This window comes from Cohnella sp. GCM10020058 (genome assembly GCF_042683485.1).
Classification (GTDB): Bacteria; Bacillota; Bacilli; order Paenibacillales; family Paenibacillaceae; genus Cohnella.
Window position 1 is genome coordinate 1 of sequence record NZ_JBHUJV010000013.1, and the last position, 57,671, is coordinate 57,671.

The 57,671-nt window shown below is 56.1% G+C and carries 50 protein-coding genes and 2 riboswitches (1 of these 52 running past the window's edge); of the genes, 13 read left to right on the forward strand and 37 right to left on the reverse strand.

Annotation, left to right across the window (positions count from 1 at the left end):
- Positions 1-172: 172 nt before the first annotated feature.
- On the forward strand, positions 173-484 hold the full coding sequence (locus tag ACFSR7_RS21510; RefSeq protein ID WP_378165114.1) for a hypothetical protein: 312 nt from the start codon (positions 173-175) through the stop codon (positions 482-484).
- Positions 485-1,295: 811 nt separating this feature from the next.
- Here the strand turns inward: ACFSR7_RS21510 and ACFSR7_RS21515 are convergent.
- From ACFSR7_RS21515 to ACFSR7_RS21535, 5 genes are all read right to left on the reverse strand, one after another.
- Positions 1,296-2,483, reverse strand: coding sequence for a polysaccharide deacetylase family protein (locus tag ACFSR7_RS21515; RefSeq protein WP_378165116.1), 1,188 nt, complete (start codon positions 2,481-2,483; stop codon positions 1,296-1,298).
- A gap of 106 nt (positions 2,484-2,589) precedes the next feature.
- On the reverse strand, positions 2,590-3,180 hold the full coding sequence (locus tag ACFSR7_RS21520; protein ID WP_378165118.1) for a hypothetical protein: 591 nt from the start codon (positions 3,178-3,180) through the stop codon (positions 2,590-2,592).
- Positions 3,181-3,194: 14 nt separating this feature from the next.
- Positions 3,195-3,941: a hypothetical protein gene (locus ACFSR7_RS21525; RefSeq protein ID WP_378165120.1), complete on the reverse strand. Its 747-nt coding sequence runs from the start codon at positions 3,939-3,941 to the stop codon at positions 3,195-3,197.
- Positions 3,896-4,216, reverse strand: a complete 321-nt coding sequence (locus ACFSR7_RS21530) for a hypothetical protein (RefSeq protein WP_378165122.1) — start codon at positions 4,214-4,216, stop codon at positions 3,896-3,898. The genes ACFSR7_RS21525 and ACFSR7_RS21530 overlap by 46 nt, the downstream gene beginning before the upstream one ends.
- Positions 4,217-4,489: 273 nt before the next feature.
- Positions 4,490-4,615 (reverse strand): M23 family metallopeptidase, encoded by a 126-nt coding sequence (locus tag ACFSR7_RS21535; protein ID WP_378166071.1) that lies wholly within the window; start codon positions 4,613-4,615, stop codon positions 4,490-4,492.
- A 1,084-nt stretch (positions 4,616-5,699) separates the two neighbouring features.
- Here ACFSR7_RS21535 and ACFSR7_RS21540 point away from each other — a divergent pair.
- A complete protein-coding gene (locus ACFSR7_RS21540) occupies positions 5,700-6,107 on the forward strand; it encodes a BclA C-terminal domain-containing protein (RefSeq protein WP_378165123.1) in 408 nt (135 codons plus the stop codon).
- Positions 6,108-6,120: 13 nt separating this feature from the next.
- Here ACFSR7_RS21540 and ACFSR7_RS21545 read toward each other — a convergent pair whose 3' ends face one another.
- Positions 6,121-6,552 (reverse strand): S-Ena type endospore appendage, encoded by a 432-nt coding sequence (locus ACFSR7_RS21545; protein ID WP_378165125.1) that lies wholly within the window; start codon positions 6,550-6,552, stop codon positions 6,121-6,123.
- A gap of 214 nt (positions 6,553-6,766) precedes the next feature.
- On the opposite strand from ACFSR7_RS21545, the gene ACFSR7_RS21550 reads away from it, so the two are divergent.
- A complete protein-coding gene (locus ACFSR7_RS21550) occupies positions 6,767-7,180 on the forward strand; it encodes a DUF3992 domain-containing protein (RefSeq protein WP_378165127.1) in 414 nt (137 codons plus the stop codon).
- Positions 7,181-7,431: 251 nt separating this feature from the next.
- Positions 7,432-8,793: an MATE family efflux transporter gene (locus ACFSR7_RS21555; protein WP_378165128.1), complete on the forward strand. Its 1,362-nt coding sequence runs from the start codon at positions 7,432-7,434 to the stop codon at positions 8,791-8,793.
- 102 nt (positions 8,794-8,895) lie between these two features.
- On the opposite strand, the gene ACFSR7_RS21560 is transcribed toward ACFSR7_RS21555, so the two are convergent.
- Positions 8,896-9,339, reverse strand: a complete 444-nt coding sequence (locus ACFSR7_RS21560) for a cell wall hydrolase (RefSeq protein WP_378165130.1) — start codon at positions 9,337-9,339, stop codon at positions 8,896-8,898.
- Between the two features lie 98 nt (positions 9,340-9,437).
- Between ACFSR7_RS21560 and ACFSR7_RS21565 the strand changes: the two genes are divergently transcribed.
- Positions 9,438-11,198 carry a sulfatase family protein gene (locus ACFSR7_RS21565; protein WP_378165132.1) on the forward strand — a complete coding sequence of 587 codons (1,761 nt, stop codon included), beginning with the start codon at positions 9,438-9,440 and terminating at the stop codon, positions 11,196-11,198.
- Between the two features lie 148 nt (positions 11,199-11,346).
- Here the strand turns inward: ACFSR7_RS21565 and ACFSR7_RS21570 are convergent, their stop codons facing one another.
- From ACFSR7_RS21570 to ACFSR7_RS21590, 5 genes are all read right to left on the reverse strand, one after another.
- Positions 11,347-12,327, reverse strand: coding sequence for an aldo/keto reductase (locus tag ACFSR7_RS21570; protein WP_378165134.1), 981 nt, complete (start codon positions 12,325-12,327; stop codon positions 11,347-11,349).
- 63 nt (positions 12,328-12,390) lie between these two features.
- Positions 12,391-13,482: an LLM class flavin-dependent oxidoreductase gene (locus tag ACFSR7_RS21575; protein WP_378165135.1), complete on the reverse strand. Its 1,092-nt coding sequence runs from the start codon at positions 13,480-13,482 to the stop codon at positions 12,391-12,393.
- Between the two features lie 18 nt (positions 13,483-13,500).
- Positions 13,501-14,598 (reverse strand): bifunctional diaminohydroxyphosphoribosylaminopyrimidine deaminase/5-amino-6-(5-phosphoribosylamino)uracil reductase RibD, encoded by a 1,098-nt coding sequence (gene ribD, locus ACFSR7_RS21580; protein WP_378165137.1) that lies wholly within the window; start codon positions 14,596-14,598, stop codon positions 13,501-13,503.
- The gene (locus ACFSR7_RS21585) at positions 14,591-15,352 is read right to left on the reverse strand and encodes a GTP cyclohydrolase II (protein ID WP_378165139.1); all 762 of its coding nucleotides are present in this window, start codon (positions 15,350-15,352) and stop codon (positions 14,591-14,593) included. Before ACFSR7_RS21585 ends, ribD begins: the two co-directional genes overlap by 8 nt.
- A 106-nt stretch (positions 15,353-15,458) precedes the next feature.
- Positions 15,459-16,229 (reverse strand): DODA-type extradiol aromatic ring-opening family dioxygenase, encoded by a 771-nt coding sequence (locus ACFSR7_RS21590; RefSeq protein ID WP_378165143.1) that lies wholly within the window; start codon positions 16,227-16,229, stop codon positions 15,459-15,461.
- Between the two features lie 192 nt (positions 16,230-16,421).
- On the opposite strand from ACFSR7_RS21590, the gene ACFSR7_RS21595 reads away from it, so the two are divergent.
- Positions 16,422-16,844 carry a winged helix-turn-helix transcriptional regulator gene (locus ACFSR7_RS21595; RefSeq protein ID WP_378165145.1) on the forward strand — a complete coding sequence of 141 codons (423 nt, stop codon included), beginning with the start codon at positions 16,422-16,424 and terminating at the stop codon, positions 16,842-16,844.
- 102 nt (positions 16,845-16,946) lie between these two features.
- Here ACFSR7_RS21595 and ACFSR7_RS21600 read toward each other — a convergent pair whose 3' ends face one another.
- From ACFSR7_RS21600 to ACFSR7_RS21645, 10 genes are all read right to left on the reverse strand, one after another.
- Positions 16,947-17,315 (reverse strand): glyoxalase superfamily protein, encoded by a 369-nt coding sequence (locus ACFSR7_RS21600; RefSeq protein ID WP_378165147.1) that lies wholly within the window; start codon positions 17,313-17,315, stop codon positions 16,947-16,949.
- Between the two features lie 144 nt (positions 17,316-17,459).
- Positions 17,460-18,593, reverse strand: coding sequence for an MGDG synthase family glycosyltransferase (locus ACFSR7_RS21605; protein WP_378165149.1), 1,134 nt, complete (start codon positions 18,591-18,593; stop codon positions 17,460-17,462).
- A 172-nt stretch (positions 18,594-18,765) separates the two neighbouring features.
- Entirely contained in the window at positions 18,766-20,394 is a 1,629-nt protein-coding gene (locus ACFSR7_RS21610; RefSeq protein ID WP_378165151.1) for a response regulator, read from the reverse strand.
- On the reverse strand, positions 20,354-22,210 hold the full coding sequence (locus ACFSR7_RS21615; protein WP_378165153.1) for a cache domain-containing sensor histidine kinase: 1,857 nt from the start codon (positions 22,208-22,210) through the stop codon (positions 20,354-20,356). Before ACFSR7_RS21615 ends, ACFSR7_RS21610 begins: the two co-directional genes overlap by 41 nt.
- A 119-nt stretch (positions 22,211-22,329) precedes the next feature.
- On the reverse strand, positions 22,330-23,202 hold the full coding sequence (locus ACFSR7_RS21620) for a carbohydrate ABC transporter permease (protein WP_378165155.1): 873 nt from the start codon (positions 23,200-23,202) through the stop codon (positions 22,330-22,332).
- A complete protein-coding gene (locus ACFSR7_RS21625) occupies positions 23,196-24,158 on the reverse strand; it encodes an ABC transporter permease (RefSeq protein WP_378165157.1) in 963 nt (320 codons plus the stop codon). Before ACFSR7_RS21625 ends, ACFSR7_RS21620 begins: the two co-directional genes overlap by 7 nt.
- Before the next feature lie 121 nt (positions 24,159-24,279).
- Positions 24,280-25,926: an extracellular solute-binding protein gene (locus tag ACFSR7_RS21630; protein ID WP_378165158.1), complete on the reverse strand. Its 1,647-nt coding sequence runs from the start codon at positions 25,924-25,926 to the stop codon at positions 24,280-24,282.
- A 131-nt stretch (positions 25,927-26,057) separates the two neighbouring features.
- Positions 26,058-31,367 (reverse strand): heparin/heparin-sulfate lyase HepB, encoded by a 5,310-nt coding sequence (hepB, locus tag ACFSR7_RS21635; RefSeq protein WP_378165160.1) that lies wholly within the window; start codon positions 31,365-31,367, stop codon positions 26,058-26,060.
- A gap of 158 nt (positions 31,368-31,525) precedes the next feature.
- Positions 31,526-32,179 (reverse strand): phosphatase PAP2 family protein, encoded by a 654-nt coding sequence (locus ACFSR7_RS21640; RefSeq protein ID WP_378165161.1) that lies wholly within the window; start codon positions 32,177-32,179, stop codon positions 31,526-31,528.
- A complete protein-coding gene (locus tag ACFSR7_RS21645) occupies positions 32,176-32,751 on the reverse strand; it encodes a hypothetical protein (protein WP_378165163.1) in 576 nt (191 codons plus the stop codon). Before ACFSR7_RS21645 ends, ACFSR7_RS21640 begins: the two co-directional genes overlap by 4 nt.
- A gap of 167 nt (positions 32,752-32,918) precedes the next feature.
- Here ACFSR7_RS21645 and ACFSR7_RS21650 point away from each other — a divergent pair, with 167 nt between their 5' ends.
- On the forward strand, positions 32,919-33,716 hold the full coding sequence (locus ACFSR7_RS21650) for a COG4705 family protein (RefSeq protein WP_378165165.1): 798 nt from the start codon (positions 32,919-32,921) through the stop codon (positions 33,714-33,716).
- A 90-nt stretch (positions 33,717-33,806) separates the two neighbouring features.
- Here ACFSR7_RS21650 and ACFSR7_RS21655 read toward each other — a convergent pair whose 3' ends face one another.
- The 9 genes from ACFSR7_RS21655 to ACFSR7_RS21695 form a co-directional block, all read right to left on the reverse strand.
- A complete protein-coding gene (locus ACFSR7_RS21655) occupies positions 33,807-34,946 on the reverse strand; it encodes a tyrosine-protein phosphatase (protein WP_378165167.1) in 1,140 nt (379 codons plus the stop codon).
- A gap of 266 nt (positions 34,947-35,212) precedes the next feature.
- Positions 35,213-37,003 (reverse strand): L-fucose isomerase, encoded by a 1,791-nt coding sequence (locus tag ACFSR7_RS21660; RefSeq protein ID WP_378165168.1) that lies wholly within the window; start codon positions 37,001-37,003, stop codon positions 35,213-35,215.
- Positions 37,004-37,148: 145 nt separating this feature from the next.
- Positions 37,149-37,997, reverse strand: coding sequence for a sugar phosphate isomerase/epimerase family protein (locus tag ACFSR7_RS21665; protein ID WP_378165170.1), 849 nt, complete (start codon positions 37,995-37,997; stop codon positions 37,149-37,151).
- Positions 37,994-38,941, reverse strand: coding sequence for a phosphoglycerate dehydrogenase (locus ACFSR7_RS21670; RefSeq protein WP_378165171.1), 948 nt, complete (start codon positions 38,939-38,941; stop codon positions 37,994-37,996). The genes ACFSR7_RS21665 and ACFSR7_RS21670 overlap by 4 nt, the downstream gene beginning before the upstream one ends.
- A 31-nt stretch (positions 38,942-38,972) precedes the next feature.
- Positions 38,973-39,578 (reverse strand): glucose-6-phosphate isomerase family protein, encoded by a 606-nt coding sequence (locus ACFSR7_RS21675; protein ID WP_378165173.1) that lies wholly within the window; start codon positions 39,576-39,578, stop codon positions 38,973-38,975.
- Complete coding sequence (locus ACFSR7_RS21680; protein WP_378165175.1) at positions 39,575-40,549, reverse strand: shikimate dehydrogenase family protein; 975 nt, start codon at positions 40,547-40,549, stop codon at positions 39,575-39,577. Before ACFSR7_RS21680 ends, ACFSR7_RS21675 begins: the two co-directional genes overlap by 4 nt.
- Before the next feature lie 93 nt (positions 40,550-40,642).
- Positions 40,643-42,175, reverse strand: a complete 1,533-nt coding sequence (locus ACFSR7_RS21685) for a xylulokinase (protein ID WP_378165177.1) — start codon at positions 42,173-42,175, stop codon at positions 40,643-40,645.
- Between the two features lie 16 nt (positions 42,176-42,191).
- Positions 42,192-43,235: an alcohol dehydrogenase catalytic domain-containing protein gene (locus ACFSR7_RS21690; RefSeq protein ID WP_378165179.1), complete on the reverse strand. Its 1,044-nt coding sequence runs from the start codon at positions 43,233-43,235 to the stop codon at positions 42,192-42,194.
- 15 nt (positions 43,236-43,250) lie between these two features.
- Entirely contained in the window at positions 43,251-44,270 is a 1,020-nt protein-coding gene (locus tag ACFSR7_RS21695; protein WP_378165181.1) for a Gfo/Idh/MocA family oxidoreductase, read from the reverse strand.
- 234 nt (positions 44,271-44,504) lie between these two features.
- On the opposite strand from ACFSR7_RS21695, the gene ACFSR7_RS21700 reads away from it, so the two are divergent.
- Positions 44,505-45,305: a DeoR/GlpR family DNA-binding transcription regulator gene (locus ACFSR7_RS21700; RefSeq protein WP_378165183.1), complete on the forward strand. Its 801-nt coding sequence runs from the start codon at positions 44,505-44,507 to the stop codon at positions 45,303-45,305.
- A 21-nt stretch (positions 45,306-45,326) separates the two neighbouring features.
- A complete protein-coding gene (locus ACFSR7_RS21705; protein ID WP_378165185.1) occupies positions 45,327-45,806 on the forward strand; it encodes a hypothetical protein in 480 nt (159 codons plus the stop codon).
- A gap of 38 nt (positions 45,807-45,844) precedes the next feature.
- Here the strand turns inward: ACFSR7_RS21705 and ACFSR7_RS21710 are convergent, their stop codons facing one another.
- A complete protein-coding gene (locus tag ACFSR7_RS21710) occupies positions 45,845-47,116 on the reverse strand; it encodes an erythromycin esterase family protein (RefSeq protein WP_378165187.1) in 1,272 nt (423 codons plus the stop codon).
- A 57-nt stretch (positions 47,117-47,173) separates the two neighbouring features.
- Entirely contained in the window at positions 47,174-48,280 is a 1,107-nt protein-coding gene (locus tag ACFSR7_RS21715) for a threonine aldolase family protein (RefSeq protein ID WP_378165189.1), read from the reverse strand.
- A 111-nt stretch (positions 48,281-48,391) separates the two neighbouring features.
- A riboswitch (glycine riboswitch) is annotated at positions 48,392-48,496 on the forward strand.
- A gap of 3 nt (positions 48,497-48,499) precedes the next feature.
- Positions 48,500-48,595, forward strand: a riboswitch (glycine riboswitch).
- Between the two features lie 134 nt (positions 48,596-48,729).
- Between ACFSR7_RS21715 and gcvT the strand changes: the two genes are divergently transcribed.
- The 4 genes from gcvT (at position 48,730) to ACFSR7_RS21735 (ending at position 53,753) form a co-directional block, all read left to right on the forward strand.
- A complete protein-coding gene (gene gcvT, locus ACFSR7_RS21720) occupies positions 48,730-49,839 on the forward strand; it encodes a glycine cleavage system aminomethyltransferase GcvT (protein ID WP_378165190.1) in 1,110 nt (369 codons plus the stop codon).
- Positions 49,840-49,848: 9 nt separating this feature from the next.
- Positions 49,849-51,207 carry an aminomethyl-transferring glycine dehydrogenase subunit GcvPA gene (gcvPA, locus tag ACFSR7_RS21725; protein ID WP_378165192.1) on the forward strand — a complete coding sequence of 453 codons (1,359 nt, stop codon included), beginning with the start codon at positions 49,849-49,851 and terminating at the stop codon, positions 51,205-51,207.
- Positions 51,204-52,694 (forward strand): aminomethyl-transferring glycine dehydrogenase subunit GcvPB, encoded by a 1,491-nt coding sequence (gene gcvPB, locus ACFSR7_RS21730; protein WP_378165194.1) that lies wholly within the window; start codon positions 51,204-51,206, stop codon positions 52,692-52,694. The genes gcvPA and gcvPB overlap by 4 nt, the downstream gene beginning before the upstream one ends.
- A gap of 168 nt (positions 52,695-52,862) precedes the next feature.
- Positions 52,863-53,753, forward strand: coding sequence for a deoxyribonuclease IV (locus ACFSR7_RS21735; RefSeq protein ID WP_378165196.1), 891 nt, complete (start codon positions 52,863-52,865; stop codon positions 53,751-53,753).
- A 496-nt stretch (positions 53,754-54,249) separates the two neighbouring features.
- Here ACFSR7_RS21735 and ACFSR7_RS21740 read toward each other — a convergent pair whose 3' ends face one another.
- The 4 genes from ACFSR7_RS21740 to ACFSR7_RS21755 all read right to left on the reverse strand — a co-directional run.
- Positions 54,250-54,900, reverse strand: a complete 651-nt coding sequence (locus ACFSR7_RS21740) for a FusB/FusC family EF-G-binding protein (protein ID WP_378165198.1) — start codon at positions 54,898-54,900, stop codon at positions 54,250-54,252.
- 191 nt (positions 54,901-55,091) lie between these two features.
- A complete protein-coding gene (locus tag ACFSR7_RS21745; RefSeq protein ID WP_378165200.1) occupies positions 55,092-56,018 on the reverse strand; it encodes a polyprenyl synthetase family protein in 927 nt (308 codons plus the stop codon).
- A 13-nt stretch (positions 56,019-56,031) separates the two neighbouring features.
- Positions 56,032-56,667 (reverse strand): response regulator transcription factor, encoded by a 636-nt coding sequence (locus ACFSR7_RS21750; protein WP_378165202.1) that lies wholly within the window; start codon positions 56,665-56,667, stop codon positions 56,032-56,034.
- Positions 56,664-57,671 carry the end of a sensor histidine kinase gene (locus tag ACFSR7_RS21755; RefSeq protein WP_378165204.1) on the reverse strand. It continues 1,311 nt past the right edge of the window, so the window shows 1,008 of its 2,319 coding nt (coding positions 1,312-2,319); its start codon lies off the right edge, out of view; it ends in the stop codon at positions 56,664-56,666. Before ACFSR7_RS21755 ends, ACFSR7_RS21750 begins: the two co-directional genes overlap by 4 nt.

Below are 57,671 nucleotides of genomic sequence, written 5' to 3' on the forward strand. Positions count from 1 at the left end.
CCCGTACGGTAACACGGGGGTACAAAATACATGACCGCGACGCTCGGGGCCTTTAGACAGTAGGCGTCCGGGCGTTTTTACGCTGAAACGTACTATCAAATACAGGTTTTGTGAAGAAGAACTTGACCGGCTTAACGCAAACACGATCGCATCCAAGCTGGTTCGTCTCGGCATGGCGGCTTCGTCGCTGGCGGCTCGTGCCGATCGGGACTATCCAGACTTGACGATCACGACCTACCAGCGCAAGGTCAATACGCTGATCGACGATTACATGGCCTTGCTCGAACCGGCCAAACAGCGTTATCAGTTCGTGAAGCTTCTGCCGGCCGTTCCGGAAGTTTCCGGAAATCAGACTCACAAGGTCTCGATTACACTTCGCGCTGAAGATTGGATCTATATCGATTCTCTGATCGCGGCCAACTACGTTCGTTCCAGGAGCCAATACTTCCGACAGCTTTTCCGATCTGTCTCACGCACAGCCTGAGGTTTCTGTGAACCGTGAACAGTAAGCAGTCACTCCGTAGGAGCCGAAACGCAGTGCAGGACCCCGTAAGGGGTTGACTGGCGTCTCATGCGGCTGATCCTCCCCCATTCCCTTCAAACAGCGTTTGAAGGGCTGCTCCCGGCGAGGGATGGGGTTCCGAAGGGGACGAGTCCCCTTGGCCGTCGGAGCAGAAAACCTGACCCCCGCGCATTCTTCTAGAATGCTTTTAGCGAGTTGTTTTACTTCTACATCTTTCGACGTGACACACAAATGATACGCAATATTAGAAAAAATATCGCAGTTACTCCAACCTCCATTGATTCTGCTTTTATGACACCCCACCAAATTGTAAATATGTCGACATAGAAAATTTACCCATTTCATCGTTAATAATTGGGCATATTCGGCTAACACTATATGTTCTTGACTTTTTCGGCTAACGATACATGTTCTTGTCTTTCTCACTGAACAAGAACATGTATCGTTACAACAAAAAATCCGCGTTATATGCGGATCAGGTACGATATATGTTCTTGTCCTCTTACACAAAAACATATATCCGATTTCACGCCGCCGGTAGATTACCCGAGAATTGGCCGATACCAGCCTTGCCATTTTCAACTCCACCACTTCTCCAACTTCCATATGAAACGTCTCTAAACGGTTCGGCCTCAAATGCATGCTTTTCGAGACGCACTTTGAAAAGTCACCAACAAAGTAACAGCCCCAGAGATTCCCCTAGGGCTGTTACTATTTCTTCAACGATCACTTTTATTCGGATGCAATCGGACCTTAGATTGGTACATACAGATCATCTATTTGTTGGATTCCAATACTTTAGTGGTCGATTTACTTTATCTAAAACATCTCCTGCATCAAACAAATCCCGTAAACTATTGGGTTGTTGAATTAATGCAGTTCCATCCATGTGCCGACGATCCATTGTGAATGCTCCATCAATTATTTTAGTATATGACGTAGGGCCAACAGCAGAAATGACTTTAAACCCGCTTTTCACCAAAAAATTAAACTTGTCACTGCCGTATTTAACTCTTGAACCGAAAGGATAAAAATATAGATGTGTTGATCCTACTAATGGCTCTACCTCATTTTTCCAAAGAGCAGTATCTTCTTTAAGCTTTTGCAGACTCACTTTGTCAACATTAATATGACCATAACTATGCGATCCGAAAGACCAACCCAGCTCTTTCAATTTTTTTACTACTTTAACGGCGTTTATTATTTCAGATTTCCGATTAGGCGAGCCACTTTGAGTATGATACCCTAGTATTCCTTCATAGCCAGTCAAACAAATAACTCCCCTTGCTCCATTCAACGAAAAGTCCGGATGTAGTTTAACAAAATCATTCAAAATTGGGATGATTTCATTATCATTGGACCAGCTTTCTTTCCCATTCTTATCTTTTGTATAAGCTGAAATATTTCCATTCGATGTAAGAACAAGTTTACTCACATTCCCATTTTCAATCATATAGGGATAATAATTTAAATCATCAATGGAAATCACAAGAGCTTTCTTACCTTTTGGAAGGAATAGATCTTTTTTCTCAAGAATAAGTTTTCCGTTTATTTTTCTTTCTTGGTAAACATCCTCCAGACGGATTAGTATAAAGTTCTTACGGTATAATGAATCAATGATTCGCTCAAATTCACTTACCGTAATAAAATAATCATTATACCCACGAGATAGAGCATCATTGTCAAAAGCTAATTGCGGATAAGCGATTAATGGATGGAAAAAGATGTGCTCAATTAGGCCCTTATATTTCACAAGCTTTTCTTTTGGTTCTTCCAATTTTGACGTTCTACTTAGTCCATCTGTTAATGAATCAATCGAACTTTTACGTGTGGGATCGCTAATATTTGAATATTCATTAGATTCACTTTTTATATTTATTGTAATATTCATAAAATAAAACAATACCCAGCATAACACCAAAATAAATACTGTTATAATAATTATATATCGCTTTAACAATATTTACTTCCCCCTCCTATCTTGTTTTCGGTTACGTAAAGCAGTCACGATAAAAGGCCATCTCTAGAGTGAGAGTGGCCTTTTTATTAATCAATCGACAATCGACTTATTTAAAACTCAGACTCGATAAATCAAATAATAAATTTGTTCCATCTTTTAAAGTCAAATATACACTTTCTCCATCGACCTTAGAAATACTGATATCTCCTTTTTTCTCAGGGGTAGCGATTTTAGACAAACTAAATTTTTTAGTTTTGGTGTTAATATTTTGAATTGCTATCATCCCTTGGTCGGGATCATTAATACTACTTCCAGCATATACTCTGATTTGGTTATCATCAAATGTTCCCTGCCATAAACTAATTACATTTAAATCGTGTGTTCCTGGCGGTGGTTCAGGAGTCTGAAAGCCAGTAGGAAATGGAGCATCAGGAATAATTTCAGGTCCTTTTTCTTTCTCTTTTTTCGCATCTGCTTGAGGGATTTTACCACTTTTAGCATCTTGAATGCGTTTTATTTCCCGATCAGCTTCCTCTTTCTTATCTAACTGACCCTTATCTGAAGCTATAATTTGATATTCAGATTCAGAGAGAGAGGGATGGACCCATTCTGTTGTTCCTGCATAAGCAAAGATTGGTACTGCACCAATAGCAACTACTACAGGGAAAACTAAATATTTCGAAATAATTCTTTTCATTTTCATAATCTCCTTTACCAAGTAACATCAGTTGCGTATGATACTGTTTGGGAAGTTCCAGTATCAGCATTTAATTTATTTTGTAATTGATTAAATGCCGTGATTGGACTGTTTTTTATTCCTGTACATGGGTCATTTGTGACAGTGCAAGCTTGTTCTTGTGAGATCGAACCTTTTACAATCATTGTCGCCTGGCTATGTGAATCATAATAATATCGCGCAATTCTTTGCCATTGAAATGCTTGTGCACCATCAGATCTATATATTTGAGGTAGTGGGTAACCAGCACCGCTATACGAGATAAATAACATGCTTCCCATATCATAAGAATTAGTATAGGTAGAAGTAGTAACAGTACAGGTAGTGCTCGAAGAATAATTTCCTCCGCTTATAGGACATCCACCAGCATCTCCCGTATTCATAAAGGCATATCTGCCAGGAGTAGCGTTATATCCCGTTACCCAGCTTTTTGTTTGGGCAACTGTACTTACAAAACCTACTTCCATGTCATTTCCGCCATAGATAATAGTTCTTGAAATATATGCAGAAGCCAGATTATTAGCATTTATTACGATATTCGCCCATTTGGTGCCCATAGTTTGCGATTGTGCAACCCCATTATTAGTACTAATAATTAAAACCAGAGATGAAGTTGTGTCACTTGAACTGTTAATTGCAGCGTAATATCCGCGCGCAAACTCCTTTGCTAAAGTTGCTACTTGGGCATCCGTTTGAAAGTTCCAAAAAGGCTCGCTCCCCAATTTCCAGACGTGTCAGTTTTTTGAATTCCAAACAATAAAATTACTGCAGGTTTTTGAGTACCACTTGTATTAGCGTTATTATTTCCTAAAGTGTAACCAAGACTGTACAGATTCTGATAATTGTTGGCACTGACATAATAAGATGTAGCCCAATCATTTGGCATAGCAGCAGAAGCCTTCTTAACCATCGTTACTGCTATAGAGATGCTACAGACCATTAAAACCATCAACAACAATAGAACTCGTTTTTTGTCCCGCCAAAGAAAATAATTCATCAATCTACCTCCGTTTAAAATAGATTCACTAGATTTTACCTCAAATTATTAACCGCTGGTCGTATTATCCAAACAATTTGCGGTAAAAATGGTTATTTTTTATAACTAACGAAAATTCTATACATAGATCTGACGTTGCTATCTCTATAATAGTTGCGGCGCACTTGATCAATTTCTACCGCTACAAGGGCCTGGGATTACCTTTAGTTAACCGTCGGTTGAAATTTGGCCAGGAACGGCATCGGATCGATCTTATTACCGTGAATGCGGACTTCAAAATGGACATTGCGGACCGGTTGAATGACCGGTGCTGCCGACCAGGCCAATCCGATCGCCTGCCTTCACTTCGGTCCCGACCACAATGCCGTTCTGTAGCATATTGGCAAACAACGTCTGCAGACCTTCCGTGCTCGATCAGCACCATGTTGCCGTATCCGCCGGGCAACTTCGATTCGATGACCTTGACGATAGGCTTTAAAATATGCTAATTCCCTTGTGCAATCGCATGTCCCTCCTCACCCCGTTCTGCATCATATAAGTGTATGAGTGTTCTGACGACGCTGGACCGGCAGTTGATCGGACGATTGTACATTCGCCACAGATGATCGTCTGTCATCGCCCTATATTGACAAAGGGGATGATAAGGATGACGCGCAGAATTTATGTAAGCGACTCTCACTTTGCTTGTTGTCATCATGAGGGTGTTACAGGCCCGACCGGGGCGACCGGTGAAACCGGAGCGACCGGCTCGACGGGCAGCACTGGCGCAACAGGTGCGACTGGTACCACAGGCGCGACAGGTGCTACCGGCGCGACGGGCGCAACCGGCGTAACAGGAGCGACTGGGGGCACAGGTGCAACGGGGTCTACCGGCTCGACTGGGGCAACCGGCGTAACTGGAGCGACGGGTGCTACTGGCGGTACAGGTGCCACAGGTTCTACTGGCGTGACGGGCGCAACCGGTGTAACAGGAGCGACTGGGGGCACAGGCGCCACCGGTGTAATAGGAGCGACTGGTACCACAGGCGCAACAGGGTCTACTGGTGGTACCGGAGCCACCGGCGCGACGGGCGCCACCGGTGTAACAGGAGCGACTGGCAGCACTGGAGCAACAGGTGCTACTGGCGGTACAGGTGCCACTGGCGTCACTGGCTCGACGGGCGCCACCGGCACAACAGGGTCTACTGGTGGTACCGGAGCCACCGGCGCGACGGGCGCAACCGGCGTCACTGGAGCGACTGGGGGCACAGGTGCAACGGGGTCCACTGGTGCCACAGGTTCTACCGGCTCGACAGGTGCAACGGGTGCTACTGGCGGCACGGGCGCGACAGGATCTACCGGCGGTACGGGTTCAACAGGCGCAACTGGTGTAACGGGAGCTACCGGCACCACTGGAGCAACGGGTGCCACCGGCGCGACTGGCCCTACCGGAGCCACAGGTGCAACCGGAATTACGGGAACCACCGGTGAAACCGGCACGAGCGTGACGAGCAATTATGCGTTTGCGGCCAATACAACGGGAACTGGCGTTTTGGTCGTGCTTGGCGGAACCAGTGTACCGCTGCCAAGCTCCCAGAATATCGGCGCCGGGATAAGCATCAACGGTGCAAATACGATTTTTACAGTCGCTTCGAGCGGCACCTACTATATAACTTATCAGATCAACCTGTCTTCCGCGCTGCTGATCAGCGCCAGATTGATCATCAATGGCACCGCGAACGTACCCTCCAATATCTCTACCGGGCTATCCACTACGATGTTCAATAATGTTATCGTGGTGACGTTGGCGGCTGGCTCCACGATTACTTTGCAGCTGTACGGTCTGGTTGCCACCGCCACACTGATCTCGGGCGGTGCCGGTGCGGCTGTCACCATTATTCGACTGGTATGAGCAATGGATCGTATCAACCTCTACGGAACCTGATGATATAACTTCCCCTGCATTGCGCAGCGTCTTCTCCGCTGCAGCGAATCGTTAGACTCGATATGGACGGGAGAACAAGGGAAATTTGCTGGGACTGCCCGACTAGTTGCACGATTTCCTTTGTACGCATTTTAATGATCGCTGCCATAACGCAATTCGTATCGTTCTGAAGCTTTATGGTTGCAGACGGCTGCATTTCAATCGCTCTGAAGTAGACTTGGGGCTGCGAATCGCATTTCTGAAAAATGGCACCGCAGATCTCTTCATAATAAGCGCGCCTCCCCGGATCGAAACGGCGGCGCCTGCCTCGGCGTCGGACAGGGCGTCGGCAACGCGCTTTTCTTCGCCGTTCAGCGGTCGCATCTACAACTACGATTGTCGTTTGTTTATTCACTTGTATCGTTTTCCTCACGCGAGTTCACCTGCCCGTCCTCGAATACCCACATCAGGATACTCTCCATCATACGGACAAATGTCCAAAATGGACCGGGACAAAAACACAATTCGGGCCTCAGCCCCCTCTCAGGCTGTATTTGGGCTGAATGCCTGGTGCAATAGCTTATACAAAAACGGGATAGTCAAAGTACCTTAGAAGGGTAGCCATAAACAATGGGAGGGATTGACATATGTGTCGAGGCGGTTCTTCAAGAAGCCCGATGGTCGCCGAAAGCAATTTTTCGTGCTGTACTCCGGCGACCTTTGTTCAAGACCAGGTATGCTTCAACATTAATATTACGCCGGTAGCCACTGAAATCACTGCAAATCTATACCGGTTAAACGTCAATCCCCTGAGCCTCTTCGTCTCCGGGACGCTCTTGATCGGCGCAGCGCCTGCAGGCAGAACGCTGACCGTCAACTTCCTGCTTGGCGGACCGACAGGCACGATCATTGAAACGGATACCATCACGGCCGGAACGGCGCTTGCCTTCACCAAAACCGGATTCGATACGATTCAACTGGTCGTCGGCGCCGGCGCAGCCGTTACTCCGAACATCACAGGCGAGCTCTGCGTCACGCCTCGTTACCCGCTGTCTGCTTAAAAAATGGCCATAATTTACTGTCTCACAGCGATGCCCGGCTGTGAGACAGTTTTGTATGCTAGGCAATCACAAACGAAAAGCTTCATTTGTTTACATAATGTATGCTATGTATTACACCACTTCACCCGCCGTACACAATCGGATGAAAATCCCGCTATGAAAAAGTGTGAACACCCGCTTATAATAGGGCTTATGTCCGCTTGAATTCGACAAGTTTCAACGCGACCACCATGGGCAGGAGGCATAAGGAAGTGCAGCTGGCAAAACGAATTTTACAACTCGCTTTACCGTCCATCGCTACGTTCTCATCGATGACTTTTACGGGCTTGCTCGTTTTGATGATTGTAGGGAAGCTTGGCGCGGCCGCGATTGCGGTCGTCGGGGTAACGAACATTTTGATCTACAATATGTGGGCGCTGTGTGCAGGGATTCAGAATGCGATCAACTATCTGGTCGCCCAGAACTATGGCTCCGGCGAAATGCGCCTCGCCAACCAGCGAATGCAAATCGCGCTCGTGTTGACCGGCGTGCTCGCGGTCGTTCTATTGGCGGGAAGTCTGCTCGCGCCCGAGCTCATCCTGAGCGCAATGGGGCTTAACGACGAGATCGTTGCACTGGGCACCGATTACGTCATGATCCGGATGATCGCGCTCATCCTCGGCATCTTCAGCGGCGCCTTCTTCGCCTATCTTCGCGCCATCGGCGACACGAAGACGCCCATGACGATCGCGCTCATCAACAGCGGTCTGGTCGTCGTGCTAACTTACGTGCTGGCTTACGGCAAGTACGGCTTTCCCGATATGGGGCTGCAAGGCGCAGCGTGGAGCATTCTGCTTGCAGAGGTGATTCAGCTCGGCATGTGTCTGTGGGTCTATTATGGCTACCTAAACGCCACGCTGCTGACCCGTACCCGCGAGCGCTTCGACCGGAAGCAGGTGAAGCTGATGGTGTTCGAGAGCGCGAAGCTCAGCATGATGGAAATGTCCAACAGCCTGGGGATGCTTGTGTTTACGATATGCATCTCCCGCCTCGGAACCGTCGCCATCGCTGCGAACGAGATCGCTCTGAACATCCTTTCTTTCGGGTTCATGCCTTCGAACGGCTTCGGAGCGGCGGCGACGATCGGCACCGGTCAAGAAATCGGGAAAGGACGGCATGCGGAGGCCAAGCGCTTCGGGCTGATGACAGTCGTGCTCGGCGTGCTGCTCATGGTGCTAATCTCTATCCTGATGTTCATTTTAGCCCTCCCGATCGCGAAGCTGTATACGCCGGAACGGGCGGTTTACATGGCCGTTATCCCGCTCATTCATCTGGCGGCGTTTATCCAGCTCTTCAATACGTCGGGCATCATATTCGGCGGCGGACTGCGCGGCATCGGAGATACGACGTATCTGTCGCGCGTGGCGTTTGTTCTCAACTGGATGATCTTCATCCCGCTTACGCTGCTGCTGACGGTCGTGCTGGATTACGGCCAGGTCGGCGCCTGGATCGCGCTTTGCAGCAACATGGTGCTGGCTGCGCTGGCCAATGGCTTGCGGTACGTGAAGCTGGACTGGAGCAAGGCGCGCGTCAAGTCGGAAAAAGCGCCGGCGCCTTCCATGGTATCGCATTGATTGAAATTGGACTACACAAAAAAAGGACAGTGCCTCCCGGCACCGTCCTTTTTTGCTACATCAGAGAGTATAAATTTTTCCTTTTTAAAAAGGCCGACACGATTAGAACGTGTTGAATACATTTTCACATTCTTCTACGGTCGGTTGATAAAAACAGTGCTTCTTCCATCGACCAACCAACGGCTGGTCATACCAGGTATCCGGACAAGGTCCGGGATTTTCGAACGATCCCGGACGGAAATACCACAGGGAAAATTCGGCAGGCCAACTCCGTTCCCCGTTTACGGCCCGCTGGGCGAGACGCCGTTCCCGGTCCCTTGCGCTCTGATAGTACAGACCATGCTGCAGCGCTTCGAACGCATGCGGCTGGTTAATCATTTGCGGGATGGTCCGGATGCCCTTAAAATCCGAGCAATTCGCCCTTATCCGGTTAATGCCGACATTGCCGACGAGGAGCATCCCCGTCTCGCCCTCGGTCTCGGCTTCAGCGCGAAGCAATCTGGCCAACATATCGATATCCTGTTGTCTCGCTTTTACGACTGCCATTGGCTCACCTCTTTACATGTCTAGGCCATCATATTGAAGGCGAGGCGGAAGTGTTACTCCGGCACTGCCACTCATATGTTTTTGTAGAGGTGGTGGCTATGATCAAAAATCCGAACATACTCCTTATCGTCGTCGACGAGGAGCGTTATCCGCCTGACTACGAAAATGACGAAATCGGCGCCTGGCGGATCGCGAACCTCCCGGCCCATGAACGGCTGCGAGAGAACAGCATGGAGCTGCGCCGGCATTATATCGGCAGCGCCGCCTGCTGTCCGAGCCGTGCTACGATGTTTACTGGACATTATCCTTCACTCCATGGCGTCACCCAAACGAACGGCATCGCCAAGGATGCGTTCGATTCCGATATGTTTTGGCTGCCGCCGAATACGGTGCCGACAATGGGCAATTACTTTCGCGAGGCCGGCTACCAAACGTACTACAAAGGCAAGTGGCATATCTCGTATGAAGACCTTCTCGTCCCCGGAACCCACGATGACCTGCCAAGCTACAATCCTTCCAGCGGCGTTCCTGATCCGCAGCGTGAACAACTGTATTTGGCCGCAGACCCGCTTCAAGCGTTTGGCTTTTCGTCCTGGATCGGACCCGAACCGCACGGACGCAGTCCCCGCAACTCCGCATCCTCGGCTGCTATCGGCTACAGCGGTCGAGACGTCGTCTATGGCACCGAAACCGTTCAATTGCTCGAAGCGCTGGACCGCGAGAAAAGCGCCAATCCTGGCGCGCAGCCCTGGCTTGTCGTCGCCTCCTTCGTAAACCCGCACGACATTACGCTGTATGGCGCCTTGACCGCCCATTTGCCGCAATTGTTCCGCTTTCAGGTCGATCCGATGCCCGAGGTCCCTCCGCCGCCCACGATCGGCGAATCGCTGCATACGAAGCCTGACTGCCAGGCCAGCTACAGAAATACGTATCCCAGGGCGTTACAGCCTATTATCGACGAGCCCTTTTATCGCAAGCTGTATTATCAGCTGCAAAAAAACGTAGACCAACAAATTACGCGAGTGTTGGATGCGCTTGACCGCACATCGTTCCGTGAAGATACCATTATCGTTTTCACATCGGACCACGGCGACCTGCTCGGCGCTCACGGACGGCTGCATCAGAAAATGTATTGCGCTTACGAAGAAGTGCTCCATGTGCCTCTCTTTATTTCCAACAAGCGCCTTTTTCCAAAAAGTCAAAGCTTGTCCGAACTGACCTCTCATGTCGACCTGCTGCCGACCTTGTTGGGGCTCGTAAATGCAGACGTCCCCGGCATTCGGCAACGGTTGCGTAGCCGTTTCAGCGAAGTCCGCCCTTTCGTTGGCCGCGATCTGACGCCTCTCTTGCTCGGCCGCGACAATAGCGGCGGATACGCCAAACCTGGCGAGCCCGTTTATTTTATGACGGACGACGATATCACCCGTGGCCAGCATCAGCGCAATCCTTTGGGCAAGCCCTACGCCTCCGTCGTTCAGCCCAATCACATCGAGACCGTGATCGCCGATCTGCCGGGACCGCTTGGACTGCCGACAAGCCAGTGGAAATATTCCCGCTACTTCGACAACGACCGGTTCTGGAGCGAGCCTGGCGTTATGGATATTACGATTCAGCTCGACGAATCAGGCCCGCAGCCGCTGCCTTCCGCTTCCCCTGCATGCAGAATTCATTATAAAACGGTCCCCGTTACCGACCAATTCGAGCTGTACGACTTAACCGAGGACCCGTTGGAAACGCGCAATCTCGCTCACTCGTCATGGGCGACACCGTATTCGGAGGCGATCCGGACTCACATGGCCCGCTTGCTGGATGAACAACGACGCCTTAAACGATTGAGTCCTGCATCCGGGAGCCAATGAGGGATACTGATACGGGCTGCCCCTGTCCAAATTCAGGCTTAGTTATAATTTTTTAGACGCAGCTCAGAATGCGCACAGCAAAGAGACACGTCATATAAACGCGCCTCCAAGTCCTAAGACAAATAATGATTGGGATCGATTGCTATCTCTAAATGGCGCCGACGACCGGATGCGGAACGTAGGGCTCTTCCACCGACGCGATTTCTTCCTGCGTCAATATGACGCTCAGCGAAGATATCGCCTCTTCGAGCTGAGCCATGCTGGTCACACCGATAATAGGCGAGGTGATGACTTCCTTTTGCAGCATCCAGGCGAGCGCGACCTGTACGCGCGGTATGCCGCGCCGGGACGCGATAGCTGCAACCCGCTGCGCGATCGGCAGGTCGGCCGATTGCATCGCATCGTACTTGGACCTTTGCGCTTGATCGGTTTCAGAGCGGGCTGTCGTCTCGCCAGGATCGCGCAGCAGCCTGCCGGCTGCAAGCGGGCTGTACGGGATCACGCCGATTTTCTCTGCCTTGCAGAGCGGCAGCATCTCCCGCTCCTCTTCGCGGTATTGCAGGTTGTAGTGGTTTTGCATGGAGACGAACCGGGTCCAGCCGTTCTTCTCGGCGACATGTTGCGCCTTGAGGAACTGCCAGGCGAACATCGCGGAAGCGCCGATATATCTCGCTTTGCCCGCCTTGACCACATCGTGCAAAGCTTCCATCGTCTCTTCGATCGGCGTGTCGTAGTCCCACCGATGGATCTGATACAGATCCACATAATCGGTACCAAGCCGCGTCAAGCTCTTATCGATCTCGCTCAGGATCGCCTTGCGGGAAAGTCCGGCGCCGTTGGGTCCTTCCTGCATGCGAAAAAACACCTTGGTCGCGATGACGACCTCATCCCGGTTGGCATAATCCTTCAAGGCACGGCCGACGATCTCCTCGCTCGCACCCGTCGAATAAATATTGGCCGTATCGAAAAAATTGATGCCCAGATCAAGCGCTTTTTTGATGATCGGACGGCTGTTCTCCTCATCGAGAATCCATGGATGCGTCCATTTGCTCACATCGCCGAAGCTCATGCAGCCCAGGCAAAGTCTGGACACGTCCAAGCCGGTATTCCCAAGTTTCACATACTCCATTTCGATCATCCTTCCTCCATCGGGTTGTCCTTGCCACAATCTATAATAGCTCAGATGGAGGAATCATCCTAATTGCAGCGCTTTTTGCCCTCTGCTTGTCGCTCGCCGTACGGCTGGCGCGATCTTTGTCGCCAGAAGCTCGATGCCCTCGGCCACCCTATGGAAGGGCTGTCCGCCGATGTCGAGCTGGGCCAGGAAGCGCCGGTGACCGAACAGCTCGTATTGACGCAGGATTTTCTCCGCGACCTGCTCCGGGCTGCCCACGAACAAAGCCGTCTCCGGAGCGGCCATTCGTTCAAAGTCGGAACGGCTCATGGTGAGCGTCATTCCTCGCTGCCGATTCACGTACGACCAATAATTCGAATAATAAGGATAGTATTCGTTCTTGGCTTGCTGTGTCGTTTTCGCGATATATCCATGCCCCGTAATGCCGATCTTGAGCAGCTCCGCATCGTGTCCCGCCAGCTTGCCGGCTTCCCGGTATGCTTCGGCGAGCGGCACAAATCTCGCCGGGTCGCCTCCGAGCATCGCGATCGCCATGCCCACGCCGTGTCTGCCTGCTCTGGCCGCGCTCTCGGGCGTTCCTCCCACGCCGACCCAGATCGGCAGCTGCCGCTGGAGCGGACGGGGAGCGATCTCGGCATTTCGCAGCGATGGACGATACCGGCCGTCCCATGTGACCTTTTCCGATTCATTGAGCTTAAGAAAGAGCTGCAGATGCTCCTCGAACAACGCGTCGTAGTCCTTGGTATCGTAGCCGAAGAGAGGGAAGGACTCTATAAATGCGCCACGGCCGGCGATCACTTCCGCCCGTCCGTCCGAGATAAGATCCAGCGTCGCAAAGTCCTCGAAAAGCCGAACCGGGTCCACGGTGCTTAATACAGTGGTCGTGCTCGTTAACTTGATTCGTTTCGTGCGCTGGGCGATAGCGGCCAGAACGACGGCCGGCGCCGATGTGGCATAATCCAGGCGATGATGCTCGCCGACCCCGAACAGGTCTAACCCCGCTTCGTCTGCGAGCCTTGCCGCTTCGATGATTTCTGTGATTCTCTGACTGGCGCTGACGGTTCGATTCGTATGCGGATCCGGAACGATATCCGCTAGCGTATAAATGCCGATCTCCATTCCAGCGTTTGCAATCGGTCCCTCTCCCATTGCTTTTGTCCCCCTATCTCAATGCTCTCTATATATAGGATAACCGGTAAACTTAAAGTCTTTGCCTATCTGCTCGACGCTCATCTGGCTTACTTCAACCGCCTCGTTCATTTTTTCAAAACCGGTGCCTTCCAGAAACGTCGGCGCACCCCGGCCGCCGATTAACTTGGGCGCCATGTAGATGACGAGCTTGTCGACAAGCCGGCTTTCGAAGAAGGATGCGTTGATCTCGCTGCCCCCTTCAATCATCAGCGAGGAAATCGACTTCTCGCCCAGGGTTCGAACGACCTCGAAAGGATCGACCCGGCCTTCTTGTCCGGTTACGAAAATATGCACGCCGGCTTCTTCCAGCGCTTTTTTCTTGCCGGGGTCGTAAGACGGCGTCGTAAAAACCCAGGTCGGCGCTTCTCCGTCCGTTACGACCTTCGCATTCATGGGAATCCGCAGGGCGGAATCCAGGATGACGCGAACCGGATTTCTCCCGTTCGGCACTCTCGTCGTCAATTGGGAGTCATCCTTGACAATCGTAGTGACGCCGACGAGGATCGCGGCGTTCTGATTGCGGAGCAGGTGAACGTCCTCGCGCGCGGCCTCCGAGGTGATCCATTTACTGTCGGAAGTATAACTTGCGGTCTTCCCGTCCATCGTCACCGCGGACTTCAGGGTCAAGAAGGGAAGCTTGCTCACGATAAATTTGTTGAATACTTCATTCATCCTCCGGGAATCGTCTTCACAGACGCCGACGATGACCTCGATCCCCGCTTCCCGCAAAATGGCGACACCTCTTCCCGATACGAGCGGGTTCGGGTCGAGCGCAGCGATGACCACCCGCCGTATGCCCGCTTCCACGATCGCCACCGCGCAAGGCCCCGTCCTGCCGTGATGAGAGCAGGGCTCCAGCGTGACATAGATGGTGGCTCCGCGCGTATGCTCGCCTGCCATGCGAATCGCATGAATCTCCGCATGAGGCTCGCCGGCCTTCATATGCGCCCCGACGCCGACGATGCGGTTGTCGTTCACGATGACCGATCCGACGAGCGGGTTCGGATCGGTCTGGCCCTTCATCGCCATCGCATTCTGCAAGGCGAGCCGCATGTAAAATTCGTGGTTAGTCATTGTTGCAGCAGCCTTCGTCTTCATTTAAATGACCTGCGCGCTCGATCTTCGTCTTGAGATATTTCTCGTTGTATTCGGACACGTCGCCCCACAGTTGAACCCGATCCTCCACATCCAGGCCGGCCTGACGCAGCGCTTCGAGCTTCTTGGGGTTGTTCGTGATCAGCGTGACGGGCTTGGAACGAAGCTCCTTTAATACCTTGATCGCATCGCCATAGTCGCGCGAGTCGTCTACGAAGCCGAGCTGAAGATTGGCATCGACCGTGTCGTAGCCGTTTTCCTGCAAAATATAGGCCAGCGCTTTGCTGAAAAGCCCGATACCCCGGCCCTCGTGGTTCGCCAAGTAAAAAATGGCGCCGCTCCCGTTGTCGGCGACATGCTTCATCGATTGTTTAAGCTGGTAGCCGCAGTCGCAGCGCTTGCTGCCGAATATATCGCCGGTATGGCAAATCGAGTGGAACCGGATAAGCGCATGCTCCGCATTTGCAAAGTCGCCATGGACGAGCACGCTCGACTGCTGCAGCTCGGCCAGGTTGGCGGACGACAGCTTCGCGATGATCCGCTCGAAATCTTCGGTTACTTCCTCGCAGTTCAGCCAGCAGTACCACTTAAATTCGACGGTCTCCCCAAGCAGGTTGACCGGAAGCTTGATGGGGCCGACCAAATAAATGGCGCCTTTTTCGTTTTTGATTACTTTTACTTTGCCTTTCAGATGGCCAAGGACCTGGGGGTCGAAATGCTGCGTGACCTGCATATGAAGGACTCCTTTAATTGGGTTTTCCGGTTAATCCAATGTTATCTTGCGCCAAACGGACGCGTTTTAACTGAATGGCAGCCAGCTCATGCAGAGCTTGCCGTTATCAAAACTGGAAGCAGAGATTGCTCATCGAACCGTGCTTGATTTCCTCGTCATGCAACACCTGCGGCTTTTGATCCGGGCTTCCGCTTCCTAAAGCGATCAGCAGAGGCACGAAGTGCTCGGCGCGAGGCACGGCTCTTTTCGCGTGTGGAGCCAAGACTTCGTAGCCGACCAACGACTCGATGTCCCTCGCGAGCACTTTTTCTCGAATCCAATCGACAAACGCTGCGGCCCATGCTCGTGGCGGAGCTTCCGAATCCCTGTCAAACTCGTACAAATTATGCGATAAAAATCCGCTGCCGATTACGAGAATTCCATCTTGCTCCAGACCGCGCATCGCCTCTCCAATAGCAAGCTGCTGCCTGGCCGGTAAATACGGGTTAACCGAAACGGGCACGATAGGAATGTCGGCTTCCGGGTAAGCATGCCTCATAATCGGAAAAACGCCGTGATCCATGCCCCGATATTTTTGTTGAACGGGAATATGGTGCTTGCGCAAACGCTCCTCGACGATAGAAGCGACGATGGATGATCCCCTTGCGGGATACTGAACTTGATAATATTCGGGCGGAAATCCGTAATAGTCGTACTCCAATTCATGAACGCCGTCCGTAGCTGCGATCGTCGTAATCTCGTTCTCAAAATGCGCGGAGAAAATGACGATGGCTTTGGGCCGGTGCGCTTGTCCAAAACCGTTTAAAAACCTGGTGAAATCGGAGTTCTCAAAAATGGTGAACGGCGATCCGTGCGCCAGAAAAACCGGTGACAACATGATTCAGCCCCCTCGGACTCAAGTCATTTCTAATCATTTTTTGCACTTGTAAGTGATTTCGTCTTGCATATATTGAATCGTGCGATGGACTGGGTTTAGAATAATACATATAAACCATTATTTAAACTAGGCACTTTTTTTAGGCATAGTCTAAAAATGTAAACTATTTGATATAACGGGGGGATCAGACCTTTGTCAGAAGAAAAACGCACCGAATTTGATGAATTTGTCGAATGCAACTTTACGACTTCCCTGGACATTTTGGTGGGCAAGTGGAAATTCATGATCATATTCCAGCTCATGTCGAATAAGACAATGAGGTACAACGAGCTATTAAGGGCGATTCCCGGTATCAATAAACGAATGCTAACGATGCAGTTAAAGGAATTGGAGTATCATAAAATCATTCACCGCAAAGTATTTAACCAGATCCCTCCAAAAGTTGAATATTCCTTTACGCAGCATGGGAAAAGTTTGTTACCCGTCATTCAAGTGATGAGCGATTGGGGGGAAACGCATGCACAATACTTGGTCGAGGAGTATGGCGAAGAAAACGTGGGGACGCTTATCAATCGACTAAAAAACACGCCCGACAACGAAGTATTTAATGCATAACAAGCTTGTAAGAAGGAAAAATCGCGCCGATCGTACGCCAAAAAGGATAGAAAAAGGCACCGCTTCATGGAGCGGCGCCTTTTTCTGTGCGGCAAGATGGCCTCACGAAAGATACTCGCAAAACACCAATCGGTTGCCGAACGGGTCCGTGACGGTGCACTCCTCGGCGTTCCAAGACGTTTTTTCCAATCCCGGTCTGGCATAAGCGTATTTTTTTCCGATCAGCTCTTTTTGAAGCTCCCTTACCCCGTTCATATGGACGCGGATCGCCGCGCCCGGGCTGCAATCTCCGTGATGCTCGCTAAGATGGATCTGAACGCTGTCTCTGGAGATCTGCATATAAAGCGGCATTTCCGGTTCGAACCGGTGCTCCCAATCCAGCGAGAAGCCCAGAAAGTCCAAATAAAACGTCTTGGCTTTGTTTTCGTCGAAAATGCGCAGGATCGGTACGATTTGCGAAAGTTGCGCCATGGGCCGGCCTCCGTTTTCAATAAATGGGCTTGCTCTCCTCTAGAGGATTCGCTGCTGGCCCCGATTTTCCTTTTTGCCCGGGATTGCGCCGTCTGTTCACGACGCCCAGTCTCGATCGTTGACGCTCGACTATCAAGAAGCCGATCAGATGCGCGTGGCTCGCCGCGCCATCCATCCCGCTCCGCCGCGCAGCACTTCCGCTACAATGACGCGACATGCGTCTGCGCGACCGATCGCGCCTGCAGGCGCTTTTTCGCGTCTGCGGATCGCAAGCGCCACGGCCGCCCGCAGCGATGCCGCGTCCGTCGCCATGCGCAGCGCGCGCCTGCGGCTCCAGTATTCCGCATTGCCTTGCTCCTGTCCCGGCATCGGTTTGTACACGACGACAGGCACGCCCATCGAGATCGCCTCGGTCAGCGTGACCGCCCCCGCCTTCGTCACGATGCAGGAAGCGACGGTCATGTACGCTTCAATGTTTTCCGCATAGCCGATGACCTGTATGCGAGCGCTACCCTCGTATCGCTTCGCAAGCTTGCGGCAGAGCTTGGCGTTGCGGCCGGCGACGAGCAGCAGCGTAGCGGACAGCTCAAGCTTAAGCAGCGAATCGACCAGCCGCTCGGGCTCCGACAGCGCGCCGATCATGACGAGCACGTACACCTGGTCGGGATCTAAACCCTTTTCGCCGCAAATCTCCAGTCTCGACCGGCGCTCGGCCCGGAACTGTCCGCGGATCGGTATGCCCGTGACATGAATGCGATCCTCGCGGATGCCCATGCCGGCGATTTGCGACTTCAATTCCTCCGACGCCACGAAGTAGCCGTCCGTATGCGGATGGATCCAGCGGGTGTGAAGCTCGTAATCCGTAATGACGGTGTACGTCGGGATCGCGATACCGGAGGCCGCCATGGCGGGATAGGTGGCGAGAAAGGGAAACGTATGGATGACCGCATCAGGCTTCACCGATTGCAAGAGCGCAGCCATCTTGCTCCGTCCGAAGGCATGCAGCCATCTCCCGAGCGGGCGGTCGTGCTTCATGCCGTTCGTGACCCGGTAGCTCCAGCCGTAAGTTTTAGGGAACCAGGTCATGCTCTTGGCGTACGCGATACGGACGATCGCGTCCATCGCGGGATGTGCTTCTGCAAACAAATCCACGAGATGCACCTCGAAGCGCGCCTCCGGATGCGCGGCGAATTGCTGCTCAAGCGCCTTGGACACCTGATAGTGTCCGTCCCCGAACCTGGCGTACACGATCAGGATCTTCCATGCCCGTTCCTCCATCGCCATTCCCCCTCAATGCGCTGTCGCGACAGGCGCGAAGCGCAGGCTCTTACCCTCAATATAAGGCGCGATCCTAATCGGCGAATGAAGCGTTCTTTAACGGGATGTAAACTGCATCGCAAGAAAAAAGCCGCCGCGGCAGAAACTCTGCGGGGCTTTGCTTGCTGACGCTTTATAGCACGCTTTTTTTATTTTTCACCTCGGCCGGCGTCATGCCCCACGTTTTGCGGAACACCTTGGCAAAATAGCTAAAGTCCCGGTACCCCAGCAGGTTGGCTGTCTCGGAAACTTTCATGCCGTCAGACAGCCAGCTCATCGCCAGCTTCATTTTGCGCTCCACGACGTAGGCGGTGAACGACTGGCCCATTTGCTGCTTGAACAGGCGGGACAAGTAAGACGCGTTGATGTACAGCTTGCCGGCAACCTCGTGAAGCCCGATGTCTTGCCCGATATCGGCTTCGACCATGCCGATCATCTTCTCGATCAGCTCGTGGCGGCTTTTGCTTTTCCGGTCATTGACGTAGGCGCAAATATGGTCTACCGTTCCATGCAGCCATTGACGGGTCTGCTCCTTGGTCGACAAGGCACGCAGCTGCTGGAAAAACGACAAGTGGCGTCCTATCGCCGCTTGCAGCGCCCAGCCCTGGAAATGGACGACCCGTACGATGAGCGAGGCAAGCAGCAGCACGTTTTCGTACACTTCCTCGCTCGTATTCGCGCGGTCGACATGGGCCTCGAGCCACTCGTCGATCAAGGCGAGCGCCGTCTCCCGCTGGCCGGACTCGAGCGCGTGCGCGAGCACCTTCTCCAACTGGACGCCGGCGGCGACCGCATTGGCCGGCGCAGGCTCGTCGCGGTACGGCACGACGATGTCGTGTCCGTGCACGACGCGTTCCTTGAGCGCCTGGCCGGCTTCGAGGTAGGAGCGGTTGACCGTCGACCTCTTGTCTACGACGCGGCCGATGCCGGCACTTGCCGACGTCTTCATAAATTCCTTGAAGACGGACAGCAGCCTGGTCGTATGCAGATGAACGTCCGCCGTGAAGCCGCCCACGGAGCGCCGCCTTTCCCGCTCCTCCGGTGCGTCCCGGAATACGATGACGGTGGCGCCCTCGTCGTCGGAGAAAATATGGCACGGCACGTTCGCGAGAAATTCCTTGGCAATGCCTAGCATCGATATTTTAAGCAGCGTAATATCCTCTGCCGAAAACCGCGGATTCGGCGCGGTGAGCGGGTCCGGATCCGCTATCGATACCGCCCAGCCCGCATCGCCCGGCAGGTCGATCATCAGCTCGCGGCTCCGCTGCCCGATCTCCCAGTCGGCGTATTTCCCCGACAGCCAGTTTTGAAAAAACAGATCCTGCAGCCTGGGCAGATGCTCCGCCCACTTTTTGCGCATCAGCTCCTGATTGTATCTGGCGTCCAGGTCCTCCCGAATCTTCTCGCGCGCCTCCAGCACCGCCTGCAGCACCTCGTCGTTGCCTGCCGGCTTGAGCAGATACTTGGCGACTTGAAGCTCGATCGCGGTCTGGGCGTATTTGAAGTCGTCATGGCCACTCAGCAGGATGATCTTCGCGAGCGGGTCCGTCTCCACGATATGCCGCGCGACGGACAGACCGTCCAGGTCGGGCATCTGGATGTCCATCAGCACGATGTTCGGCTTCGCCTGATCGAACAGCTTGATCGCGTCGACGCCGTTGTCCGCCGTCGCCACTACTTCGATCCCGTGCTCCTCCCAAGGAATGTTGCGGGCGATGTTGTTAAGAAGCCGAAGCTCGTCTTCCACGATCATCAGATTCATGGGCGCCTCCGATCGGAATCCACAGCGTGACGGTGGTTCCCTCGTTTTCGATGCTGTCGACGGTCAATTCGGCCAAGTCGCCGTAGTACAGCTTGAGTCTTGCTTTTACGTTCCACAGGCCGTACAGATCGTTCCTATTCAGCTCCCGATCCCAGGCCTGACCGGCATGCGCATACAAGCGGCCGAGCTCGTCCCTGATATAGCGCAGCCTGTCCGGCGCAATTCCTTTTCCGTTGTCGGATACTTCAAGACGAAGCCTTCCCGCCTCCACGCGGCCGTCGATCCGCACGACGCCGTCCTTCTTTTTCTGCTCAAGCCCGTGCAGGATCGCATTCTCCACGATCGGCTGCAGCAACAGCTTCAGGACGGGATACGGCTTGCACGCCTCGTCGATTCTTATGTCCACGGACAGCTTGTCGATGAATCGCAGCTCCTGTACGCGTAAGTAAAAGCGCAGATGCTCGATCGTCTCCTCGACCGTGAACTCGTCCTGTCCCTTGCCGAGGCTCAGCCGGAAAAACTTCGATAAATTGAGCGCCATCTCCGATATTTCCTCGGCCTCGTAATTTTCGGCCATGCTATAGATCGAGTCGAGCGTGTTGTACAGAAAATGCGGATTGATCTGCGACTGCAGGATGCGCAGCTCGGCCTTGAGCCGGAGCAGCTGCTGCTCGTAGATGTTTTCGATCAGGTTTTTCTGCTCGAGCGCCATGTCGTTGAAGGCGCTCGTCAGATAGCCGAATTCGTCCTCCCGCTTGTTCGGCAGATTCGTATCGAGGCGCCCCATCCGCATCTGCTTCATCCCGTAGGCCAGCGCGCCCAGGGGCGAAGCAATGCCGCGATAGACGATCCAGGAGATGACGATCGTGAGCAGTACGCTGATTCCGATGATCGCGTACATGAACGTCCGCAGTTGGTCGGTCTCGGCATACATGGCCGCGGCCGGCTTGACGAGGACGACGGTCCAGCCGGACGACGGGGACCGGTACCGCACGAGCATTTCGCTTTTCCCGTCAATGCCCGAATGCTGCACGGTCATGATATCGCCATCGGCCTCCCACGCCGGCATCGTCCCGTCGACCGAGCCGGCTCCCGCGATCAGGCCGCCGTCCGCGGTCGTCAGATAGACGCTTTCGTCCGTGCCGTGCACCAACGTGTCGAGATGCTTGCGCAGGTGCGCGGCGTCCAGGGTGATCATCAGCACGCTCTTGCGATCGCCCGGCTTAAACGGGTCCATTGTACGAAGCAAGGTGATATAACCCGGCTGAAACGTCTGATCCAGCTGCTGATACGTATTGAATTCGTCAGGCTTCGGCACGAGCAGCCGGCTCTTGCCGCGCGATTGCATCAATTCCGCATACCACGCCTGATCGGCAAGCTCATCCACTCTTCTGCCTCCGAATTTGGAGGACAGGATGGTATGCGAATATGCATGATAGATCGATAATTGAACGAGATAACTGTTGGCGGATTTCATGTTGGACAGCTGCACGAGCACCTTCTGAAAATCCAGGGTCATCTCGCCGGTCAACTGCGTCTCCGTTCGGCCCAGCAAATCGATCAGGTTGGTATCGGTCGCGAGTGCCATCGACATATTTTCAATATTGTCCATCGTCAGGTCGATCGCCTCCATCGCGGAGGATAACGCGACGACAGTCTGCTCGTTGACCTTGCGTTCGAGGATCCGCTCGGATCGCAGGCTGGCAAATACGCTGACCGCGACCAGCGGGAGAAGAATAATAAGAAAATAACTGGTGAGCCGCAGCTGAACGGAACTGCGGAAAGCGTTCGCAAGTCTCGGCAAGAAGGGGAACATATTCGGCTGGTCGCACCTCCGGCATGAAGGGAACAAATGGATGAAATTATATTACCATATAATATCCCAGGGGCTGCGGCGCTCCGGAAAAATTCCGGTTGCCGAGCCCCTCGTATGACTTAACCCTTAATCGCGCCGATCATGACTCCTTTGGTAAAGTACTTCTGCAGGAAAGGATATACCAGCACGATCGGCATAATGGCGACCGTCACCGTGGCCATCTTGATCGTCTCCGGCGGCAGCTGCGATATTTTGGAGGCATTCAGCGACAGCTCCTGGCTTACGCTCGGCGTCTGAATCATGTTGCGCAGAACGACCTGGATCGGCGCCAGGTCTTTATCCGAGACGTACATGATGCCTTTGAAATATTCGTTCCAGTGACCGACGCCGTAGAAAAGTCCGATGGTGGCCAGGATCGGCGCCGACAGCGGAAGCACGATCAGCCAGAGCGTCGCGATCTCGCCGCAGCCGTCGATCCGCGCAGCCTCTTCGACCTCCTGCGGCAGCGCTTCGAAGTATGTTTTCATGATCAGAAAGTTAAAGGTGGATACCGTGCCGGGGATGATCATCGCCCAGATGGTATTGTAGAGTCCCAGCTCGCGTATGACCATGTAGGTCGGAATTATCCCTCCATTGAACAACATGGTGAATACGATCGCGAGCAAAATGCCGTTGCGCCCCGGCGTCGATTTCTTCGACAACGGGTAGGCGAGCAGCGTCGTCACGAGCAAATTGATCGCGGTGGCGACGATCGTGACGATTAAAGTGATCCGCAGCGCATCGGGAATTCTGGCGCTCGCCAGAATCTGCTTGTAGGCTTCTAACGTGACCGAGCTGGGCCAGATGACGAAGCCTCCGTTGCGAAGAACTTCGGTATACGGCGTGATGGACATGACGACCACGAAGTACAGCGGGAACAGCGTCGACAGCGCGAACAATCCAAGGAAGACGTAGAGCGCGCCGTCGACGATACGGTCCGTTTTCGTTACCATATGCCCGAACCTCCGACTTTTTTGGCTATTTTGTTCGCGCCCAGAATAAAGATCAGGCCGATCAAGGATTTGAATACGCCGGTTGCGGCCGCGATGCTGAAGTTCAACTGCTCGAGTCCCTGGCGGAATACCCAGGTGTCGATGATATCTCCGACGCCGAATACCCTGGCATTGAGGAAGATGTATACCTGATCGAAGCCCGCGTCGAGAATGCTGCCCATCCGCAGGATCAAGAGCAGCATGAACACCGAACGGATGCCCGGCAGCGTGATATTCCACATTTTCCGCCATCTGCCCGCGCCGTCCACCGCCGCCGCCTCGTACAGCTCCGGATTGATCGACCCGAGCGCGGCTAGATAAATGATCGCCCCGAAGCCTACGTTTTTCCACAGATCGGAAACGACGAGCAAAGGACGGAAATAATCCGGGTCGGTCAGCAGGTTCAGCTCGCCCCATCCCCAGTCGCGAAACAGCGTCGTCACCAGGCCCGCGCCCGGCGCGAAAAAGGAAAAGACGATGCCGTAGACGATAATCCAGGACAGAAAGTGCGGACCGTAGGTGATTGACTGTACGACCTTTTTGAACCATTTGGAGCGAATTTCGTTCAACAGCAGCGCCAGCAGCATATCGGGAATCATGTTGAAGATCATGCGATAGATGCTGATGAGCAGCGTATTTTTCATGATTTGGGGAAAATCCGGCGACCGGAACATGGTCATGAAATGGTCCAGGCCTACCCAAGGGCTCTTCCATATGCCCTTCATCAGGTTGTAATCCTGAAAGGCGATCAGAATGCCCGCCATGGGCAAATAGTGAAACAATAAATAATAGAGCAAACCGGGAATCATCATGAGAATCATCCATCTACCGCGATACAAGCTTACGAGCGACTTGCGCTTTGCGGCGCTTGCAGGGGGGGCCGTCGGTTGCTTTGCCCGTGCGAGGGTTTGGTTCATTGCCATTGCCCCTTTTGTGCTGAAGTTGCGGGAATAGAGGAAGGCAACCCCCGACCCCGTCAGGGGTTGCCTTCCGTTTTAGCCTTGCAGCGTGTCGTTAGACTGACTAGCCGTCCATCGCTTACTTGAATGCGTTAAGCTGTTTGTCCTTGAGCACCGCATTGATCTGGTCGGTATAGCCCTGGAAGATCGTCCGGCCGGTAAACTTCGTCATCAACTCTTCGCGGTACTCCGGCCACTTGGCGGCGCTCTTGTCCTCGAAGATCATCTTGACGTGCAGGCGGTTCATTTCCTTGCGGAAGTCGCCGATGTTCGTGCCTTCCGGCGGCAGCAGCGAGACCGGCGGGAGCGCGTCGTGCTTCGGATACGAAGCGACCGTCTTGAGGATCGCCTGGTCGCGCGGCGATACGCGCGGGTCGTTAATCTCGAGGCCGAGCACGGCCGGCTCCTCCGGCGTGAAGAAGCGGTAAATGCCAAGCCAGTTGCCGGCGTTCGCGATGTCGGCATCGTACGCTTCCGGAATCAACGTGATTTTATTGCCTTCTTTCGTATAATGCTTGCCCTCTTGGCCGTAGTGCGTCAGCAGGTAACCTTCTTCGCCGGCCAGCCAGTTCAGCACCTCGAATGCGCGGGCGACGTTCTCCGGCTTTTTCTCGGCGACGGCTTTGCCGACCATGACCGAGGTTTCCGGCACGCCGTTTTTCCAGATCGCCGGCAGGTCCGGGAACGGGTTGAACGGCTGCCAGTCCGCGTTCGGATCGATCGCCTTCGTGCGGGTCTGCACGCTGTTCGCATCGCCTTCGAGCGCCGCGTTCTTTTCGCCGCTGAAGAAAATGCCGATTTTGTTTTGCGCCGCCTTGTCCAGATGCCCGGGATACTTGCTGAGGAACCAGTCCGGGTCGACGATGCCTTCGTTCGTCATATCGATGATGCCCTGTATAACCTTTTGCACGCCCAGGTCCGTCCGGTTGTCCACGAATACGCCGTTAGCGATCTGGAAGTCGGCCACGAAGCCGTTGGCCAGCCATTGCGGGAACTCTAGCGGCACGCTGACGCCGTTGCCCGACGTGGAGAAGCCGTACGTATCCTTTTTGCCGTTGCCGTCCGGATCCTCGTTGGTGAACTTGCGCATCGCCTCGAGCATCTCGTCGTACGACTTCGGCATCCCGAGCTTCAGCTTGTCGAGCCAATCCTTGCGCACGTACCACGCGGGATATTGGTTGCGCATGAACGGCAGGATGCCGCGGTTGAAGCCGCCGCCCTTCAGCTGGTAGGAGTCGAGTTCGGTCTGTCTGACCCATTTGTAGTAATTCGGTACCTTCTCTTCGTTCAAGTAAGCCGTCAGGTCGGCCAGCAGACCGTCGGTCGCGTATTTCTGCGACGCTGCGCCGTCCGCGATGAACACATCGGGAATATCGCCGCCCGCCAGCTGGACGTTCATCTTGCTCTTGTAATCTTCGCCGCCGACCATGTAGTCAAGCTTCAGATCCACGTTGAATTTCTCTTCTATCGCTTGCTTGACGAAGTCCTTGTCCGCCGAAGGCAGCGTGGAGTTGGCGAACTCCGTGCCGACCGGCACCATGAAGCGCAGGCTGATCTTTTCCGGCTTGACGGCTTCGGACGCGGTCGCCGATGCGGATGCCGAGGCTGTGCCTGCGCTTGATGCGGGCTGGCTCGAAGCCGCCCCTTTTGTCTCGTTCCCGTTGTTCGAGCAGGCCGTAGCCAGCAAGGTCGCCCCCGACAATACGACGAGCAATGACTTTTTCAAATGCATCACCTTCCGACAATTTAATCTTGCGCTTGCCTACGTGTTTATTATCCGACATGCCTCCCGGCATTCATAGACGAGCGCTTTGACATCTCGCAGGTACTTTTTTGACTTTGCCCCGGCGGCCGCGTTCACTGCATACGGATCCGCATCGCCACGAACGCGAGATCCGCATAGTCGATCTTGCCGTCCCGATTCACGTCGGCGGCTTTGACCGCGTTCCAGGACGGGCTCGCATTGTTAATTCCCAAGTTGAAGGCGACGATTGCGACATCCCCGACGGTAATGCCGGGCTCGCCGTTCAAATTGCCGGTCTCGGGCGTGATCCTGCCGTTTTCAAAGACTGCGACCGCCGCATCCAAGCCGGCAAGGGCCTGGTCGACTGCCGCTTGCGTCGCGGCCTGATCGTCAGCCTTCGTCTGTGCGGCTGCGATCGCGGCGTTCAGCGCCGTCTTCAAGCCGGTTAGCGTGCCAGCGATGAATTGCCCGTCGGCCAAGCCTTCTACCGCGCCGTCACGAGAGGATTCGGCTTGCGCAATGGCGGCAAGAAGGGCTTCTTTGGAGACAGCGCTGCGAATATCGACCCTCAGGGATGCGAGTCCCATCGGCGATTCATGTCCGTTGCCGTCAGCATAGACCGCCTGGGAGACGGCGAGGGTGCCGCTTCCGTCCTGCAAGCCCTGCTTGGCGCGGAAGTTCAGGCGAAGCACGGACGCATCTCCGATAATCGCGCCTGCTGCAGAAGCATTGGCGATGACATAGCGCACGGTTCCGGCGCTTGAATCATGTACTGTATTTTCGATTGAGGATTCCGTCCGGTCGCTCTCCGCCCCCTCATATTCGAACTTGTCCTTGTCGTACTGAACGGTGACGTCCAAAGCCGACGCGTTCGAGATGTCCTTGACGCCGAGCTTCGCCACGAACGCTTCTCCCGGCTTGACAGATCCTGCCGTCGACAGGGTGACTGTACCGGATTCCGATTCCTCGCCGAGCGGCGTCAGCGTGTACGTCCCAGACGGCGCTTCGAACGCCAGCACGCCGCCCTCCTCGCTGACAACGCCCGTACGGTCGGTCTGGCCGACCATCGAAATTTTCCATCTCCCCGCGTGCATATCGGCTACGGTCACTGACATATTCGCCTGCGAACCATACACGGACAGCGTCACCGATTCGCTCAGCCGTTGTCCGCTCTTGCTGAACCAGACGGCGCGATCCGCAATCTGAACGCCCGACATTTGCTCCGAGTCCAGACGCTGGCTCGGCAGAACCGTCGTTTCCCCGTCGTCCATTACCTGCATGACGTTCAGGAAATAATCGGTCTCCGCAGACGCTTTTGGAGATACCTCAACGCGCCATGCGCCCGCTTCGATCGTGTTTTTGTCCGCTGACGTAGAGGGAATGCGCGGATAGTTCGTCCCGTCGGTTTCGAACTCATGACCGGGCCCGCCTGCCTTTTCGATTTTCACATTGTCGGCGAGCGGCAGCAGCGTCTCGTTGACCAGCTTGCCGGAGTACCCGTTATCGCTTCTGGTCACGGTTGTGACCGATCCGTTCACGATCGGCTCCTCTTCGGTGTGCAGCAGCCAACTCTTTTTAAAATTCGGATTCGAAGAGACGACCTTGTCGAAGACGACCATTGCGGCGGGATGCTCGGCGTCCTTCAGATTCAGGAACATCATCGAGCGCTCGAACTGCTTGACTTTGTCCGAATAGGCCTGCGTCAGGTCGCCCTTGATGTAGCTGTATTCGGGGGCAAGCGGGTCGGAGCCGCCGCCGTTCGCCTGTCCCGTCACCTTGGCGCGAGCGTAGTCTTTGTCGGCCAATTCGTCGAGCGACCTGGCCTCGGCATAGGTCCCCGAATCGTTCGCCCACAACTGTCCCCCGTCGTTCTGCAGCGACTGTCCGCGATAAACCGGAACCTCCGCCGGATCGTAAACGAGCATGGAATTATGAGCGATCGTACGCTTATAGTAGTTTCGGTCATAAGCGCTCATATAGGATTCGGAGGTGCCTCCTGCGGCCGGCACCCCCTCGTACATGCCGCTGTCCAGCGCGAGCGAACCTTGATAATAGAGCTGGAAGCTGCCCATATCGAGGTGTTGGTGGTTGCCGAACCAGTAGCCGCCGATTTTCATTTCCGCCACGACGGAAGGAGACTGTTTGTTAATGGCAGCGGGATCGTCCCAGCCCGTGCGGGCGACCATCGAGCCCATCGGCGAGCCGAAATACTTGGTCAGCGGCAGCTCGTCCACGGGACTGGTCGCCAGATCCGGCTTCACGAACAACATCTCGGCGACCGGATCGATCGTCCCCGGCACGTATTCGCCCTCGAACAGATCGTGAACGTAAGGATTATCATATAAGTAAGAAGCGAGCATGGACTCCTTCGCATATTTCCAGGTCTGGTTATCCGACGTGTATACGTCTTGATAGGAATCGCCGTCGCGGATCAACTGGCCGTCCGGCCTGCGGGCATAGATAGCGCGCATCAGGACGTCGCCTTGCTTTTCCGAGAAAATATCGCCGGCGCCCATTTTGCGCATAATGATCTGCGCCCACAGCTCCGGCTCATATCTGCCCTGCATGCCGTAGGAATCGCCCTGATGGTGCATGCCCGATTCGTACCAGAAGTTGCGCACGGGAACGTATTGGTTCATGAGCAGGACGGCTGCATTGTTATAGATTTCATGGTTCGGATCCTCGTCGTAAACGGCGACGCCGGCCGCAAGCAGGTTTTTGAGCAGCTGATCCTCGCTGTAATGGCTCTCGATCGCAGGCGGATTAGACGGCGGCGGATAGCCCATTTCCATTTGAGAAGCAAGCGACTTCATTTTCGCAATGATATTCTCCCGCTCCTGGGCATCCATCAACGGATAGCACCAATCATAGACGATGGCAGCCGCGTTGATCGTATCCCCGATCTGATGGTACTGGGTAGGCAGTGTGAAGACGACGGAGTTCAAAAAGTTTGTGAGCATCGTAACTGCGCGTTCTCCCTGCAGTGCGTCGCCCTGCAAAAGATATCGCATTGCCGTCGCCTCGATGGCCTGACGTACGGCAATGTTATAGTTCGTACTCGCGGTTCCGATGGCAGGCAGCTCGCCGATCGGAGCTCCGCCCATGCCCAGGTCCAGCCGCGTCCATGACTCGCCGTCCGTGGAGACGTCGACATCGAAAAATGAAGTACGGATGTCTCCTTTGAAAAAGGCAAGCGCAACGGCATGAACCTCTTGCACGGCGCCGAGATCGTAGGATACCCATTGCCCCGCGCCTTCAGCGGTCCAATAGGTCTGGAAGTCTCCGTCCAGCGTCTTCGGTCCTTCATGATCGCTATCCTGCGCCGCGCTCCAGGAAGTCGACTGCACGGGCAGATTCGAATAGCCGCCGCCTTGCGGCTGTCCGTAGATTCGCGTCTCCGTAATTGAATTCCAGGGTGCCGAGGAGCCGCCGTTGTTTCCTTTGCCCACGATCCGGACATATCGCGCCTGCTGCGCGCTTGGCAGCGGATACGTTTCGAGCGCCGTCGTCGTGCCGCTGCTTTTTCCCGTGTACGACGCATTTTCGCTCTTGCTAAGGAGGGCCTTCCATACGTTTTCCATTGCCGGGTTCGTTATTTTGGCCTGCAGCCCCGGAATATCGGAGGCGTTGACGTACAGCCGGGGATGCACGCCCTCGGGCGGCTTCACGACAGTATCGGCCGTGACCGCGGCGGCCTTGGCCGGCATTGCGATCGTCTCGTCCTTCATGTCCGATTCAAATACAGCGACCGGCCAAGTCGTCGACACGAATCCCGCACGCTCGGCCTTAAGCCTGTACCGGCCGTCGTTCACTTGCGGTTCGATCGTAAAAGTGCCGTCGGCAGCCGTCGTGGCTGACCCGTACGACGAGGAGAGCGTATCGTCGTAAAGCCGGACCTGTACGCCTGAGAGCGGCTGGCCCGTTCCCGCTGCGACCACCTTCCCGCCGATCGCATGCAAGGCGGCCGCAGTATCGCCGAGGACCAGGTTCGCATCGGTAAGTCCGGCCTCGGACGCTGTTAACGGCTTGGTGACCGTCGCATATCCGGCCATCGAGGCGCGCAAAACGTAACTGCCGTCATTAACGGCCTTGGCGAAGGCATAGGCGCCGTCCGAACCGGTCACAGCGCTGTCCAGCGCATAGATGAAGCCCGTATCGCTCGCGGCGTACAGCTTAACCGTTGCGCCCGCCAGCGCGTGGCCGTTCGTGTCGCTCACCGTGCCGCTTACGCCGTGCTGACGGACTAGCCTCATATAATCGAAATGCACCGAGCCCGTGTTATCCATCGTATCCGCTTGGATCTGATTCAAGCTGACGATACCGCCGGTCGTGAACGGTTGATTTTTTAACACGGCGGTATGATCGTCCACCCGAACGGCCGGCGGCTTTATATAAGTATCCGGCTGGATTGCATCGCCGCTCATATAGACGTCGAACGTTTTGCCGTCCAGATTGACCGCGATCCGGATCGTATACCACTTGTCCGTCGCCAGCGAGCCGTTGCCGTTCGGCAGATCGGCATTGCCCGCGCCGCCCAGGATCTTGGCGCCACCGTTGTTTACGATTCTGATCTGTGCGGCAGGCAGAAGCGTCCCGCTCGCGTTTTTCCCCATCAGCTTCAGATTGAAGGCAAGCTGGTTGCCCGCTCCCGTCGCGTCGGGCGCGTACAGGAAACGCGTCTCAAGCTCGTACCTGCCGCTCGTGAGCGGCATAATCGGACGGATCGCGGAGACGCCCAATGTCGAGGCTTGTTCGTCTCGCAGCGTCAGGCTCTTATTCCCTCCAACAGGCGTATCTGTAATGGAGACGTGTCCCAGCCCGCCGACCGCGTAGGCTTCCGGCGTCGATCCGACCGGATCGCTATCGAAGGAATCCGTGATCGGAAGCGGTGAGAATGCGCTTTCAGAAACCTGGAAGTCGTCATAATAGGTCGTTCCGGTATTCGAGTTACCCGTGTTGACGTAAATGCTCCACTTCGCGGCGTTAGACGGCGCTTCGGCAATTACGTTGAAGCTTGTCCAGGCGTTAGACGGCATGGGAACGTAGGTGGACGCAGGCGTTCCGATAAGCGCGTTCGTATCGTCATAAAAACGAAGCTGAACACTCGTCGTACCCGAAGCCAAATAGACGGCACCCGTCACCGAGTAAAAATGCCTGGCGTATGCCGCATGCCTGTCGCTCTCCACACTGATTGTCGTGCCCGCGCTAGCGTCCACGATTTTCATACTGCCGCTGCCTGACGTCTTTTGCTCCGCGCTCACCGAGACCCCCGTCGTGCCGACGACCTGCGTCCAGCCGGACAGGCCGCTCTCGAAGCCGCCGTTAATCAGCCCTGCATCCGCAGCCGATGCGGGCGTAGCAAATGACGGCAAATACCCCAGACAAAGCGCAATGACCATGAACAAATTTAAGATCCTTCTCATTCTTTCACACCTTTCTCTTACATTTATTTTGGTCTAGCCTTAGACCCTTCGTATTTGTACTCATTATTGAAGCATGGCCGCCCAAAAACATAGAGGACTGATTTGACTTTCGAACGGTATTTTTTTGACCTTAAAAATAAAAAAGCTGCCCTTTTGGGTCAGCTTTTTTCGGGATGTGCACGACGCTTGTCGTATTTGCGGTATACCCAGATGGACGAGGCGAGCCAAAATCCGCTGGCCAGATAACCGCCGATCACGTCGCTCGGGTAGTGGACGCCCAAATAAATCCGGCTGACGCCGATCGCCAACACGAGCGCGAAGCTGGCCGCGATCAGGATCGCTCTTCCCCACCGAGCCGGAATATGCTTCCAGAGCAAGTACGCCGATACGCCGTACAGGCTAAACGCACCCATTGAATGCCCGCTCGGGAAGCTGTAGCCGGCCGCCTGAATGATCCGGTGAATATCGGGTCGTTCGCGGTGGAACAGCAGCTTCAGAATCACGTTGAGCAGTTGGGATCCGCCCAGCACGAACACGAACAGAATCAATTCCCGCCGATGCTTCAGTACGAAAAATAAGAGCAAGACGATGGTAACCGCGATCGCCGTTACCGGTAAGCCCGCCCCTACTGCCGTGAAAAACTTCATCACGTGCGATAGCGTCGGGGACTCGAATCCTTGTACGTAACGAATGACCGAGCGGTCAAATACGTTCAAACGATGGTAGCCGACCAGCAGCGCAACGAGGCCGAACCCCGCCGCGAACAGGATACTGAGCAGCAAGGCCGCGCTCAGCTTGAGCGTAAATTTCATCGATGAGATCTCCTTCGTCTATGAACGGCTGCTGCGATTATGACTGCGACGGCCGCCGACAAGAGACCGGCGAGCGCTGATAACCAGGCTGCCGACTTTGAATCGCCGAAGTCGGCCGGTTGCTTTTGTTGAAGCAGTCGCATCCCCGTCCGTGAATCCGATTCGGTGACGTTAAAGTCAAACCTTCTGTCTTTAAGCATATCCATTTGCGGAAATTCGACGATCGCCTCATAGTCTCCCTGCTTAAGCCGTTTGCCCAGGGACAAGCTGACCGGCTGTTTGCCGCCAGGCATGACGACGGGCAATCCTTTGGCTCGAAGGGACGCTTTTTTTCGATAATGATAAGCGTCTTGACTTGAGGAATACGCCTGGTTAACGGTCACCTTCACATTCGGCTGCACAGACTCTTTGCCTTCGTTCACGATTGTAAAATAAATCGTCGGATTGCCGTTTCGCGCATAATCGTACCGAAAGTCTTCAACGGAAAGCGAGGGAGAAACTTCAGCCGATGCTTGCGTCCCCTGAGTCATTAACAGCATTAACCATAGAAATATAACCGAAAAATACCGCATTGTCGAACCCCCTCCTCCGCTTGCCTCCTTATATTAATCTCGACAACTAAACAAGCGATGAAGCAAAGATTAACGATTTATTAAGCCCCCGGTTAAGATATTTTTAACATCTGGACGCTACGCTGTTCGAAGCCAAGGTTTTGAATAGGTGAAGGAGATGAAGAGCAATGGGCAAATCGATATCGGCTATCTTAGAAACGGCTCGAGCGGCAGGCTCCAAAGTTCCGGAAATTACGATTTATTTCTGGATCATCAAGCTGCTGACGACCGGAATGGGCGAGGTCGCTTCCGATTTTTTATTCGAGCGATTGAACCCGCTTCTATCCGCGCCGGTCAGCGTCGCGATCTTTATCGCTGCGATGGTGCTGCAATTCAAAGCGCGCCGGTTCGTGCCTTGGGTGTATTGGCTGGTCGTCGTCATGGTCAGCATCTTCGGAACGATGGCCGCGGACGTTGTGCGCGTCGGGCTGGGCATTCCGTACGTCGCATCGACCGTATTTTTTGCAGCTGCTCTCGCGGCTGTCCTCTCGGTCTGGTACGCCAAGGAGAAAACGTTGTCCGTGCATCGTATCGTCACGCGGCGCAGGGAAATTTTTTATTGGCTCACCGTGCTGACGACTTTCGCGCTGGGCACGGCGGCAGGCGACATGACCGCGTCCTCCCTGCATATGGGATATTTGACTTCGGGCTTGATGTTCGCAGCCATTCTCGTCATTCCGATTGTCGCCTACAAGTGGTTTGGATTAAACGAAATTGCGGCATTTTGGTTCGCCTATATCATGACTCGACCGGTGGGCGCCTCCTTCGCGGACTGGCTCTCCGCAGCTCGCGATAGCGGCGGGTTAGGTTATGGCAAAGGGGAAGTGAGTCTGGCGTTGACGATTCTAATCGTCGTGCTGGTGGCGATTCGAGGCGGGAAGGCCGCTAACGTCACGGCGTTGGATTCGCATGGAAAGGTCGCATAAAAAAGCGGGACGAAGAACCGTGATACGGCTCTTCGTCCCGCTTTTTCGTTATTTTGAATATGGATCGTGCGGGCAGCGTCGGGTAGTGCCCTATTCCGTGTACATCGCCTTCAGCTTGGCGCGTTCCTGCTTCGAAACGCCTAGCCCATCCTCGATAAACTTGTCGATCGAGCCGTACTTCGCCTTCATTTCGTCAAGCGACGCTTGCAGAAATTCCTTTTGCACGCCCATTAGAGCGGTGACTGCTTCAATGACATTATTGTCCTGAACCTGGGTTTTCAGCGCATCGATCGACTTTTGGTTATTTGCCGCATTGTAAACGTTAGACAGCAGATAATCCGACATCACCGTCTTTTCGTCGACGCCGAGCGTGAGCAGGATAATCGCGGAGCCGAGACCGGTTCGATCCTTGCCTGCGGTGCAGTGCTGTACGAGCGCCATGTTTGCCGGATCGTTCAGCAACGCCATGAGCTGTACGTAAAATTTAGGATTATCCACCATCGACTTGTTGCCTTGAATCATCATTTGAACGGCGCTTTCCTTGTCCTTCATCAAGCCGGAAGCGAGAATCGTGCCGAAATCGGTGTTGCTGCCCGGATTGCCTTCGTCGGTACGCACATAGTTAACGCCATTAATAACCGGATCGGGCAGCGATTTGACTTCGGCGTCCGTGCGGTAATCGACGTCCGTCGTGAGGCCCATGCTTTGCAGCTTCTTCTGATCGGCGTCCGTCAGACGGCCGATCGCGTCCGCGCGGAACAGCTTGCCCCATTTGACCGTGCGGCCGTCCGTCGTCGTATAGCCGCCCAAGTCGCGGAAGTTGGCGGCGCCTTCCAGGTCGACATGGCGCTCCGAGGCCGTGATCGTCGCGCCGTTGCCGCCCTTGATCAGGAAATAAATCCGGGCGCCCGGCTTCGGATCCACGGCGACATGTCCGCCGTAGCGCGTATAGGTCGCGGCCAGCAGCTTGCCGTTCTTCTCGATGTTGTCCGGCGAAGTGCTCCAGTAGACCTTGGCCGGGCCGAGATCCGCATTCGTTTTCCAATGAATGACGAGTTGGCCCTTGCTATTGCGTTCGGCGATGGCTTGCGTGAAGTCGCCGCTCTTCTTGGCCTGCGTAGCCGTTGCGGATGCAGCTGCAGCGAAGCCGGTCGTCGGCGACGCGAGCGCGCCGAGCAGGATCGATAAAGATAAAATGGCGGTCGAAAGCTTGGTCGCTTTTCTCAGCATCAGTAACCCCTCCAAAGTACGTTGTATACATCATTTCCAAATTAGTATACAAGTGTGTTGTTAACGTTTTGTCAACACGACTCGAAGGTTGTGTAATTTTAACGGCGTTCATCGATCATTATGTAAAGCCAACTGCGGGCGTTATCTAGCTTCAGTATCTGGCGCAGCATTGGCTGTGCGGAGCGGTAAATGCATCAACAAAAAGACAAGAAGCTGTCTCCGAGTCATGAATTCCACTTGGAGACAGCTTTTGCCGCCTTACTCCCTTATTTATACAAAGGGCCATACGCCGCACAAGCCCGATAGTCGGCGCCTTCCGGATCCTTCGTGCCGAACGCGCTCCAGGCGCTCGGGCGCAACAGCCGCTTGGCGTCTATGTTATGCATGTTCACCGGGATACGCAGGATGCTCGCAAGTGTCACGAGGTCTTCCCCGATGTGACCATAGCTGACGACGCAGTGGTTAGAGCCCCATTGCTCCATGACCGTGTAGGCATCGTCAAAAACCGGATCGCCCGGCACAAGGTTCGGAGCAAACCAGGTCGTCGGCCACGTCGGCGTCGTCCGCTCGTCGAGCGCTGCATGTACGTCTTCCGGCAGCTCGACCGTATACCCTTCGGCCAGCTGCAGCACCGGGCCGACGCCTGCAACGTGATTGACTCTCGCCATCGTGACGGGCATGCCGCCTCGCGTGAGGAAGTCGGTCGAGTGACCGCCGCCCGCGAACTGGTCCATGTAGGTCGGCCGCCAGGACGTCGCCGCAAGGCAGCGGGCGACCTCCGCCTCGGAGATCTCCCAGTGCGGCTTCATCGCGGGCTGCCCGTCCCGCGTCATCTCGCCCGTGCCGTCGAGCGCCGCCGGCCCCGAATTGATCAGGTGCAGCACGCCGCCGGCCGCGCGGCCTTCAAGCCGATGACCGGTCACGCGCGCCACCGCCTCCGGACTCCAGTAAGCGCGCACGTCGGCGAAGATCTGCGCCGTGTTCGTCAAGTAATGCTGGAAGAGCATCGTCACTGCGTTCAAATTATCGTTTTCCGTCGCGACGATGTACGGCTCCCGCGTGCCGTTCCAATCGAACGAGCTGTTCAGCACCGCCTCGAGGAAGTCCGCGCTCGGCAAGTGATCGGTCCACTCCCGCTGTCCCTGGAAGCCGGATGCGATCGCGTTATAACCGTACGCCTCTTCCTCGTAGCCCCGCTCGGCTAGACGCGGATTTCCGATCATCAGATCGCGGACGATCAGTGCCATTTTGACGACCGTCTCCCAGTTCTGCGCTTTCTGCGCATCAGGAATGATCAGCGACTCAGGGTTCGGATCCGCGCCGACTACGCATTTCTCCTTAACCCATGCGAGCGCACGTCCGAACTCTTCCTCGTCGTAGATGCCCCGCTCGATGCGGCGGCTCACCTCCGTCATATCCACGTAGCCGTTTTTCATTCCGAGGTACCGCTGATAAAAATCGTCGTCGACGATACAGCCCGCGATGCCCATCGACACCGAGCCGATCGACAAGTACGACTTGCCTCGCAGCAGCGCAGCAGCGAGTCCCGCGCGCGCGAAGCGCAGCAGCTTGTCGGCTGCGTCCTCCGGAATCGTCCGCTCGTCGATGTCCTGGATGTGCCGGCCGTAGATTTTGAATACCGGCAGCCCCTTCTGATTGTGAGCCGCATGCAGCGCGCCCATATAGACAGCGCCGGGACGCTCCGTGCCGTTAAAGCCCCATACCGCATGCGGCAGCCGCGCATCCGTCTCCATCGTCTCGAGCGGATAGCACCAGCCCGAGGCGACGGTCAGCAGGACGCCGACGTTCTCCTTTGCAAACTTGTCCGCGCACGCCGCCGCTTCCTTGAGACCGGAGATGCAGACGTCGTTCACGACGCATTCGACCGGCGTGCCGTCCGGGTATCGCAAATGCGTCGAGAGCAGTCTTGCGGCTTCTTGCGCCAGCTCCATTGTCATATCCTTGGTTGCCGCCTTGACGAGCTTGCGGCGATCGATGATCGGACGGATGCCGATTCTCGGAAAGCCGCTCTCGTAGCGGTGTGCCAAATCCGCCATATGCTCCGCTCCTATGCCCGTATGCTTTTATTTTCTTTTGCTAGAACGCTAGAATGCTCGTGTGATAGCTAGCAGCTCGTTTACCGAATTTCCAGTGCGTTTGGCGGCAATCGTAATTACTTTTACGCTTTCCCGGCCCGCCTGTTTAAACCAGGCCGTATTCCGCCATTTTCCCGCGGATGAACCTAACGCCCTCCTCGACGAGCGCGTCTCCGCTCGGCGCGAGCTGACGCCATACCCAGGTGTTCATATTGTCCGTCACGTCGACAAACGACTCCAGGGCGGCATACCCGGCATACCCGATCTCGGATAGCGCGCGGAAGATCGCGTCCCAGTCGACCAGTCCCGTGCCGGGAATGCCCCGGTCGTTTTCGCAAATATGATAGTGAATCAGGTCGGAGCCGGCCGCCTTCGTCGCCGCGTAGAAACTTTTCTCCTCGATGTTCATGTGGTACGTATCGAGATGGATCTTGATGTTCGGCTCGCCGATCATCTCTTTTAGCGCCAGCGCCTGCCCGCAAGTATTCACCAGGTTCGACTCGTAGCGGTTGACGGGCTCGAGGCCGATCTGCACGCCGTGTTCCTGTGCATAGACCGCAGCCTCGCGCAGCCCCTCCGCCGCCCAAGCCCATTCCTGCTCGGTCGGACGGGCATTCGTCTCCTTGACGTGCTGCGAATAAACGACGCCGGACAGATTCGTTTTGCCGATGGCGGCCGTTGCGCGCACGCAGTCCTTCAAATACGCAATCCCGGCAGCGCGAACGGCGGGATCGGCGCTCGTGATGTCGGTGCCTCGCAACAGTACCGTGGACGTTACGGCGTCGAGTCCGGCGTCTTCGAGCCTGCGCTTCACGGCGGCGGCGTCGAACGTGTCCAACGTCATGAGCGGAATCTCGATGAAGTCGAGACCGAGTCCCTTGACGCGGTCGATGAGGCCAAGCGTCTCGTTGCTCCACTGGGAGCACCAGGCATAAGCGTGAATGCCGAGCTTCATGGTACGGACACCTCCAGGTGCTTGATCAGATTTTGCGTCGCGATAATTCCCATATTGGTCACGGCCCCAAGCGTGGACGCGGCACAGTGCGAGCCCGCGATCAGGTTGCCAAGCGCGAGCAGCTCCGGATTGTCAGGCGGCTCCTTTTCGAATACGTCGATGCCGGCGCCCCAGATCCGTCCAGCGCGCAGCGCTTCGAGCAGCGCCGCCTCGTCGATCAGCCCCCCGCGCGCCGTATTCACGAGTACAGCGGTCGGCTTCATCATCTCAAACTGCTCGCGGCCGATGATGCCCGCCGTCTTGTCGTCTAGCGGCAGATGCAGGCTGATAAAGTCCGCCTCGCGCACAATCTCTCCGATCGAATCGCGATAAGTAATACCGTATGCGGCCGCGGTCGCCTCGTCGCGGAAAAGATCGTACGCGAGCACCTTCATCCCGAACCCCGAGGCTCTGCGGGCAACGGCCTTGCCGATCGCGCCGAGACCCAGCAGTCCGAGGGTCTTGCCGTGAATGTCGATCGCCGTTTCCGCCTTCCATACACCGTCGCGGCAGGCCCGGTCGATGACGTTCACTCTTCTGGCGACGGCCATCATCAGCGCAAAGGCATAGTCCGCGACCGCTTCCGTATTGGAGCCCGCCGCCAGCGTGACCTTGATCCCCCGCTCCTCGGCGTACTTCAGATCGATGTTGTCCGTACCTACGCCGTACTTGGAGATGATCTTGAGTCCTGGCGCTTCCGCCAGCACTTCGCGGTCCAACGGGTCCACGCCGACAATGACGCCGTCCGCGTCCGCGAGCAGTCCCTTCATCTCCTCCTTCGTAAGGATCCGTCCATACGGATTGTATACGACGTTGTACCCTTGCGACGCGAGCAGCTCGATCGGCGCCGGGTCCGACCTGCCGAACGAGCGCGGCGTCACGACGATTTTCAGCTTCGATGCCATAACCGAATCCCTCCTTTGCGTGACGCCCGCCTTATTTCCACTTCGGATTGTCGAGCACGGCAGGCTGCCCGTCGCGTTCGACGACGATCTTGCGATAGCCCTTCGTCTCGATCGTGCCGTAGTCGTGACCGGCGTCCGCGCGGAAGACGTAAAACGTAATGAGCGGTTCATGCCCGGTGTTGATGCTGCGGTGTGCGTACCGTCCCGGTACGTAGACCGCCTTTCCCGGCGCGAATTCCTGAACGTCCCAGTCGCCTTCCGGATTTTCCATGAGCATGATCCCTTTGCCGCCGATACAGTAATAGACTTCGGCCGTGTCAATGATCGTGTGGAAATGCCCCTTGGTCATGTAATACTCGTCGCCGACCTTGCCCGGATAGACGATGCTCGTGCCGAACGCCAGATTGCCGTCGGATTCGGGAATGCCGAGCTCGTGGAATTCGTATGCAAGCGGGTCCGCGCCGTCCGCGAGCAGGCGGCTAAACGCCTCGTCGTCCGCGTACATCCCTTTCATTTTGGACAGATGGCGCTTCAGCGAAGGCGCAGCGTCGGACAGACCGTTATTCAGGCTGAAATAAAGCGTAAACGGGGTTAACGGATTGGCCAGCTTCGTACCGGTCGAGTGCGTATGCGTCATTGATGCGCGGCTCCTTTCGTTTCGCTGCCACCCCGCAGCTCCATCGCGATCTTCTCCAGGCGGTCGAACGTCTCGCCCTCGATCGGAACGTGGAACACCTCAGAGATCACCTGCGTCCAGCCGTGGATAAAATAGATCCAGCCGTCCTCCACATGAAGCCTTTTTGCCGTCTGCTGGCGGATCGCTTGATGCATGAAGTCGAGCGCGCCTCGGTAGTTCAGCTCCCAGACGAGACCGCCTTCGGGAAATGCCGCGTCGTCCGTAAGCGGAGACCCGGGGCGGTCCTTGCCGAGTCCCGTCGCGTTGACGACGAGCGATCCGGCCGGCAAATCGGCCAGCACCGCGTCATTGTCCGCCGGCGCCGGACAGAGCCTGAATTCGAACCGCACATGCGTATCGATGCGGCCGAGCAGTTGGCGCGCCGATTCAAGCCGCTCGGGACTGCGGTTCGTGATTACGATCGTGTCCGGCACATCGTCGCCGCGCTCCGTCGCCGTCAGGTAGCTGCAGATCGCGAGCGCGCTGCCGCCGGCGCCCATGATCATCGCATGGCCGCCTGTTCTTTTCCAATGCCCCGGCGGTACGAACGCTTCAAGCGACAGCCCGCTCGAGATCGGGTCCTTGGCGTGTCCGGCGAGCCGGCCGCCGGATTTGGAGATCGACGAGATCTCCTCGAACGTCGTCGCGTAGGGGTCCAGCGAGTCGAACAGGTCGCGCGCAGCGTTGAACAGGTCGATCTTGTGGGTCGTGACAAGCGCGCCCAGGGAGAGCGGATCCTCTTTGATAAAACGTACGCAGTCCCGGTAAACCTCGGGCTCCGCATGTATATCGATGTCGATGCCGACGATCTTCGGTCCGCCGAGACCGAGCGCCTCGGCCCACAGCGGGAACAGCTTCATAATGGACGATTGTCCGGTCGTCACGCCGACGAAGTACATCGTCGGAGACGCCGCGCTTGGCGGCAGCTTCATAAGTTCGTGCTCCTCTCCTTGATCCCCGCCCTTCGCGGTCCGGGGTGTCTGCAGGTATGTTTGTTATAAAAAATCGTTCTGAAAATTGCCCGATCACTCGGTTGGTTCCAGGCTCGCGTACAACGCCTGCATGCCGTCCACCGTCCGCCGATACCGGCCTGCGGCAGCCGCATACAGACGATGCCTGACCGAATCCGGCTCGAGCGCCTCGCCCGGTGCCGCGAAGCGCTCGGCCGACGCGGCCAGATCCGGGAACAGACCGACGCCGTGACCCGCGACAAGCGCAGCGCCGATCAACGCCGTATCCTCCGCTTGCAGCGGGCGGTACGGCACGCCCAGCGTATCCGCCTTGATCCGGTTGAACAGCGCGCTGCGCGCGCCGCCGCCGGCGACATGGACCGCTTCGTAGGCCGTTTGGCCGACGAGCCGCTCAAGCGTGCCGAGATAATGCTTGTACTCATAGGCGACCGACTCGAGGATCGCCCGGAACATCGCGCCGCGCTCGTGAGACCAGGCAAGGCCGGTCCAGCTGCCGCGCAGCGTCGGCGTGTTGGGACAGACCCGTCCGCCGAAATGCGGAATAAACGTCAGGCCGCCGCAGCCCGGCTCCACCGTCTCGGCGAGCGCATTGAGCTCTTCGTAGTCCATGCCGGTCAACCGCTTGAACCAGGCCAGACACTGACCGCCGCCGTTGATGTAAGCTAGCGGCGTCCACAGATCGGGCAGCGCCGAGCGGGCATAGATCAGCGTCTTGCCCGCGGTATCCGGCCGGTATTCGGCCGTACAGCAGGACAGCACCGACGCGGTGCCCGCCACGTCGAACAGCAGGCCCGGCCTCGCGATGCCCGCACCGAGCGTCGCCGCGGCCGTATCGCCAAGGCCCGCCGCAATCGGCGTGCCCGGCAGAAGCCCGGTTTCGGCCGCATGACGATCGGTCATTCTGCCGACGATGTCCCACGGCCGGACGATGGCCGGCATCTTGTCGCTGTCGATGCCGAACGCCCGCAGCAGTTCGTCCGACCAGGCCATCCGCTGCACGTCGGCGAAGCCGGTGAAGTGAAGATGCGTATGGTCGATGAAGGCTTCCTGTGCGCGCAAGCCTGCGAGTCTGCCTGCGACGTAGGCGCTGGGCACGATAAACTTGGCGATGGCGCGATATACTTCCGGCCGCTCCTGCCGCCACCATAAAATTTTAGGTCCGTGCGCGTACGTAACCGGACTGCCGGTGATGCCGATAAAAGCATCCTCGCCCCAGTCCCGGATGAGCGGCATCGCGGCTTCGCAGCGGCTGTCGAGCCAGGAGTCGTAGGGCGTCACGGCATGCCAGTCTTCGTCGACGCCGAGCACGCCCGCCATCTGGCCGCCGATGCCGACTGCAGCCACGCGCGCGGGCGAGACGCCCGTTCGATCCATCACCGAACGGATGGCGGAGACGACCGCGCCGAACATCTCGTCCGGGTCCTGCTCGACCTGTCCTGGCCCTGGGCGAATCAGGTTCGAGGGGACGAACATGCTGCCCAGCAGCTGGCCTTCTTCCGCGACAAGCGCGGCTTTGGTTCCTTGCGTGCCAAGGTCGACGGCGATCGCAAAGCTCGAGCGGCTATTGTCGGATGTGGCGGATGGCAAGTGGTCCCTCTCCCCTCTAATCGAACGCGATGACCGTCTTGATGCCCTGCGAGCTGCCGGCGTGCGCCAGCGCCTCGTCGAAGCGATCGATCGCATAGCGCGCGGATACGAGCTTGCCGACATCGAGAATGCCGCTCGCGATGAACTGCAGCGTCTTGCGGAAATGCGCGTTGTTCGCCTTCGTGCTGCCCGTCACCAACAACTGCTTGTAGTGAATGGCGTTCGTATCGAGCTTGACGGGGACGCTATCCTTGGGCAGGCCGCCGAAAAAGTTGATCCGGCCGCCCATCGCCGCCAGCTCGACCGCCAGCTGCTGCGCTTCGGGCGACGGATTGGCTGTCACGATGACGTCCGCGCCGCGACCGCCGGTTTGCGCGAGCAAGGTTTCCTTAAGCCCTTCGGCCGGCAGCGCAATAAACGAAGGATCGATCCGGCGCGCCAGCTCCAGCCGGCCCGTCGATCTATTGCTTAGGAACACCCTGCCTGCGCCCGACATCTTGGCAAGCTGCGCATACATGATGCCGATCGGACCGGCGCCGATGATCAGCACGTCGTCTCCGGCACGGATCGGGCACTGCTCGATCCCGTTGTACACGCACGACAGCGGCTCGTTGACGGCCGCATGGTCGAACGTCACCTGCGCCGGCAGCTCGACGACGTTGCCGAAGCGCAGCGCCTGCTCCGGCACGCGCACGTACTCGGCGAAGCCGCCGTCCGTCTGGACGCCGAGCGCCTCGTAGCTTGCGCACAGATGCTGGTTGCCGCGGATGCATTCCCCGCAGATGCCGCAGCCCATATTGGGCGCGATACCGACGCGCATCCCGACGCGATAGCCGCTCGTAAGCGCGCCGACCTCGGCGATCTCGCCGCTCAGCTCATGGCCCAGCGTCCGCGGCGACGCCTCCGAGATGCCCGGAAAGCCGTTTTTGATCATCCGCATATCCGTGCCGCAGATGCCCGCGCTCCTTACCTTGACGAGAATCTCCCGGTCGGTTAGAACTGGCTTTGGCACATCGACGAGCCGAATGTCGCCGGGTCCGTTCAATCTGGCCGCTAACATATTCGCTTCTCCTCCTTAGAGCTTGACCGGCGCGCCTGTCTTGATCGAAGCGTTGCCGGCCTCGACGACGCGTACGGCCATCTTGCCGTCATGTCCCGTCACGCGCGGCGGCCTGCCTTCCATAATCGCGGCGATGAAGTCGGTATCCTCGGCGAGATAGGCTTCCTTGAACAGCGACCGCCAGCTGTTCATGAACGGCCGGCGGAGCAGCCGGTCCGGACCCGCGACGATCGTCGTCTTCTCGTGCGTCTGACCGAGGAAGATGACGCCTTCGGTGCCGAGAATCTCCACGCGGCTGTCGTAGCCGTACCGGACGGCGACCGCGCCGTCGATGCTGGCCTGCGCGCCGCTCGCGAAGCGCGCGGTGAGCGAGACATTGTCATAAAAGTCCGGGTAGTCGGCCGAGACATGCCGGTTGCGGTAGTTGCCGCCGATCGCATACACCTCGGACACCTCCGAGCCCGAGAACCAACGGATCGTGTCGATGTCGTGGCTGTTGACCTCGGCAAGCGGGCCGTTGCTCTTGGCAAGATCGTACATCCAGGGCATCGGCTGACTTGGTCCGCGCGTCAGTGACTTGACGAGCACAACTTCTCCGATCGCGCCTTCGTCGATCGCGCGCTTGGCTTCGACGAAGCTCTCGTCGAAGCGTCTCATAAACGCGACCTGCAGCGTGACGCCGGCCGCCTCGCAAGCCGCGATCATCTCGTCGCATTCGCGCTCGTTGATCGCCATCGGCTTTTCGCATAGCACGTGCTTGCCCGCCTGCGCAGACGCCACGACAATATCGCGATGATAGATCGTAGGCGTCACGACGACGACGGCGTCGATATCCGCATCCGATAGCGCTTGCCTGTAGTCCGTATAGTACCGGTCGATTCCAAGCTCCTTCGCCGCCGATCCGGCCGTTTCTTGGTTCGGGTCGACGACGGCGACGAGTCTGGCGAACGGCACGTTTTTCCGGAAGTTGGCGGCGTGGATCATGCCCGCTCTGCCCGCTCCGATAATGCATACGCCGATATCTCTCTGCTGCATGAGCCCTGCTCACCCACCTTTAATAAGTTAGAAGTTATTTTCGTTCAGATGCGCCCCGTTGTCGTTTGCCATCGAATTAGAAGATTTCGTTCAAAATCCGCTTCCTTTTACGATCTAACAACAATCGTTAGCTGTTATATAGTATAATTCAGAAGATTCGCGTGCTCGATTGATCATTTTTGCGATCGGATGATCTAATTTGCGATATTCATTCAACCTTAAAGGAAGATGACCATGAGCGAGGGGAATTCGGACGTTATGTTTGCCGAGGAGCGGCAGGCGGCCATTGTCAGAATGGTTCAGGAACGCGGAAAGGTGCTCGTGCCCGACCTTGTCGCCTTCTTCAAAATGTCGCCGGCTACGATCCGGGGCGATCTGCGGGATCTCGAAGCAAGAGGCCTCATCAAGCGCACGCATGGCGGCGCGATCCCCAGCGATGCCGCGCCGGTCGGCTTCGAGCTTGACAACAAGGGCAAGACGGTCAAGGACTTGAGCCTCAAGGAAGCGATCGCCAAAAAGGCCGCCGAGCTGGTCGAAGACGGCGATATCATCATTTTGGATGCAGGTCTGACGACCAGAGAGATGTGCGGCCATTTGCAACACAAAAAGAATCTGACCGTCATCGTCAACGACATCGAGATCGCTTCGCTGCTTGAACGACTCGACAACGTGTCCGTCGTCGTCATCGGGGGCATGCTGCGCCGGCATTTTCACTGCACCGTCGGTCCGTTCGCCGTCAAGCTGCTGTCCGAGCTGAACGTAGACAAGGTATTCCTCGGCACCAATGCCTTCAGCGCCCGCAAAGGCTGCACGACGCCGGACATGAACCAGGCCGAGGTCAAGCGAACGATGATCCGCATTGCGACGCAGGTCGTGCTCCTGTGCGACAGCGCCAAGATCGGCAAAAATTCGTTCGTCCAGTTCGCGGAGCCCGGCGAGATCGATCTGGTTATCACCGACAGCCGGATAACCGGGCAGCACCTGCGCGAGATGACCGAAGCGGGCATGGAAGTGATGGTCGAGCAAGTCCGTTGACGTTCGGGGCAGTCACCTTTTTTGCTCGTAAAAAAGCCGCCGGGAGAGTTTCGCCCCGGCGGTTCTTTTGATTTTGTCGGATATCCGAAACGCGATTATCGCGCGGAACGCAGATCGCTGGCTCATCCGGCGAGCCTTGCAATTGGTCGGCCAATCGGCGCACCCTTCTTTGCGCAATGCCTGCAAAGCAGGCTCATCCAGCGAGCCTTCCTATTGTTGGCCTATCGTCACCGCGCCGATCTTTGCGTAATTCCTGCCAATATACATCTATTTTCGCCGATACTTGCTCGTTTGAGCAGAAAAGATGCAAATTTACATCCATTTTCCTCCACAAGTCCGTTTTCCGGCGTGTGCTTTGAATTTACCTGCATATTTGCAGGTATTGCATCAAGCTCGCTTGGTCGGCAGAAAATACATGTACAAATGCAGGTTATTGGAGCCAGCAAAGCAGCCGATATACTCCGTAGACCGCATTGGCACATGCAGCTCCTTTATGCGTAGCTTATCGATCCTCGCTGTCACAGGCTTTCCTTGCGGGATTATGAAAAGGCCGGCTCGACGGCCAGCGGCGCAAGCGCGGACGTCCGGTCCATAAATATAAACGCGTCGTACCGTTCCGCAAGCGTCGTAGGCACGTAATTGCCGCGCTCGTGTTCCGGATGATAAACGACGCCGATCGCGCGGTGACCAAGCGACCGCTCGCGCAGTACCTGCTCGGCATCGTCGAGCATGAGCAGCTTGTCGGCAGGCTCGATCCGGTGAAGCAGCTCTTCGAGGCTCCCGGATTTGGCCGGGGGAACCTTCATCTCCTCCAAAGGACGGCCCCATCCGCGTCCGGCGATGACGGTGCCTTCGTAAGTACCGAAGCCCACGGCGTAAACTTTGCCGCCGTAGGTCTCGCGCAGCAGCTGTCCGACATTTACCATGCCTTCATCGGCCATGTCAGTCGCGCGTGCGTCGCCGATATGTGTATTGTGCGCCCAGACGATGGCCCTTGCCATCGGTCCATGAAAAGCCATAAGCCGCTCGAGCGCCGCAATCATGTGCCTGTCGCGCACGTTCCACGATTCCGCATCGTGACGGATCATCGTCCGGTAATAATCCTCCGCGCCTTTCACCGCCAGCGCATTCAGCTCGGCGGCAAACGCATCCTCGCGGTCACCCGGACGCGCGGCCTGCCATTTGTCCTGCAGCTTGCGCAGCAGCGCGACGACCTCCGCTTCGCAGCCCTCGCCATAAAAGTTGGCCGCGATCCCGTATCGATGCTCCTCCCGCCCGTGCGGTTCGAAGCATTCGAAGGCGCGCTTGGCCGACTCCAGGTCTGCATCGTCCTTTTGCCCGAGGTACTGCAGGATCTCGTCCATCGACGCCCACAAGCTGTACAGATCGATGCCGTAGAAGCCGACCTTGTCCTCTTCGGCCTTGCCGTCGTTGTAGACGCGAAGCCAGTCTGCGAACGCCGCGACCTCGCGGTTGGCCCACATCCAGGTCGGCCACCGCGCAAAGTCGCGCAGGGCTTCCGCAGCGATCGTGCCGGCTGCCTCGTCGCCTTTCACATAACGGTTCAGCACATAACAAGAAGGCCAATCGCCCTCGACTGCAATGAACTTAAAGCCTTTCTCGACGATAAGCCGCTTGGACAGTTCCGCCCGCTCGGCGTAAAACTCGGACGTGCCGTGCGAAGCCTCGCCGATCAGCACGAATTTGGCTTCGCCGGCACGCTCCACGAGCGCTTCCGCGTAGGCTGCCCCGAGAAATGGCGTCGCATGGCGCTCCAGCGCTTGAAGCGCTTCGAGATCATTTTTGCGCATATCGGTCTCCTTCGCTTTAAGACGAACGACATCTCTGCGTTAGGATGCGCGCGATCTTCAAGCCCGATACCCGTTCTCCGACAGCTTTTCTCTGAGGAAGGCGAACGCTTCGCGCAACCGGTCTTCCGGAACCGCGGCATAACGGTCGCCGATGCTGACCTCATAAGCGCTGCTTCCTTCCTCCAGCGCTTTGACCCAAGCGGACAAGCCGACGCCCGTCGCCTCGCATACGCCGACCAAGATCGATTCCAATGCTTCCTTCGGCACATTCGCATGGACGTGGAACATATTGGACACCGGCTCCGCCGGGACCGTTCGGATCGCATCCCCGCAATCGTTGTACATTGCCGCCAGCGCCTTCGCTTCTTCATAATACTGTGCCATTTTGCCGATTCGCAGGTCAAAGTAATAATCCGAACTGATTATGTATGGATACAGGCTGATCAGATCGCCGCCATGCCGCCGCTTCCAGATCTTCGAACGCTCTGTGAGCGCTGCATTTCCCGCCAATATCGCTCCGGCAACGCCGCCCAGGCCTTTGTAAAACGACACGTAAACGCTGTCGAACAACGCGCAGATCTCGGCAGCGGATTTCCCGTAATGCGGCAAAATCTCGAACAGGCGCGCGCCGTCCAGATGCAGCCTTATGCCGCGGCTGCGGCAGTAAGCGGAAATTTCCTCAAGATCCGCATAGGGAGGCAGTTGACCACCGATCTCCCGCTGAGGCAGCTCAAGCAGCAGGCATGCGACATCGTCGCCGATCAACCGGACGTCCTCCGGCCGGATAAGCCGCTCTTGATCGGCCAGCAGCACGGTTTCGATCCGGTGCAGCTCCTTCAGGCCGTCCTCCTCGTAAAGCTCCAGATGACTGAGCGGATGATAGGCAACCTTTCGATTCCCCGTCTCGTCGCAGTGAATCCGCAGTGCAATCTGCTGCGCCATCGTCCCGCTCGGAAAGAAGACGGCCTCCGGCTTGCCCAGATAAGCGGCCATTTTCGCCTGAAACCGCTCGATGATTTCCCCTTTTCCGTACATATCGCTGCTCGCGTTCCCGTCCATTCCTTCGAATGCGTCCAATAACACCTGGACGTTCCGCTTGCCGTGTTCGACGACCGGATGCTTGCTGTTTTTGAATGCATCCGCCAAAGTCATGCTGTCGCTCATGTCGAGACCCTCCCTGATTTTCGATTTCCCCAGTATACCATGCAAATTAACGTTGACACTTCCTCCCAGACTCATGTATGAATAGACTGTAACGACAAAAGCATAATGCGGATGAAGGCAACGGGAGAGATCGCCCATCGTGAACTTGGAGGCGGCGCCGAAGGAGTAACCCTCGCAAGAGGAGAATCTCTCAGGCAAAAGGACCTTTGCCGGACGCGACTCTGGAGAGCATTCCGCAGCATCCAGCGGGATCACCCACGGGGAAACTTGGTTCCGATTCGGACCTAAGGTAACTCTCAGGTACAAAGGACAGAGCGAAAAGAGGACGCAGGCAGCTTCGGCTGGGGGCGCGCTTTCTTTTTGCGGCTGTCCTTTTTTGCGTCCGGCAATACCGACCGAGGCTTTTAAAATATTAATCATGGCTTCAATCGAGGAGGCGAAAAACCACGATGACCGAATTGAAAAGAACCCCTCTCTACCCGATTTATGCCGGTCATCCCGGCGTCCGCTGCATCGATTTTGGCGGCTGGGATCTTCCCGTGCAGTTCTCCGGCATTCAAAAGGAGCATGACGCGGTACGCTTGCACGCCGGCCTGTTCGATGTGTCCCATATGGGAGAATTCATCATCACGGGCAGGGGCGCTGAGAACTTCCTCCAACGCGTGACGACCAACGACGTGTCGAAACTAACGGACGGCCAGGCGCATTACACGCTCATGTGCTTCCCCGACGGGGGCGTCGTGGACGATTTGCTCGTCTACCGGCTCGCGGCGGACCGTTACATGGCCGTCGTGAACGCCGCCAACATCGACAAGGATTACGAATGGATGCGCTCGCATCTGTGCGGGGACGTGTCGCTTGAGAACGCTTCGGACGACTACGCGCTGCTCGCGCTTCAGGGGCCTCGCGCTACGGAGATTCTCCAGGCAGCCGGCGCGGAACCGGACGTTCTGGCGCTCCCCGGCTTCAACTTCAAGCAGGGTACGCTGCTGGCTGGTGTCGGCGTTCTGATCTCCCGGACGGGATACACCGGCGAGGACGGGTTTGAAATTTATGTGTCGGCCGAGCGTGCAGGCGACGTCTGGCATGTGTTGATGGCTGCCGGGGAACCGCTTGGACTCGTTCCTGCCGGACTCGGCGCCCGCGATACGCTTCGCTTGGAAGCGCGGCTCCCGCTCTACGGGCAAGAGCTGTCGGAAGCGATCACGCCGCTCGAAGCCGGCGTCGGCTTCTTCGTCAAGCTGGACAAAGACGACTTTATCGGTAAGGACGCGCTGGTCAGACAAAAGGATGAAGGCTTGCCCCGCAAGCTGGTCGGCATCGAGATGATCGACAGAGGCATCCCTCGCTCTCACTACTCCGTCTTCTCCGGCGATAAGCGGATCGGCGAGGTGACATCGGGAACGCAATCGCCGACGCTGAAGCGCAGCCTGGGACTTGCCCTGGTCGACGCAGCATTCGCCGCGATCGGCACCGAGGTCGAAGTCGAGATTCGCGGCAAACGGCTGAAAGCCGAAGTGATCCGCACCCCTTTTTACAAAAGACTGCCCAAGGAGTGATGAACCGCCATGCCTAATCTCCATCGATACATCCCGATGACCGAGCAGGACCAGGCCGACATGCTGGAGACGATCGGCGTCCCGTCCCTCGAAGCGCTCTTCCGCGACATTCCGGAGGCCATTCGTTATCTCGGCACGATGCCGATGTCCGGCGCGCTCGACGAGTTCTCGCTGCTGGCGCATTTGAAGGATCTGGCCGGGCGCAACGCCGATACCGATCGATACAAGAGCTTCCTCGGCGCCGGCATTTACGACCATCATCTCCCCGTCGTCATTAATCACATGATCTCCCGCTCCGAATTTTATACCGCCTATACCCCCTATCAGCCGGAAATCAGCCAAGGCGAGCTGCAGGCCATCTTCGAATTTCAATCGTACATTTGCGAGCTGACCGGCATGAAGGTCGCCAACGCGAGCATGTATGACGGCGTCACCGCGCTGTCCGAGGCTGGCGCCCTCTCCGCCGGCGCCACCAGGCGCAAGCAGCTGGTCGTCTCCCGCGCCGTGCATCCGGAAGCGCGCGAAGCGCTCCGCACGATGGCTCGCGGGCTCAATCTGGACATCGCGGAGGTCGGCTGCGCGGACGGCGTCACCGACCTGGACGCGCTGCGCGAAGCCGTCACCGCCGACACGGCCGCCGTACTCGTGCAATCGCCGAACTTCTTCGGCGCCGTCGAGGACCTGGCCGCCATCGAGCCGATCATTCACGGCGTCAAGGGACTGTTTGTCGTCAGCGCCAATCCCATGGCGCTCGGCCTGCTCGAGACGCCGGGCAAGCTCGGCGCGGACATCTGCGTCGGCGACGCGCAGCCGCTCGGCATCTCGCAATCGCTCGGCGGACCGACCTGCGGCTTCTTCGCCGTCGCCGAGCCGCTCATGCGCCGGATGCCTGGACGCATCGTAGGCCAGACGACCGACATCGACGGCAAGCGCGGCTTCGTACTGACGCTGCAAGCCCGAGAGCAGCATATCCGCCGCGAGAAGGCAACGTCCAACATATGCTCCAACCAGGCGCTGCTCGCCCTGTGCGCTTCCATCTATCTCTCGACGATGGGCAAGCAAGGACTGCAGGACGCGGCGAATTTAAATTTGCAAAAGGCGCATTATGCAGCCGGCGAGCTGAATCGAAGCGGCTTTAAGCTTCCGTTCGGCGCCCCGTTCTTTAACGAATTCGTCGTAAAGCTCCCGGGAGGGGTCTCGGTTCAAGAAACGAATATAAAGCTGCTCAAAGCCGGCTTCCTCGGCGGCTATGACCTGGGCATCGCATATCCGGAGCTGGCAGGCCACATGCTGATCGCCGTTACCGAGAAACGCACGCGTCAAGAAATCGACAGCTTCGTGGGCAAATTGGGGGAGGTGGCCGTATGAACGCATCGGAGAATGCAGGAGCTGCTGGAGGGCCGAAGGAAAAAGCATTGATCTTTGAGCTGAGCAAGCCTGGCCGCGTCGCTTACTCGCTGCCGCCGTGCGACGTGCCTGAGCTTCCGGCCTCCGAGCTTATTCCGGCCGCCATGCTGCGCGAGACGGCGGCCGCATTGCCCGAAGTTTACGAAGTCGACGTCGTCCGCCATTACACGGAGCTGTCCCGCCGCAACTTCGGCGTCGACAACGGCTTTTACCCGCTCGGCTCTTGCACGATGAAGTACAACCCGAAAATCAACGAAGACACGGCCCGCCTCGCCGGCTTCGCGAAGATCCACCCCTACCAGCCGGAGGAGAGCATTCAGGGCGCGCTGGAGCTGCTGTACACGCTGCAAAACGACCTCGCCGCCCTCACCGGCATGGATCAGGTGACGCTGCAGCCGGCGGCAGGCGCCCACGGGGAATGGACCGGCCTCATGATGATCCGCGCCTATCACGAGAGCCGCGGCGAGCACCGCACGAAGGTCATCGTTCCCGATTCCTCGCACGGCACGAACCCTGCGAGCGCAACGGTCGCCGGGTTCGAGACGGTCACGATCAAGTCCGACGCGCGCGGCATGGTCGATCTGGAGGCGCTGCGCGCGTCTGTCGGCAGCGACACCGCAGCGCTCATGCTGACCAATCCCAGCACGCTCGGCTTATTCGAAGAGCAGATCGTCGAGATCGCCGGGATCGTCCACGAAGCGGGCGGCTTGCTGTATTACGACGGGGCGAACGCTAACGCGATCATGGGCATTACGCGTCCGGGCGACATGGGCTTCGACGTGGTGCACCTGAACCTGCACAAGACGATGAGCACGCCGCACGGGGGCGGCGGACCTGGCGCGGGTCCCGTTGGCGTGAAGAGTCGGTTAATCCCGTTCCTGCCCAAGCCGATCGTCTCCCGCCGCGAAGACGGCACGTACTACTTTGACTACGATATCCCGGCGTCGATCGGACGCGTCAAGGCGTATTACGGCAACTTCGGCATCCTCGTCCGCGCGTATACGTACATTCGGACCTACGGACCGGAAGGCTTGCGCCGCGTCTCCGAGTGCGCCGTGCTTAACGCCAACTACATGATGGCTCGCCTCGCGCCCCATTACGAGATTCCGTACCCGGGCGTATGCAAGCACGAATTCGTCATGTCGGGACGCCGCCTCAAAGCATACGGCGTACGCACGCTCGACGTCGCCAAGCGCCTGCTCGACTTCGGCTACCATCCGCCGACCATCTATTTCCCGCTTAACGTCGAGGAGTGCATCATGATCGAGCCGACCGAAACCGAGAGCAAGGAGACGCTCGACGGCTTCATCGATACGATGATCCGGATTGCCGAGGAAGCCCGTACGAATCCGGAGCTCGTTCTGAACGCTCCCTACGGAACCGTCGTACGGCGTCTCGACGAGACGACCGCCGCCCGCAAGCCGGTGCTTAATTGCACTTGCAGCTAAGCCACCTGTTGCCTATAGCGCGTAGCCCTCTTTTCTCAGAGCGGCTGCGCGCTTCATTTCGTTTGTTTTATTTGGCAATGGACCCGGGATGTCATGCGATTTATGATGATGTTCTATATGATATAAATTTCAGTGGGCCATATACCCAGGGGAAGGCGGATCGCGGTCATGTCTTTATTCATCGGCTCGCACGTATCGATGTCCGGTCCCCGCATGCTGCTGCAAGCCAGCGAGGAAGCGGCATCTTATGGCGCAAATACGTTTTTGATATACACCGGCGCGCCTCACAACTCCCGCCGCAAACCGATCGAAGCGCTTAATATCGAACGGGGAACCGCTCATATGCGCGAGCACGGCATCTCGAACATCGTTGTTCACGCGCCGTTTATCATCAACCTGGCCAACACGACCTCGCCACGAACGTTCGAATTCGGCGTCGAGCTGCTACACGAAGAATTGGCGCGAACCGAAGCGCTCGGCAGCCGCCAGCTCGTCCTGCATCCCGGTTCGCATGTCGGCGCAGGCGCGGAAGCGGGTATCGCGCGTATCGTCGAAGGACTTAACGAAGTGCTGTCCGAACGGCGAGACGTTCAGGTGTCGCTGGAGACGATGGCGGGCAAAGGTACCGAGTGCGGCAGAAGCTTCGAGGAGCTGGCACGAATCATTGAAGGCGTCACGCACAATGAGCGCTTGTCCGTCTGTCTCGACACCTGCCATATCCATGATGCCGGGTACGACGTCGCTGCCGATTTTGACGGCGTCTTGGACGCGTTCCACCGAATTGTCGGGCTGGATCGGCTGAAGGTGCTGCACATCAACGATTCCAAGCACGAGCGAGGCTCCCGCAAGGACAGGCACGAAAATATCGGACACGGCTTCATCGGGCTGGATGCCCTCCGCTATGTCGTGCGTCATCCCCAGCTGCAAGGCCTCCCCATGCTGCTCGAGACGCCGTCGATCGGGGCAAAGAAGTACGTCAACCCGCCCTACAAGCATGAGATCTCGCTGCTGCGCGGCGAAGTCGACGCACCTGTCGTGAAGACGTCTGCAGTGTCCTAAACGTGCGGAACTCTAAAACTCGATTCGCGAGGTGCGCTTATCGATTTTTTATCGATGGCTTATCCGACATTCAACCTAATGGATTGGCCGATCGCTCATGTTCGTCCTTTCACCACAATGCCTGCAAATTTACATCTTTTTACGCCTATGTCGCTCCTTAAGTACAGAATACCTGCGAATGTGCAGGTAATTTCCTCCATCCTCCTGATTTAAGGCTTTTGCTTTGAATTTACCTGCACATTTGCAGGAATTTCATCAAGTGGCGCCATTCGGCAGAAAATACATGTACCAATGCAGGTTTTTCGACTCACCAAGCATCCGAAAAAGCGCCGGCGCACCAAATGCGCGCTTGCCTGTCTTTGAAACGCCGCCCGCCGTCCGTGCCAGAATGTTAAAAAAACGGTGAAGCCACGTGTGCTTCACCGTTTTTCATTCAGCTGACTGACTTACTAACCTTACTAAACTTCACCTTACTAAACTTCGCCTTACGATACCTCTACTTCACCACGTTGCTCAAAAATTGCTCGAGCGGCGCCGGATCCGTAATGTTATGATTGCAGACCTCGCTGTCTGCGCACATATAATTGCCGATCGCCTTGTAGTAGTCCGGCGATGCGTTCGCAGGCCTGGACTTGGTAAGCGCCGTGAACAGGCCAACCTCCGTCTGCCGGTTGCACACGAAGCAGGTCCCTTTTTTATTCGTCGGCGTGAACCTTCCCTCTATGCCGACGAGCCGGCCATCCAGCGGGTACACGATAAAAAGCTTGTTCGCAGCGATGTCCGACCAGCCCAGATAGCTGATCGCTTTCCTATCCAGCGCGGCCAGATCCGGAAGCTTCAGCTTCTTGATCTTCGGATACAGCTTTTTCAGTTGCTGCTCCGTCCCGGGTTCGAACGCGATGCGGTGACTCTCCAGAGAAGCCAGATACAGCTGGAACTCCGGCGCGGTACCGAGCTCGGATCCGCGTTGAACAATCTCAAGCGCCGCTTCGTTCGCATCGGGGAACGCCTCCGCGAGCTTGAACTGCATATTGGAACGGACCGATTCGACGATCTTCGGATCCGCGACGGTCGCGCAGGCATGCTGCAGCAGACCGACTTGTTTTTTAATCAGGTTATATTGGTGGTTTCTAATGAATGGTTGCATGCTTTCAGCCCCTTAATTAGTATAGTGCGCTAATTAGGTGCAAAGCCCATGATTAGAAACGATAACGCTGGTACGGGCGATCGGTTAATGCTGAAAGTCCGGCCCCATGCAAAGTATCGCCCTATTCGCAGGCTTTGCATGAGTTAAGCGCATTCCGGCAAAGTGATTTGCCATCAACTAACGCCCCCCTCTCAACTTGCATTATACCGAACCTCATAGTCCGGAACAAATATTTCTCTGAACTTCGCCGCCCACGGCTCCTGCATCGGAGGCAGCAGCTCGTACAGCTCGTTTGCTTTGTCTTTGTAGAGCGCCTGCACGACCTTGCAATATTCGATGCAGCCCGAATCCCGCGCGTACTGCACGAATTCGTGCTGTCTGTCGATGAACTGCTCGCGAGTCAGCGCCCCCGCGTAATATTCGTCCAGCGCCGGGAATTCTGCGTGGCTGTCTTCGAGCATGAACAGGATGGGCAGCGTACGCTTTTTGTGCAAAAGATCGTTCTTGAAGTCGAGCCTCAGCACGTCTCTTGCATCATTCTCGATCTGGGATACGATGCCCCCGCATACAGCCAGCTGGTTGAGCGTCTCCTGCACATCCGAATCGATTCCGTCGACAAACGCATATCCCATATAGACGGCCAGCTGCATCAGGGCGCCTGACTTGTCCGAGACCATATGAAAATAATCTTCCTCCGTTTGCACCTTATCAGTGATGTCCGCTTGCTGCCCCTGAATCGACCTTGCCAGCAGATTACCGACCGTCGATCCGATTCCCGGCCTGTCGCAGTTACCGAGAATCGCCGCGAACATCGCCAGCACCGCGTTGAGCGTAACAGCCGGCTCGCATGTCATCCAGGGCCTGCCCGAACTATCCCGGTCTTGCAGGTCGTCCACGATGTCCAGCAGCAGGATGATTATCTCCGTCAACGCCGCGTGTCGATCCAGATCAGGCGATCGTCCGCCAAGCATCCGATGCGTGCAGCGGGTCATTTCTGCCCAGGACGTCTTCTCCGCCGCTTTCTCGGCGATAAAGGACCGCAGCGTCGCATTCAGCGTCGCGTCCCGCGCGTATTCGTCCACCATTTTGTGAAGTTCAGAAAGTATGCTCTCGTCCATGCCCGTCTTCCTCTCAGCTCTGGTATTGCGAACTTTGCACGAATCTCTCGATCGCTTGCGCCCGCGTCTGGACGCCCAGTTTCTCGTAGATGCGACGAAGATAGTTGTCTACCGACCGCTTGCTGATGTACATTTGCTCCGCAATCTTCTCGTACGTATCGCCTTTGATGATCAGCGTCATGAGCAGCACCTCTTCCTCAGACAACAATTGATCGACATTGTCCTTGCCGGATATGCTCTTTAGCTGCGGCAGCATGCTCTGCGGCAGCACGATATGATTGTCAAGCACGCAGGCGACGATATGCTTCATTGTCGACTCCGTGACCCCTTTGGAGATGATGCCGCTGATGAGATTGGAAAGCAGAAAAGGCAGCAAGTCCGACACGTCCACGCCGGTGAAAATGATGATTTTAAGGTTCGGATGCGCCGCTTTTAGCTGCTCTGCGACCTGCGTGCCGCTCAGATCGGGCAGCTGATAATCCAGCAGCACCAGGTCGGGACTGACAGAGGCAGCCAATTGAATCGCGTCCTCGCCGCTCCTTGCAAACCCGGCCGTCTCGATTCTGTCCATCTGACTGACCAACTGGAGCGTAGCCTGCGCCATCAACGGATGGTCGTCCACGACGATCGTTTTATATTTTCGTTTCATGCAGTCATTCCTTCTTTAAGCGGGATTACGGCGCTGAACGACATGCCGTTGCCTTGACCAGATTTAATCTCGAATACGCCCCGCATCGATAAAATTCTGCTCTTTAATTGCTCCAGGCCGATATGCGAGCCCCCGATCTCACGGACGAGATCCTGTCCGGATAAGAAGCCAAGTCCATTGTCACGGTACTGAATCACCAGCTTGCCGTTAGAAGCGCTCAGATTAAAATACACTTTTGTTGCATTTGAGTGTTTTTTCGCATTATTAATGAGCTCCTGGAACACTCGGAAAAGATGACGCTTCATCTCCATGTTGCAGGATTCGATCAGGTCGATCCCTCCATATCTGAACTCAACTTCAAATGGCAAGGTTGACTGTTCAAGATCGATGAGCTTGTCGATCGTCCGAACCAATCCAAGCTCCTGCAGTAAGTACGGATGCAGTTCGAAGCAGCTCTGACGCAAATTCATATTGATAATATCAATATAATCCAGCAAGCCCTTAGCCTGCTCCGATTCCTGCCAATCGTCTGAGTAATTATCGAGCAAGGCAGCCAGCTTTCTTTTTAAAAAGAACAGATCTTGCATGGTCGTATCGTGCAGATCTGTAGCGATTCGGAATCTTTCCTTCTCTTGAAGCTCAAACATCAGTTTGCGAAACCATGCAATGTCATTAGCCGTTTCTTCGCTAGGAACCTGCGCTGCAAGCAATTCAAGCTTATGTGACATTTTACGAATTAAATATAGGTTTTCCATGCTTATAGACAGATACGATATAATTAAATTTAGCCATTGCATTTCTTCGGAGCCTAAGTATGTATTTGTCTTTTTTCTTGTAAGCACCAAGTAACTTACGTACTCTTGATTACGCGTAAGTTCAAAGACGACTAAATCAGAATCTACAGATTTTTGTGAAAATTTACTAAGAATATCACTTTCTAATATTGCACCCTCACTTATCAACTCGTGTGAATCATTATACTTAAAAAAAATAGCGCCTCCGTA

What these genes read in the sequence shown, in the direction of transcription:
- ACFSR7_RS21660 (WP_378165168.1), bottom strand. Translation starts at nt 37,003, where the DNA reads ATGGCGGATTTGGCACACCGCTACGAGAGCGGCTTTCCGAGAATCGGC.
- ACFSR7_RS21510 (WP_378165114.1), top strand. Translation starts at nt 173, where the DNA reads ATGGCGGCTTCGTCGCTGGCGGCTCGTGCCGATCGGGACTATCCAGAC.
- ribD (WP_378165137.1), bottom strand. Translation starts at nt 14,598, where the DNA reads ATGACTAACCACGAATTTTACATGCGGCTCGCCTTGCAGAATGCGATG.
- ACFSR7_RS21550 (WP_378165127.1), top strand. Translation starts at nt 6,767, where the DNA reads ATGTGTCGAGGCGGTTCTTCAAGAAGCCCGATGGTCGCCGAAAGCAAT.
- hepB (WP_378165160.1), bottom strand. Translation starts at nt 31,367, where the DNA reads ATGAGAAGGATCTTAAATTTGTTCATGGTCATTGCGCTTTGTCTGGGG.
- ACFSR7_RS21530 (WP_378165122.1), bottom strand. Translation starts at nt 4,216, where the DNA reads ATGAATTATTTTCTTTGGCGGGACAAAAAACGAGTTCTATTGTTGTTG.
- ACFSR7_RS21735 (WP_378165196.1), top strand. Translation starts at nt 52,863, where the DNA reads ATGTCTTTATTCATCGGCTCGCACGTATCGATGTCCGGTCCCCGCATG.
- ACFSR7_RS21745 (WP_378165200.1), bottom strand. Translation starts at nt 56,018, where the DNA reads ATGGACGAGAGCATACTTTCTGAACTTCACAAAATGGTGGACGAATAC.
- ACFSR7_RS21710 (WP_378165187.1), bottom strand. Translation starts at nt 47,116, where the DNA reads ATGCGCAAAAATGATCTCGAAGCGCTTCAAGCGCTGGAGCGCCATGCG.
- ACFSR7_RS21650 (WP_378165165.1), top strand. Translation starts at nt 32,919, where the DNA reads ATGGGCAAATCGATATCGGCTATCTTAGAAACGGCTCGAGCGGCAGGC.
- ACFSR7_RS21680 (WP_378165175.1), bottom strand. Translation starts at nt 40,549, where the DNA reads ATGAAGCTGCCGCCAAGCGCGGCGTCTCCGACGATGTACTTCGTCGGC.
- ACFSR7_RS21570 (WP_378165134.1), bottom strand. Translation starts at nt 12,327, where the DNA reads ATGGAGTATGTGAAACTTGGGAATACCGGCTTGGACGTGTCCAGACTT.
- ACFSR7_RS21585 (WP_378165139.1), bottom strand. Translation starts at nt 15,352, where the DNA reads ATGCAGGTCACGCAGCATTTCGACCCCCAGGTCCTTGGCCATCTGAAA.
- ACFSR7_RS21520 (WP_378165118.1), bottom strand. Translation starts at nt 3,180, where the DNA reads ATGAAAAGAATTATTTCGAAATATTTAGTTTTCCCTGTAGTAGTTGCT.
- ACFSR7_RS21590 (WP_378165143.1), bottom strand. Translation starts at nt 16,229, where the DNA reads ATGTTGTCACCGGTTTTTCTGGCGCACGGATCGCCGTTCACCATTTTT.
- ACFSR7_RS21750 (WP_378165202.1), bottom strand. Translation starts at nt 56,667, where the DNA reads ATGAAACGAAAATATAAAACGATCGTCGTGGACGACCATCCGTTGATG.
- ACFSR7_RS21740 (WP_378165198.1), bottom strand. Translation starts at nt 54,900, where the DNA reads ATGCAACCATTCATTAGAAACCACCAATATAACCTGATTAAAAAACAA.
- ACFSR7_RS21560 (WP_378165130.1), bottom strand. Translation starts at nt 9,339, where the DNA reads ATGGCAGTCGTAAAAGCGAGACAACAGGATATCGATATGTTGGCCAGA.
- ACFSR7_RS21615 (WP_378165153.1), bottom strand. Translation starts at nt 22,210, where the DNA reads ATGTTCCCCTTCTTGCCGAGACTTGCGAACGCTTTCCGCAGTTCCGTT.
- ACFSR7_RS21620 (WP_378165155.1), bottom strand. Translation starts at nt 23,202, where the DNA reads ATGGTAACGAAAACGGACCGTATCGTCGACGGCGCGCTCTACGTCTTC.
- ACFSR7_RS21655 (WP_378165167.1), bottom strand. Translation starts at nt 34,946, where the DNA reads ATGCTGAGAAAAGCGACCAAGCTTTCGACCGCCATTTTATCTTTATCG.
- gcvPB (WP_378165194.1), top strand. Translation starts at nt 51,204, where the DNA reads ATGAACGCATCGGAGAATGCAGGAGCTGCTGGAGGGCCGAAGGAAAAA.
- ACFSR7_RS21600 (WP_378165147.1), bottom strand. Translation starts at nt 17,315, where the DNA reads ATGGCGCAACTTTCGCAAATCGTACCGATCCTGCGCATTTTCGACGAA.
- ACFSR7_RS21640 (WP_378165161.1), bottom strand. Translation starts at nt 32,179, where the DNA reads ATGAAATTTACGCTCAAGCTGAGCGCGGCCTTGCTGCTCAGTATCCTG.
- gcvT (WP_378165190.1), top strand. Translation starts at nt 48,730, where the DNA reads ATGACCGAATTGAAAAGAACCCCTCTCTACCCGATTTATGCCGGTCAT.
- ACFSR7_RS21610 (WP_378165151.1), bottom strand. Translation starts at nt 20,394, where the DNA reads ATGAATCTGATGATCGTGGAAGACGAGCTTCGGCTTCTTAACAACATC.
- ACFSR7_RS21675 (WP_378165173.1), bottom strand. Translation starts at nt 39,578, where the DNA reads ATGACGCATACGCACTCGACCGGTACGAAGCTGGCCAATCCGTTAACC.
- ACFSR7_RS21715 (WP_378165189.1), bottom strand. Translation starts at nt 48,280, where the DNA reads ATGAGCGACAGCATGACTTTGGCGGATGCATTCAAAAACAGCAAGCAT.
- ACFSR7_RS21695 (WP_378165181.1), bottom strand. Translation starts at nt 44,270, where the DNA reads ATGCAGCAGAGAGATATCGGCGTATGCATTATCGGAGCGGGCAGAGCG.
- ACFSR7_RS21625 (WP_378165157.1), bottom strand. Translation starts at nt 24,158, where the DNA reads ATGAACCAAACCCTCGCACGGGCAAAGCAACCGACGGCCCCCCCTGCA.
- gcvPA (WP_378165192.1), top strand. Translation starts at nt 49,849, where the DNA reads ATGCCTAATCTCCATCGATACATCCCGATGACCGAGCAGGACCAGGCC.
- ACFSR7_RS21690 (WP_378165179.1), bottom strand. Translation starts at nt 43,235, where the DNA reads ATGTTAGCGGCCAGATTGAACGGACCCGGCGACATTCGGCTCGTCGAT.
- ACFSR7_RS21575 (WP_378165135.1), bottom strand. Translation starts at nt 13,482, where the DNA reads ATGGGAGAGGGACCGATTGCAAACGCTGGAATGGAGATCGGCATTTAT.
- ACFSR7_RS21565 (WP_378165132.1), top strand. Translation starts at nt 9,438, where the DNA reads ATGATCAAAAATCCGAACATACTCCTTATCGTCGTCGACGAGGAGCGT.
- ACFSR7_RS21645 (WP_378165163.1), bottom strand. Translation starts at nt 32,751, where the DNA reads ATGCGGTATTTTTCGGTTATATTTCTATGGTTAATGCTGTTAATGACT.
- ACFSR7_RS21670 (WP_378165171.1), bottom strand. Translation starts at nt 38,941, where the DNA reads ATGGCATCGAAGCTGAAAATCGTCGTGACGCCGCGCTCGTTCGGCAGG.
- ACFSR7_RS21605 (WP_378165149.1), bottom strand. Translation starts at nt 18,593, where the DNA reads ATGGAGGAACGGGCATGGAAGATCCTGATCGTGTACGCCAGGTTCGGG.
- ACFSR7_RS21665 (WP_378165170.1), bottom strand. Translation starts at nt 37,997, where the DNA reads ATGAAGCTCGGCATTCACGCTTATGCCTGGTGCTCCCAGTGGAGCAAC.
- ACFSR7_RS21700 (WP_378165183.1), top strand. Translation starts at nt 44,505, where the DNA reads ATGAGCGAGGGGAATTCGGACGTTATGTTTGCCGAGGAGCGGCAGGCG.